Raw genomic sequence first — 57,671 nt, forward strand, 5'->3', positions numbered from 1 at the left:
CGCGGCGTCAGGTGCGTACTCTCGGCGCGCCGGGCGTAGATCCGCGTACTGGACGTACTCGGGTCTACGCCCGGTGCGGCGAGAGTGCATGCATGGCGTCGCGAGGCAGGCAGGAATTGTCAGACAGGCCCTAGGCGGGAGCCGCGGGCCTGTTTCGGACGTCGGGGCGGAGGCCGGGGCTCAGTGCCAGGGATCAGCGCCGGGCTCGGTGCAGGGGTTCAGTGCCAGGGGCAGGAGTTCAGTGCCAGGGCTCGTAGTGCGGGTTGCTCTCGCAGTCGCTCATGATCTCGGTCTTGGTCTTCTTGTCGACCGGACAGACGCCGATGATGTACTTCCGCTCGATACCGCCGGGGAAGGCGACCTCGACCTGGTCGGCCCACTTGTGGGTGTCGCCGATGGTCTTGTTGACGTCCACACCGCCGGGGGCGTCGATGTAGTAGTTGTAGCCGCTCTTCCACCAGGTCTTGTAGAGGTCGTGGTCGTACGTCGTGGAGACGTACGGGGAGGGCTGGTTGACCAGGACGTACTGCTCGATGTCGTACTGGCCGTTGATGACGTCCTTGGGGTGGAGGCCCTGCTCGAAGACGACCGAGGGGCCGCGGCCGTCGCTGCGGTAGAGCGTGCCGCAGGTCTTGCGCCAGACAGGCTCGGGCGTGATGCGGTCGACGTCCACGCGGCGGTCCGCGGCGGCGTGGACGGGGTCGGCGAACTGGGGACAGGTGGGGGCGGCGGCCTTCGCGGCGAAGGGTGCCTTTGCGGGAGCGGGACCGGAGGCGGGAGCCGGGGCGAGAGCGGGAGCCGGGGCCGGGAGCGTCGCGGCGGACGTTGCGAGGACGGCCGTCAGGGACAGGACGACGGCAGCGGCCCGCCGCCGCAGGCGAGTTGTGATCATGGAGAGCACGATCTCGGTTCTGCGGGTGCGGGCCGTGGATCTTCACTCGTACGGCGGCGTGCCGTAGCGGGGCGTTGCCTCGGCCCTGTGGTGAAAGGTGGCGATCGGCTCCGCCGGAGGGGTGGGGCGGGTCGCTGACGCGCGGATCTCGCCCCCGCCGCCCCTACCCATTCCCGTCACTTACTCAGGGGCTCCGCCCCCGAACCCCCAAAAGACTGCGCAGTTCCCCGCGCCCCTGGGTATTTCAGCCTCTCCGGCGTTTGAGGAGCGGGGGTTCGGGGGCCGGCCCCCGAAAGGGACGGGAATGGGTAGGGGCGGCGGGGGCGAGAAAACCTAGCGGTCCGCCACCCTCATTTCGAACCAGGTTGTTTTGCCGCGGGGCAAGAGGTCGACGCCCCAGCGGTCGGAGAGTTTGTCGACGAGGAAGAGGCCTCGGCCGCTCACGTCCATTTCCTGGACCGGCATGAGGCAGGGGAGACCACGGGACGGGTCCCGCACCTCGACCCGGATCCACCCCCGGCGGCGCCGCATACGGAGCCCGAACACCCGCGCCCCCGTATGCCGCACGGCATTGCCCACCAACTCCGAAACGAGTAGGACCGCGTCCTCGGTCATCTTCGGCGAGAGCCCCCAGTGACGCAGAACCACGACCTGGGTCAGCCGACGCGCGGCGGCCGCGGACTCGGGCCGGGAGGGCAACGGCACCTCCCCCTCGGTCGGATTGCCGAACAACTCCAGCGCCTTGAGCGCGTGTTCGTCCTCGACCGCGGGCGACCAGCGCGCCGCGGTCGCACTCCCGTGCCGCCGCGGCTGTTCGATACCCTCCAGCCCCGCCATGCCCCCATCATGGCCGCCCAGAGGCCTCGTTGGGGGCGTTCCGGAGGAATACGCCCCCCGGAACCCCCCATTCCGCGCGATTCGATCGGCATATGCCAGCGGCAGTTCGGGCGCGACCGCAGCCCATCTGGCCTGCGATAACAGCCTCGTTCGGGGCAATCGCCCGCCGCACCCGACAAGGAAGCCTTAAGGTTGCCTTAAGGCTCGGATAAACCGCCCCTTCGAGGGACGCGGGTAAGACATCGCGTCAACTGCAAGTGGATCAGCGGAATTCGGCGGGTGACTTTCAAGTCACCCGCGACCCCTTGCCACCGGCCCTCGCAACGGACGTCAGAGGAACTTGGCCTTGCCCGGGCCCTCCTCCACGAAGCTCTTCATCCCCCGCTCCCGGTCCTCGGTGGCGAACAGCCCCGCGAACCAGTTGCGTTCGATCGCGAGCCCGGTCTCGATGTCCGTCTCCAGACCCGCGTCGATGGACTCCTTGGCGGCGCGCAGCGCGAGCGCCGGGCCCTGCGCCAGTTTCGCGGCCCACGCGTGCGCCTCGGCGTACACCTCGTCGGCCGGTACGACCCGGTCCACCAGGCCGAGGGACAGGGCCTCGTCGGCCTTGACCATGCGGCCGGTGAAGATGAGGTCCTTGGCCTTGGAGGGGCCGATCAGACGGGACAGGCGCTGGGTGCCGCCCGCGCCCGGGATCAGCCCGAGCAGGATCTCCGGCTGGCCCAGCTTGGCGTTCTCCGCGGCGATGCGGAAGTCGGCGCAGAGCGCCAACTCGCAGCCCCCGCCCAGCGCGTAACCCGTGACCGCGGCGACGACCGGCTTGGGGATGCGGGTCACGGCGGTGAAGGAGTCCTGCAGGGCACGGGAGCGTACGACCATCGCCGTATGGTCCATGGCCTGCATCTCCTTGATGTCCGCGCCCGCCGCGAACACCTTCTCGCCGCCGTAGAGGATCACCGCGCGCACGTCCTCGCGGCGCGCGGCCTCCTCGGCGAGCTCCTTGAGACGGTCCTGCGTGGCGACGTCCAGCGCGTTCATGGGCGGGCGGTCGAGACGGATCGTGCCGACACCTTCGGCGACTTCGAGATGCACAGTCATGAAGGCAGGTTAACGGGGGCTAACGGCGACGGCCCCGGTGTGCTGCGTCACAGAGGAGCAGCACACCGGGGCCGTACGAGCCGCGACAGGGCGGGCCGGGAGAAGCGCGGTCAGTGCCACCCCCGCGCCCGGTCCGTCACGCCTTCCACTTCTCCCACGACATGTTCCAGCCGTTGAGCCCGTTGTCCGGGGCCACGACGCGGTCGTTGGAGTTCTTCACGACCACCACGTCACCGACGATGGAGCGGTCGAAGAACCACGCGGCCGGCGCGCCGCGGTCGCCGCCGCCGCGCTGGTCGCGCAGGCCGATGCAGCCGTGGCTGGCGTTGTAGTTGCCGAAGGCGTCGCCGCCCCAGTAGTTGCCGTGGATGAAGGTGCCCGACGTGGTCAGACGCATCGCGTCCGGCACGTCCTTGATGTCGTACTCGCCGCCGTACCCGACGGTCTCGCCGTTCATCCGGGTCACCCGGAGGCGCTCGGTGATGACCATCTGGCCGTTCCAGGTCTCGTAGCCGGGCTTGCCCGTCGTGACCGGGATGGTCTTGATGACCTTGCCGTCGCGCTTGACGGTCATCTTCTTGGTCTTGACGTCGACGGTGGAGACCTGGCTGCGGCCTATCGTGAACTTCACGGTCTTGGCCTGCTCGCCGTAGACACCGGGCCTGCCCTCGACGCCGTCGAGGTTGAGCTTCACGGTGACCTTCGTACCGGGCTTCCAGTACTTCTCCGGGCGGAAGTCGAGGCGGTCGTTGCCGAACCAGTGGCCCTCGACGTCGACCGCCGGCTCGGTCTTGATGTCTATCGCCTTCTCGACGTCCTCGGGGTGTGTGATCCCCCGCGTGAAGTTGACCGAGAAGGACATCCCGACGCCGACCTTCGAGCCGTCCTCCGGCGTGAAGATGCCGACGAACGTGTTCTTCGGGGTCAGCGTGGTGAACGCCGACTCCTCCGCCGCCTCACGGCCCTCGGAGTCCTTGGCCACCGCGTGGACCTTGTACTTGGTGGACGCCGCGAGGTGCGTGGCGGGCGTCCAGGTCGTGCCCCCGTCGGTGATCTTCCCCTCGACCGGGTTGCCCTTGGTGTCCTCGACCTCGACCTCGGTCAGCTTGCCCTTGGCGGCGGTCACCTTGAGCGCGCCGCTGGTCTTCACTCCGTCGGCGCCGTCCTTCGGGGCCACGGTCACGACCGCCTGCGAGACCTTGGTGTCCGCCTGGCCGGAGTCCTTGTCCCCGCCCTTCCCCGAGCCGGACCCGGAATCCGAGTCCCCTCCCCCGCCGCAGGCGGTCACGACGAGCATCAGGGTCCCCAGCGCGAGCGCCAGAGCCCCCTTTCCACGCCGTGTCCGCGCGCCAACCGACGCCCCCGATATCGGTCGCCCGTTCAAGTTCGTTCTCCCCTCGCACGGCCTGATCAAGGCCCGCACTGCCCATCGATGGTCGCCCCGTGACGCCTGGGCCCATGGCGGGAGCCCGCAGCTCACAGCCGCGTCCCACGCGTGTATCGCGCTAATTAATCACACCGCCAGGAGCGTTGGTCTCCTGGGATTGTCACTGTTCCGTCCCAACTTCAACAGCCCGCGGCACCAAGGGCGTACGTCTTGTCCGTACCCCTATGTCCGGCTACTTCACCGCGGAGCCCGCTTTCCAGGCCTTCCAACCCATGTTCCACCCGCCGAGGCCGTTGTCAGGAGCGACCTTCTTGTCATTGCTGTTGACGACTTCCACGACGTCACCGATGAGGCTGCGGTCGAAGAACCAGCCCGCCGGGGTCGCGGAGCTGCCGCCCTTCACATCGCGCAGGCCCACGCAGCCGTGGCTGACATTGGCGGTGCCGAAGACGCCCTGCGCCCAGTAGTTGCCGTGCAGGAAGGTCCCGGAGGTGGTGAGGCGCAGCGCGTGCGGCACGTCGGGGATGTCGTACTCGCCCTTGCCGTCGGCGTCGGTGAAGCCGACCGTCGCGCCGTTCATCCGGGTCACCTCAAGCATCTCCGTGATCACCATCTTCCCGTTGTACGTCGTGCTCTTGGGGGCGCCCGCGGTGATCGGCACAGTGGAGAGGACCTCGCCGTCGCGGCGGACCTCCATGGTGTGGGCGGCGGCGTCGACGAGGCTGACCTGGCTGCGGCCGACCGTGAACGAGAAGGTCTTGTACTGCAGCCCGTACACGCCCGGGGCCGCCTCGACGTCGCGCAGCCGCAGGGCGACGGTGACCTCGGTGCCCGGCTTCCAGTACTCCTCGGGCCGGAAGTCCAGGCGCTTGTCGCCGAACCAGTGCGGGGCGATCTCCACCTCCGGCACGGAGGTCACCCGGACGGCGCGCTCGACCGCCGCGCGGTTCTCGATCACACGGTTGAAGTCCAGCGAAACGATCATCCCGGTGCCGACCGTGGAGCGGTTCTCGGGCATCACGTATCCGATGAAGCGCTCGTCGGGGACGAACGTCGTGAACGTCGCGTGCCGGGCCACCCGCCGGCCGTGGCCGTCGAGCGCGACCGCGTCGACCGAGTACTTGGCGGCCAGGGCGAGTTTGGGGTCGTCGGGGCGCCAGGTCATGCCGTCCTCGGCGATCCGGCCCGGCACCGGGAAGTCCTGAGCGTCCTGGGACCTGACGACCTTCACCGACTCCAGGCGCCCGGCCGGCACCCGTACCCGCAGGCTCTCCTCGGGGCGTACGGCCTTGCTGCCGTCGTCCGGCGAGACACGGATCGTGGTCTCGGGCGAACGGGGCTTGCCGAGCACCTTGTCCACGCCGTGCGAGGTGCATCCCGCGGCTCCGGCCAGCAGCCCGGCCCATGTCAGTACGGCGGCCAGCGCGGCCCCTGCGCGCGCCGCGCGCGTCTGTGCGTGCATCACGTGGGGCCCAACGACCAACCGGCCCCGGGGAAGTGGGGGACGCCTCATCCGCCCGAGGCCGGTGAGCCCTCTCCTGGGGAAACGTGAGTGCGAGCCCGGCGCTGGGCAGAACAGTGGGAAGGACGACGCGACGGGGAGCCGTGGCCGGGACGCCATGGGCATCTCCGCGCGTCGCTCCCATCGAGCCGCAGGAGGCCGTGAGGTGTCGAGCGCAGCCGAGCAGGAGGCAGTGCAGGAGGGGCGCGCCCCGGGCGCCGGGCTGCCCGCGCAGCCCGCCCCCGTGCTGAACGGCAGTCCGCGCGTCGCGCCGGCCGTCCCCGTGTGGCCCGGTGCGCCGACCCCGCTCGGGGCGCGCTTCAGGACCGGGCCCGACGGCGTCTCGGGCACCAACTTCGCGCTGTGGGCGGGCGGTGCGGAGTCCGTCGAGCTGTGCCTCTTCGACTACGACGGCGGCTCCGGAGCCGCCTCGGGAGACGCGGGCGGCACGGACGGCGCGAGCACCGAGATCCGGGTGCCCCTCACCGAGCTGACCCACGAGATCTGGCACGGCTTCGTGCCCGGCGTACGGCCCGGGCAGCGGTACGGCTTCCGGGTGCATGGCCGCTGGGACCCGTGGACCGGCGCCCGCTGGAACCCCGCGAAGCTGCTCCTCGATCCGTACGCCCGTGCCGTGGACGGCGACTTCACGCTGCCGCCGGAGGTGTACGGGCATGTGCGCGACTGGCCCCAGCAGCAGGTCGCGGACACCGTGCGCGACGACCGGGACTCCGCCGCGTACGTCCCCAAGGGGGTCGTCGTCCACGACGACGCGCCGGACGACGAGTGGACGGACGACCGCCGCCCGAAGACGCCCTGGGCGGACTCGGTCATCTACGAGCTGCATGTGCGCGGCTTCACGAAGCTGCACCCGGACATCCCGGAGGAACTGCGGGGCACGTACGCGGGGCTGGCGCACCCGGCGGCGATCGAGCACCTGGTGAAGCTGGGTGTGACGGCGGTTGAGCTACTGCCGGTGCACCAGTTCGCGCACGAGGACCATCTGCTGCGCCGGGGCATGAAGAACTACTGGGGCTACAACTCGATCGGCTACTTCGCGCCGCACGCCGGGTACGCGGCCTCGGGGACGACCGGCCAGCAGGTCGGCGAGTTCAAGAGCATGGTGCGCGCGCTGCACGCCGCCGGTATCGAGGTCATCCTCGACGTGGTCTACAACCACACGGCGGAGGCGGGCGAGCTGGGCCCGACGCTGTCGCTGCGCGGCATCGACAACCGCGGCTACTACCGGCTGCAGAGCGACGCCCGGCGGTACACGGACTACACGGGCTGCGGCAACACCCTGCACGTCGTACAGCCGCATGTGCTGCGCCTGATCACGGACTCGCTGCGCTACTGGGTGACGGAGATGGGGGTGGACGGCTTCCGGTTCGACCTGGCGGCGGCGCTGGCCCGTTCCATGCACGACGTCGACATGCTGTCCCCGTTCCTGGCGGTGATCGCGCAGGACCCGGTGCTGCGAAGGGTGAAGCTGATCGCGGAACCATGGGATGTCGGCTCGGGCGGCTACCAGGTGGGCGCCTTCCCTCCCCTGTGGACCGAGTGGAACGACCGCTACCGCAACGCCGTACGGGACTTCTGGCGGGGCGCGCTGCCGGACGTACGGGATCTCGGCTACCGGCTGTCGGGGTCGAGCGACCTGTACGCGTGGGGCGGGCGGCGGCCCTACGCCTCGGTGAACTTCGTGACGGCCCACGACGGCTTCACCCTGCGGGACCTGGTGTCGTACGAGCGCAAGCACAACGAGGCCAACGGCGAGGGCAACCGGGACGGCACCGACGACAACCGCGCCTGGAACTGCGGCACGGAGGGCGAGACGGAGGACGCCCGTGTACGGGGCCTGCGGCGCCGTCAGCTGCGCAACCTGGTCACCACCCTGCTGCTGTCCACGGGCGTGCCGATGCTGGTCGCGGGGGACGAGCTCGGGCGGACCCAGGGGGGCAACAACAACGCGTACTGCCAGGACAACGAGATCAGCTGGATCGACTGGACCCTGCTCGACGACCCCGACTGGCGGGCCCTCTTCGACCTGACCGCCCGTCTGATCGCCCTCCGCCACGCCCATCCCGTGCTGCGGCGGCGGGCCTTCTTCTCCGGCCGCGCCCACTCGGCCGACGGGCTGCGCGACCTGGCGTGGTTCACGGCCCGGGGCGCGGAGATGACGGAACGGGACTGGTACGCGCCCGCGGCGACGCTCGGCATGTATCTGTCCGGGCGGGACATTCCCGGCCGGGACGCGCGGGGTGTGCCGGTGACGGACGACAGCTTCCTGGCCGTGCTGCACGCGGGGGACCGGCCCGCGGGCTTCGTCCTGCCGGGGCCGCCGTGGGCCGAGGCGTACGAGGTTGTCGTCGACACGTCGCGGGAGGAGCAGGTGGCTCCGCCGGGGGTGGTGCACCGGGCGGGGGCGGCGATCACCGTGCCGGCGCGGGCTGTTCTGTTGCTGCGGGTGGCGGGGTAGGGCCTTTTTTCGCCCCCGCCGCCCCTACCCATTCCCGTCCCTTACTCAGGGGCTCCGCCCCCGAACCCCCAAAAAGACCAAAAGACTGCGCAGTTCCCCGCGCCCCTTTAAGGGGCGCGGGGAACTGCGCTACCAGCCACAACGCACCCGCACCCGACCGGATCAGCCCAGGATTCCCCGCTCGTACGCCACCGCCACCGCCGCCGCTCGGTCCTTGACGCCCAACTTGGTGTAGAGGTGGGTCAGGTGGGTCTTCACGGTCGCCTCGCTGATGAAGAGTTCGCGGGCGATCTCGCGGTTCGAGGTGCCTTTGGCGACCAGGGCGAGGACCTCGCGTTCGCGGGCGGAGAGCGGCTCGTTGCCGGGGGCCCTGGGCGTGCGGACCGCGGAGACCAGCCGGGAGGCCACGGCCGGGGAGAGGACCGTACGGCCCTGGGCGGCCGCCCGCACGGCGGTGAACAGCTCGTCGCGGGGCGCGTCCTTGAGGAGGTACCCCGTCGCGCCCGCCTCGATCGCGGGGATCGTGTCGGAGTCGGTGTCGTACGTCGTCAGGACGAGGACCTTGGCGCGGGCGCCCGCGCGGGTGAGGTGCGCGATCGCCTCGACCCCGCCGCCGCCCGGCATGCGCAGGTCCATCAGGATCACGTCGGGGTCGAGCGCGGCGGCCTTCTCGACCGCCTCGACGCCGTTCGACGCCTCGCCCAGTACGCGGAATCCGGGCTCGGACTCGAACATGCCGCGCAGACCGTCCCGTACGACGGGATGGTCGTCCACTACGAGGAGGGAGATCGTCCCCTCACGCGTGCGCTCTTCCGTGCCGTCGTCTGTCGCGTCATCTGTCATGGCGTAGCAACGGTACGCGAGCGGAGAGGGCCGTGCCGTGGCCCGGCTCGGACTCGACCGTGAGGGAGCCCGTGACGCGTTCGGCGCGGGCGCGCATGCCGTCGAGGCCGAAGCCGGCGGCGGTGGAGCGAGCGGGGACGGCGAGCGGGTCGAAGCCGCGGCCGTCGTCGCGGATGTCCAGGATCACCTCGTCGCCGAGGAAGGTCAGGGTGAGGCCGAGGCGGGTGGCGTGGGCGTGCCGGGAGGCGTTGGACAGGGCTTCCTGGGCGATGCGCAGGAGGGTCGCCGAGATCTCCTCGTGGAGCTGCTCGGCGGTGCCGGTGACGGTGAACTCGGCGCGTACGCCCGTCCGTTCGCCCCATTCGGCGACCGTCTTCTTCAGGGCCTCGGGCAGTCCGTCGTTCTCCAGGGCCACGGGGGCGAGGTTCTGCACGGAGCGGCGGGCCTCGCCGAGGCTGTGGCGCGCGAGGGCGGAGGCGCGGTCGAGATGGGTGCGGGCGGTGGTCAGATCGGGGGCGCTCCCGACGACCTGGAGCTGGGCGATGATGCCGGTCAGGCCCTGGGCGATGGTGTCGTGGATCTCGGCGGCGAGGCGCCGGCGTTCGTCGGCGACCCCGGCCTCCCTCGCCTGGACGAGGAGTTGGGCGTGCAGGGCGGCGTTCTCGTCGAGGGCCTGTTGCAGGGCGGTGTTGGTGCGTTCGAGCTCGGCGATGGTCCCGGCCCGCTCGCGGGAGCGCTGCTCCTCCTGCTCGGTGACATGGGCGACGAGTGCCTGGAGGCCGAAGTTGGCGACGAGGAGCGCGGCGAACGCTGCCCACTGGGCCCCGCTCCTGAACGGCAGCCCACCGGCCTGCGCACTGGCCACGGTGACCGCGCTGGCGAACAGCCCGAGCCGCCGCCACAAGCCCGGGATCAGCTCGTCGGCGTCCATGTAACCGGTGGCCGCGTAGAACGCGAAGAACGGGTTGAGCCAGGTGAGCGCGAAGGCGATCGCCCAGCGGACGACGTAGTACGCCGTCCCGGCCCGGGACGGGGTCCTGCCGCGGTTCGCCCGGCGGGAGCGGGTGCCCTGCCACCAGAACTGGAGCGCGAGCCCGGCGGCGACCAGGGCCCCGGCGGCCTGCCACTCCGCGGGGCCGTCCATCAGGTCGGCGGCGACGACCGCGAGGACGGCGCTGATGCCGAGCAGCCCGTACGGCCCCCAGGTGTGCAGCTGCTCCATGCGCCGGTCGAGCTGTGTGTCCGCCGCGGTCATGCACCCAGTCTGCACTCGGTCGCCCACTCCCACCGGAACCACTCGCCTACTCCCACCGGAACCAGCGGGACGCCGCCGCCGTCAGCAGCACGGTCCAGGCCACGAGCACGCCCAGGTGGTCCCAGCCGGGCCAGTCGCCCGCCGCCGCCTGGTTCAGGGCCTCGGCCGCGGCGCCGAACGGGGTGAAGCCGACGACCCGGGCCAGTACGTCGGGCATGGTCTGCACCGGCATCCACACACCCGCGCAGAACATCGCCGGGAAGAACACGGCGGACCCGATGGCGCCCGCGATCTTCGTCGTCCGGGACAGCGCCGAGATCACCGCACCCAGGGCGAGGGCCGCAAGGACGGCCAGGACCAGCGCCAGCGCGTATCCGAAGGGCTGCTCGGGCAGTCGTACGTCGAAGGCGAGGCGGCCGACCGCGAGGGCCAGCAGGGACGACACCAGGGCGGCCCCGCCGTACAGCAGCATCTGCGCGGACAGCAGGGCGGCGGGCCGGACCGGGGTGGTGGACATCCGGCGCAGGATGCCGCGCTCGCGGTAGCCGGTGAGGGTCTGCGGCATCGCCTGCAGACCGCCGACGGTCAGGCCGAGCAGCACGCTCACCGGGACGTAGGCGTCGACCGGGCGCAGCCCGCCGAAGTCCGGGTCGGCGTCCCGGAAGGCGGGGATCGAGCCGAGGATCACCAGCAGCAGGGTCGGGAACCCGAGGATCCAGAAGAGACTGCCGGGTTCCCTGCGGAAGAGGCGGACCTCGCTCTTCAGTACGGCGGGGTTGACGAGGGCCGTCATTCCGAGGGCCGTCTTTCCGAGGGCGGTGTCGCCAGGGGCGGTGTTGCCGAGGGCCGTACTCATGCCGCTGCCTCCTTCGTGGCGTCGTCGGTGTCGCCGTTGGCGCCGTCCTTGGTGGTGTCGTCGGTGGCGTCCTTCGTGAGGTCGAGGAACGCGTCGTCAAGCGTGGCGTCGGTGACGCGGAGTTGGTGGGCCGTGACGTGGGTGCGGGCGAGGAGGGTGATGACGGCGTTGACGGTCTCGTCGGTGCCGGACAGGGTGACGCGGCCGTCCTTGTACTCGACCGAGGCGAGCGCGGGGAGCGCGTTCAGGTCACTGTCGTCCAGCCGGGTGGACGGGGTGAAGCTGATGACGGTGGCGCCCGCCGAGCGGCGGATCAGACCGGCCGGGGTGTCGAGCGCGGCCACCCGGCCCTTGTCGATCACGGCGATCCGGTCGCAGAGCCGTTGCGCCTCCTCCATGAAGTGCGTGACGAGCAGGACGGTGACGCCGTTCGCGCGGATGTCCTCGATGAGCTCCCAGGTGTCGCGGCGGGCCCGTGGATCGAGGCCGGTGGTCAGCTCGTCGAGGACGACGATCCGGGGGTTGCCGATGAGGGCGAGCGCGATGAACAGGCGCTGCTTCTGGCCGCCGGAGAGCTTGGCGAAGCGGGTGGTGAGCTTGTCGGTGAGGCCGAGGCGTTCGGCGAGGGGCCGCCAGTCGAGCGGGCGGGTGTAGAAGGCGGCGTACAGCTCCAGGGCCTCTCGGACGGTGAGTTTGGCCTGCAGCTCGCTCTCCTGGAGCTGCGCGCCGAGCACTCGGCGGGTGGCCGCGTGTTCGGTGACGGGGTCGAGGCCGGTCACCCGGACACGGCCCGCGTCGGGTACGCGCAGGCCCTCGACGCACTCGACGGTGGTGGTCTTGCCCGCGCCGTTCGGGCCGAGGACGCCGAAGATCTCGCCCTCCTCGACCGTGAAGGAGACGCGGTCGACGGCGGGCCTGCCGCCGTAGGACTTGCGCAGATCGCTGACTTCGATCACGGGTGTGGATGCCATGCTCCGAGAGTCCCGCCGCGGCGGGGTCCGCCACATCGGCCGTCGCGCTCGAAGGCGCATCAACCGATCGGTTGATGCCGCCGTACGACCCGGCCGCCCTCGCGCGCACGACGTGCCCCGCCCGCGCGCGCGACCTGCCCTGCCCGCGCGCACGACCCGTCGGACACGCAGGTCGTAGGACCAGCGGCGGATCCGGGACCGGCCAAAACTCGGTGGGCGTTGTCAGTGCCGATCCGTAGGCTCGCGTTGATGCCCACTACACCCGCGCCTGCCGACACCCCCGCCGAGGAAGCCCGAGAAACCCGACCGGCCAGGAGCCGTTCCGCCGTAAGAAGCCTGCTGCGCCTGTGGCCGTACGTGCGGCCCGTGCGCGCCCGGCTCTTCACGGCGGCCGTCGTCGCGGTCCTCGCCTCGTGCACGGGGCTGGTGATTCCGCTCGTTCTGAAGTGGATCGTGGACGGTCCGGTGGCCGACCGGGACACGGGCGGGGTGTGGCTCGGGGCGCTGTATCTGCTGCTGCTCGGGCTCGCCGAGGCGGCGCTCTTCGGGCTGCGGCGGTGGCTCGTGGCCCGGCCGCTGGCCGGGGTCGAGGCGTCGATGCGGGCGGATCTGTACCGGCATCTGCAGCGGCTGCCGGTGGCGTTCCACGACCGTTGGCCCTCGGGGCAGTTGCTGTCGCGCGGCACGACGGATCTGATGCTGCTGCGGATGTTCCTCGCCTTCCCGCTGACGTTCCTGCTGGTCAACGGCGTGACGATTCTGGTGGGCTTCATCATCATGCTGGCCCAGGAGTGGACGCTCGGGCTGGTGCTGCTCGCGCCCGCCGTGCCCGTGATGATCGTCTGCTGGCTCTTCGAGAAGCGGTACTCGAAGGTGGCGCGGCGGGCGCAGGACCAGGTCGGTGATCTGACGACGCTCGTCGAGGAGAGCGTGCTCGGCATCCGGATCATCAAGGGCTTCGGACGCCATCGCAGTCAGGCCCTCGCCTTCCGGGACCTCTCCCGCACCCTGCGCGGCACGGAGCTCGCCAAGGCGCGTCTGCTCGCCTGGATCTTCGCCGCGATCACGATCCTGCCCGAACTCGCCATCGGCGCGGCGCTCGTGCTCGGGACGGTGCAGGTGGCGGACGGCGAGCTGTCCACCGGCACGCTGGTCGCCTTCCTGTCCACGGCTCTCGCGCTGCGCTGGCCCATCGAGTCGATCGGCTTCCTGCTGGCGATGAGCCAGGAGGCGGCGACGGCGACGGAGCGGTACTTCGAGGTGATGGACGCGGAACCGGAGTCCGGCCCGGTCGTCCCGCCTCGGCACGCCGTGGCCGCAGCGGCGGAGGCGAAGACGGGCGCGGCCGTGGGCACCGGCACGGTCGCCACCGCCACCGCCACCGCCACCGCCACCGGCGGACTGCGTTTTCACGCCGTCCGGTTCCGCTACCCGGACGCCCCGGCCGGCTCCGCTCCCGTGCTCGACCGCATCGACCTCCACATCCGCCCCGGCGAGACCATGGCCCTCGTCGGCGGGACCGGCACCGGGAAGACGACGCTCACCGCGCTCGTCCCCCGGCTGCACGAGGTCACGTCAGGCCGGATCACCCTGGACGGCGTGGACATCACGGAGATGTCCCGGGAAACGCTGCGCGCACTCGTGGCCGTCGCCTTCGAGGAGCCGACGCTCTTCTCCGCGAGCGTCGGCGAGAACGTCCTCATGGGCGCCGAGGCCCACGCGGGCGAGACCGAGCTGAACCGTGCCCTGGCCGTCGCACAGGCGGACTTCGTCCACGCGCTGCCGCAGGACACGGACACACAGGTCGGCGAGCAGGGCCTCAGCCTCTCCGGCGGACAGCGCCAACGCCTCGCCCTGGCGCGGGCCGTGGTCGGCAGACCCCGCTTCCTCGTCCTGGACGACCCCCTGTCGGCCCTGGACGTGCACACGGAGGCCCTGGTCGAGGCGGCCCTGCGCCGCGTCCTCGCCGACACGACCGCCCTCGTCGTGGCCCACCGCCCGTCCACGGTCATGCTCGCCGACCGGGTGGCCCTGCTCTCCGAGGGCCGCATCACCGCCGTCGGCACGCATCACGAACTGCTGCGTACGAGCGCGGAGTACGCCTGGCTGATGTCCGGGACGGCAGAGACGACGGCAGCGACGACGACAGCGACGAGCGAGGGGGACAACCGATGACGGCGCCCACGACCACCGCGCCGACCGACGAGGAGGACCGGCCGACACCTCCGCCCAAGGACGGCGACCCCTTCGACCGCGACTCCCTCCCCGCTCCCCCGCGCGCGACGGCCGGCCTCCTGCGCTCCCTGCTCGCGCCGATGAAGGCGCGCGTCGTCCTCGCCGCGGTCCTGCTGCTGCTCCAGCAGGCCGCCGTGCAGGCGGGCCCGCTCCTCGTGGCGTACGCCATCGACCGTGCCGTACCGGCCTTCCGCGGCGACGACCACGGTCCGCTGATCGCCGTGGCGGTCGCCTACGTGCTGGCGTCGGTGGCGGCCGGCACGCTCCAGTACGGCTTCGTCCTCACCTCCGCCCGCGTCAACCAGGACGTCCTGCTCGACCTGCGCGGCAGGATCTTCCGGCACGCGCAGGCGCTCAGCGTCGACTTCCACGAGCGCTACACCTCGGGCCGGCTCATCTCGCGCTCCACGACGGACGTCGAGTCCCTGCGCGAACTGCTCAGCGAGGGCCTCCAGGAACTCATCACCGTCGTCCTGTCGTTCGTCTACATCTCTGCGCTGCTGCTCTGGCTCGACCTGGGCCTCGGCTCGGTCGCCGTGGCCTCGTTCGTGCCGCTGTACCTGCTCATCCGGCTCTACCGGCGCCGCGCCGGACGGATCTACAGCGTCCGCTCGACCGCCATCGCCGCAGTCATCGTGAAGTTCGCGGAGACGATGAACGGCATCCGGCCGGTGCGCGCGTTCCGCCGCGAGGCCGTCAACGACGCGGACTTCCACGTACTCAACAGGCGCCACGAGCGTGTCAACGGCGACGCCATCCTGGAGATGGCCCGCTATGTCATCGGCTCCCGGCTCGTGGCCAACACGGCGGTCGCGGGGATCGTGCTGTGGGGCGCCTACCGGGTGGCGTCGGGCTCGCTGGCGCTGGGCGTGCTGGCCGCCGCGGTGCTGTACCTGCGCCGGCTGTACGACCCGATAGACCGGCTCGGCATGTTCCTCAACTCGTACCAGTCGGCCGCCGCGTCACTGGAGAAGATCGCGGGACTGCTGGCCCAGGTCCCCTCGGTGCCTGAGCCCGCGCGGGCGCGGGCGCTGCCGGAGCTCGTCTCCGAACACCCGGGCCGCGAGGTCGAGTTCATCGACGTCCGCTTCGCGTACCGCACCGGCGGCGAGGTGCTCCCGTCCTTCTCGCTGACCCTTCCGGCGGGCCAGACCGTCGCCGTGGTCGGCTCCACGGGCGCGGGCAAGTCGACGCTCGCCAAGCTGCTGGCCCGCTTCTACGACCCCACGGACGGCCGGGTCCTGCTCGACGGCGTCGACCTGCGCGAGCTCTCGGTGCCCGAACTGCGCCGCGGGGTGGTGATGGTGACGCAGGAGGCCTTCCTCTTCTCGGGCACGGTCGCGGAGAACATCGCCATCGGCCGCCCCGACGCCTCCCGCGAGGACATCGAGCGGGCCGCGAAGGCCATCGGCGCCCACGACTTCATCACCGCCCTGCCGGACGGCTACGACACGGACGTACGCAAGAGGGGTGGCCGTATCTCGGCCGGTCAGCGTCAACTCGTCGCGTTCGCGCGGGCGTTGCTCGCCGATCCGGCGGTCCTGATCCTGGACGAGGCCACCAGCTCGCTGGACGTGCCGGGCGAGCGGGCCGTCCAGCGCGCGATGGACACGGTCCTGCGCGGCCGGACGGCGGTCGTCATCGCCCACCGCCTGTCGACCGTCGAGATCGCCGACCGGGTCCTCGTCATGGAGCACGGCCGCATCGTCGAGGACGGCAGCCCCGCCCAACTCGTCGCGGACACGGGCAGGTTCGCGGATCTGCACCAGGCGTGGCGGGACAGCCTGGTCTAGCGGACACGGGCTTTGGCGGCCCGGAGGCGAACCGAGCGCAACAACAAAAAGGGGTGGAATGGTCGACGCGTACGAGGATCCGGGCACTCCCGACTGTCGTGGTGGAGCGCGGTATCTCTGGTGGCTGGTCGCCAGGCAGCCGGGCCGGGCCGCCGCGGGGGCGCTGCTGGGCACCGTGTGGATGGTGTTCATGGCGCTGACGCCGTATCTGCTGTCCCGTGCGATCGACGACGGCCTCGAACCGGGCGACCAGTCGGCGCTGGCCGCGTGGTCCGCCGCGCTGCTGGGTGTCGGGGTGTTCAACTCCTGGGTGAGCATCATGCGGCACCGCACGATGACCAGGCTCCGGATGGACGCCAACTTCCGGTCGGTCAAGCTCGTGGTGGGGCAGGCGGCCCGGCTGGGCGCCACGCTGTCGCGCCGGACGGGCGCCGGGGAGGTCGTCACCATCGGCGTCGGTGACGTGCAGACGATCAGCCAGTCCCTGACGGTGGTCGGCCCGGGCGTGGGCGCGACCGTCGCCTACGCCGTCGTGGCCGGAGTGCTGCTGTCGATCTCGCTGCCGCTGGCCGCGGTCGTGCTGCTCGGGGTGCCGGTGATAGTCGTACTCGTCGGTCCCCTGATGGGGCGGCTGCGGGGCGCGGAGACGGAGTACCGCGAGCGGCAGAGTGTGCTGACGGCGCGGATCGGCGACCTCGCGGGCGGGCTGCGTGTCCTCAACGGCCTTGGTGGCAAAGGGCTGTTCGCGGACGCCTTCCGCCGTGACTCGCAGCGGCTGCGGGTGCAGGGGTACCGGGTCGGGTCGGTGACCAGCTGGATCCAGGCGCTCGGCGTCGGGCTGCCGACGGTGTTCCTGGCAGTCGTGACCTGGCTGGCGGCCCGGCTCGCCGCCCAAGGGTCCATCACGATCGGCGAGTTGGTGTCCGTGTACGGCTATGTGGCGGTCCTCGTGGCGCCGGTGGCCTTCTTCGTCGAGTGCGGCTACCAGCTCAGCCGGGGCGTGGTGGCCGCCCGGCGCGTCGTACGATTCCTGTCCCTGGAGCCGATGGAGACGGGCCGCACCTCCGTGGACGCGCCGGCCGAACCCTCCGTACTGCACGATCCGCGGTCCGGTGTGCGGGTGACGCCCGGCAGGCTGACCGCGCTGGTCGGCGCCCGTCCGGCGGAGTCCGCCGCCGTGGTCGACCGGCTCGGCCGGTACACCGCGTCGGCGGCGACCTGGGGCGGCGTACGCCTGGACGCGATCGCCCTGCCACAGGTCCGGGCGCGCATCCTGGTCGCTGACAACGAGGCCGACCTGTTCGCGGGCACCCTGCGTGACCTGGTCTCGGGGCGCGGAGATCCCGACGAGGAGACCGTCGCCCGGGCGGTGCACGCGGCCGTGGCGGACGACGTCGTGCTCGGACTGCCGGACGGGCTCGACTCGGCCGTCGACGCGCAGGGCCGCAGCCTCTCCGGAGGCCAGCGGCAGCGCGTACGTCTGGTGCGGGCGCTGCTCGCCGACCCCGAGGTGCTGCTCGCTGTCGAGCCCACCTCGGCGCTGGACGCACACACCGAGGCCGCCGTCGCCGCCCGGCTGCGCGCGGCGCGCTCCGGCCGCACGACGGTCGTGACCAGCACCTCGCCGCTCGTCCTCGACCAGGTGGACACCGTGTACTACCTGGTCGACGGCAAGGCAGCGGCCGTCGGCGGCCATCAGGAACTCCTCGACGGCGAGCCGGGATACCGCGCGCTGGTGGCCCGCGACGCGGACATGGACGGCACGGACGACGTGGACGACATGGACGACGTGGACGACATGGACGACATGGACGGTGTGGGCGTCAAGGACGGCGTGGACCACATGGACTCCGATCAGTCGGGCCTGGCCGCGGGTTCGGATCTGGACGCAGAGGAGGCCGTGCGATGACCGCTCAGCTGCCGGTCGCCGAGCCGGCCGACGTCCGCAGGGCCGCGGGCCGGCTGATCCGCGCGGACGGCCGCGTCTTCGCCGTCGTGCTCGTCCTGAACGCGCTGGCCGCCGCTGCCGGTCTGGTAGGTCCGTGGCTGCTCGGCCGCATCATCGACGAGGTCCGGGCCGGCGGCGGCGTGGCCGTCGTGGACCGGCTCGCACTGGTCATCCTGGTGTGCGCGCTGGGGCAGTTGCTGCTGGCGCGCGCTGCCCGGTACGTGGGGTACCGGTTCGGGGAGCGGACGCTGGCGCGAGTGCGCGAGGAGTTCGTCGAGCGGACACTGACGCTGCCCGCCTCGGTCGTGGAGCGGGCGGGCACGGGCGATCTGACGGCCCGGGGCACCGCGGACGTCTCCGCGGTGGGTACGACCCTGCGCGACGCCGGTCCCGAGCTGCTGATCTCCTCGGTCCAGTGTCTGTTCCTCCTCGGCGCGGTCTTCGCGCTCGACCCGCTGCTCGGCGGCTGCGCGGTGCTCGCCCAGGCCGGTATCTGGCTCGCGCTGCGCTGGTATCTGCGGCGGGCACGCACCGGCTATCTCGCCGAGGGTGCCGCCACGTCGGAGGTCGCCGAGATCCTCACGGCGACCGCGTCCGGCGGGCGTACGGTCGAGGCGTTCGGACTCCAGCGGCGGCGGATCGCCGCGAGCCGGGACGCGCTGGAGACGTCCCGGCGCACCCGGCTGTACACGCTGTACCTGCGGACGGTGTTCTTCGTGACCTTGGAGATCTCGTTCGTACTCCCGGTGGCCGTCGTGCTGCTGGTCGGCGGAGCCCTGCACGAGCGGGGCACGGTGAGCCTGGGCGCCGTCATCGCGGCGGCCCTGTATCTGCGGCAGTTGGAGACACCGCTCGACCAGGTCCTGATGCGGGTGGAGCAACTGCAGGCCAGCAGTGCCTCGTTCGCCCGTGTCGAGGGCCTCGGCCGGGCGCCGCGGGCCGTCCCGTCCGGCTCCCCGGCCCCGGCGGACGACCGGATCGACGTGACGGATGTGCGCTACTCGTACGACCGCGGGGGCGAGGTCCTGCGCGGGGTGGACCTGACCGTGCGGCCCGGGGAACGGCTGGCCGTGGTCGGGCCCTCCGGCGCCGGGAAGACCACCCTGAGCCGGCTGCTGGCGGGCATCGACGCGCCGCGCTCCGGTTCGGTGACGGTCGGCGGGGTGCCGATCGTCGACCTCGATCCGGAGCAACTGCGGCGGCAGGTCGTCCTCGTCACCCAGGAGCACCATGTCTTCCTCGGCACGGTCCGCGACAACCTGCTCATCGCCGAACCGTCCGCCGGTGACACCGAGTTGTGGGCGGCCCTCGCGGCGGTCGGCGCCGACGACTGGGTCCAGGAGTTGCCGGACGGCCTCGACACCGGGCTCGGGCCCGGCAGTCCCCACCGCGCGGACGGCTCGCGGGCGCAGCAACTGGCCCTGGCCCGGGTCGTCTTGGCCGACCCTCACACCCTGATCCTCGACGAGGCGACGGCGCTCCTGGACCCGGCGACGGCGCGCCACACCGAGCGCGCGCTCGTCGCCGTCCTCGAAGGGCGCACCGTCATCGCCATCGCCCACCGCCTGCACACCGCCCATGACGCCGACCGCGTCGCCGTGATGGAGGGCGGCCGCCTGACGGAACTGGGCACCCACGACAGCCTGGTCGCCGCCGACGGCGCGTACGCGGCCCTGTGGCACTCGTGGCACGGCGAGCGACCGGGGCTTCCCGGGCAACGGCCTTCATGAGCCAGGGCCGAGCTCGTGCGGGCCAGGCGCTCGGCAACGAGTCCGTATACCGAACATGACCACCCGGACAACGAACCGTTTCCAGCCAACTTCTTGATGCGCACCTGACAGATAGCGCAATCTCCTGCCACTCTTCCCACGACCACTCCACAGCAACCCCACAACTACTGCTGTGCCGTTGGTGGACCCCCCACGCACGCCCGCACGTGCCCCATGCAAGTGGTTCCGCGTACTGCCTTGTTCTGCCCGGGCGGATCCCAACCGTCCGGTCCCCCCTTGGCCGCGCGATCCGCGATCCGCGGCCACGCAGAAGGAGTCCGTGTTGAGACGCACCTCCCACAGACGCACCTCCCACACTGCAGGCACTTCTCAGACCGTGGGTAGCCCCCGTTCCTCGTTCGCCTCCCGCTCCACCCGGCGCAAGGCCGCCGCCGGCGCGCTGGTCGCCGTCGCCGCCCTGCTCGCCGCGGCCGTCCAGACGGGCGCCGCGACCGCCGACACCAAGCCCGCACCCGGCAAGCTCGACAAGGGCTCGCTGGCCGTCAAGCTCTCCCCCGCCCAGCGCGCGGCGCTGATCCGCGACGCCGACTCGGCGAAGGCCGACACGGCGAAGGAACTCGGCCTGGGCGCCCAGGAGAAGCTCGTCGTCCGCGATGTCGTCAAGGACGCCGACGGTACGGTCCACACGCGCTACGAGCGCACGTACGCCGGACTCCCGGTCCTCGGCGGTGACTTGGTCGTCGACACCGCCAAGTCGGGGAAGACGGAGGGCGTTACGCGCGCGGTGAAGGCCCAGCTCAAGGGCATCACCACCAGCGCGGCCGTGAAGCCCGCCGTCGCCGAGAAGCAGGCCCTGAAGGCCGCCTCGGCGGAGGGCTCGAAGAAGACCGAGGCGGACGGCGCGCGCAAGGTGATCTGGGCGGCCGACGGCACGCCGAGCCTCGCGTACGAGACGGTCGTGGGCGGTCTGCAGCACGACGGGACCCCGAACGAGCTGCACGTCATCACGGACGCGGCCACCGGCAAGAAGCTCTTCGAGTACCAGGGAGTCGAGACCGGCACCGGCAACACCCAGTACAGCGGCTCGGTGACGCTCGGCAGCGCCCAGTCCGGGTCGACGTACAACCTTACGGACACGACGCGCGGCAACCACAGGACGAACAACCTGAACCGCGGTACGTCGGGCACCGGCACGCTCTTCTCCGGCCCGGACGACGTCTGGGGCAACGGGGCCGCGTCGAACCTGGAGACGGCGGGCGCGGACGCCCACTACGGGGCCGCGCTGACCTGGGACTACTACAAGAACGTGCAGGGCCGCAGCGGTATCCGCGGTGACGGCGTCGGCGCGTACTCCCGCGTCCACTACGGCAACAACTACGTCAACGCCTTCTGGCAGGACTCCTGCTTCTGCATGACGTACGGCGACGGCTCGGGCAACGCCAAGCCGCTCACGTCGATCGACGTGGCCGCGCACGAGATGACGCACGGCGTCACCGCCAACACCGCGGGCCTCAACTACAGCGGTGAGTCGGGCGGGTTGAACGAGGCGACCTCCGACATCTTCGCGGCGGCCGTCGAGTTCTACGCCGGCAACGCGCAGGACGTCGGCGACTACCTGGTCGGCGAGAAGATCGACATCAACGGCAACGGGACGCCGCTGCGTTACATGGACAAGCCGAGCAAGGACGGCGCGTCGAAGGACAGTTGGTACTCGGGCATCGGCTCGATCGACGTCCACTACTCCTCGGGCCCGGCGAACCACTGGTTCTACCTGCTGAGCGAGGGCAGCGGCACCAAGACCGTCAACGGCGTCTCGTACGATTCGCCGACCTCCGACGGACTGCCGGTGACCGGGATCGGCCGCGAGAAGGCCGCGCTGATCTGGTTCAAGGCGCTCACCACGAAGTTCACCTCGACGACCAACTACGCGGCGGCCCGCACCGGCACGCTCGCGGTCGCGGGTGAGCTGTACGGCACCACGAGCGCCGAGTACACGGCGGTGCAGAACGCGTGGGCCGGCATCAACGTCGGCGCCCGGCCCGGCGGCGGGGGCGGCGGCACGTCGTTCGAGAGCACGACGCCCGTATCGATTCCGGACAACGGAGCGGCGGTGACGTCGTCGATCACCGTCACCGGCCAGGCCGGCAACGCTCCCACCAACCTGGTCGTCACCCCGAACATCACGCACACGTGGCGCGGTGACCTGGTGGTCGACCTGGTGGCACCGGACGGCACGAGCTACCGTCTCAAGCCCTTCAGTTCCTCGGACTCGGCGGACAACGTCACCGAGCCGTACACGGTGAACGCGTCCTCCGAAGTCGCCAACGGCACCTGGCAGTTGAAGGTCCAGGACCAGGCGGCGCAGGACACCGGCAGGATCAATGGCTGGAAGATCACCTTCCCGCAGGCGTAGCCGACGCGGGCGAGTCCCAGCCGCACGGACTCGCTCAGGCACGCACTCGCATGGCGCCGCCCCGGGGATCCAACTCCCCGGGGCGGCGCCCTTTTGCCGCGTCATTGCCACACCATTGCCGCTGCCTTACGACGCCCTTCCTGACCCTTTACCCGGCCTTTGCGGGCGATCAAGTCCGCAATCCGTACGCGGATCTTCGGGCAGCGGACGATTTCCGGCCAACCTTTATTCGCCCCGCTGACATGTACAGGACTCAACTGGCAACGTTCACCTCGCATCACCGATCACGGCACACCCGCACCGCAACTTCACAACCGCCCGACCGGTCCCCCATGCCAGTCGGACACCCCCCACGAAGGAGCTTGTGTGACCCCCCTCTACGCGCGTCACAAGCGCACCACTCTGGCCATCGCCACCGCGGTCGCGGCCGGAGCACTCCTCACCACCGGTCTGACCACCGGCGCCTCCGCCCAGTCCCCGGCCGAGCAGTCCGGCGGGACGACCCTCGCCGCGGCGCCGGTCCAGCTGACCGCGGCGGCCCGTACGAGCCTCATCCAGAAGGCCGACGCCGCCACGGCGGAGACGGCCGACGAGATAGGTCTCGGCGCCAAGGAGAAGCTGGTCGTCAGAGACGTCGTCAAGGACGCCGACGGCACGACGCACACCCGGTACGAGCGCACGTACGACGGACTCCCCGTCCTCGGCGGCGACTTGGTGATCCACGAGACCAGGGCGGGCAAGACCGAGGGCGTGACCAAGGCGACGAAGGCGGCCATCAAGGTCTCCGACGTCACCCCGGACATCGCCAAGTCCACCGCCGAGAAGCAGGCGTTGAAGGCCGCGAAGGCCGAGGGCAGCACGAAGTCGGCGGCCGACAAGGCCCCCCGCAAGGTCGTCTGGGCGGCCGACGGCAAGCCGGCCCTGGCCTACGAGACGGTCGTCGGCGGCTTCCAGCACGACGGCACCCCGCAGCAGCTGCACGTCGTCACCGACGCGCAGACGGGCAAGAAGCTGTACGAGTGGGAGGCGATCCAGACCGGCACCGGCAACAGCCAGTACTCCGGCAAGGTCACCATCGGCACCTCGCTCTCGGGCTCGACGTACCAGCTGAACGACACCTCACGCGGCGCCCACAAGACGTACAACCTCAACCGGGGTACGTCCGGCACCGGCACCCTCTTCACCGACGCGGACGACACCTGGGGCACGGGCGCGGCCTCGAACACCCAGACCGCCGCGGTCGACGCGCACTTCGGCGCCCAGGCCACCTGGGACTTCTACAAGAACGTGCTCGGCCGCAGCGGCATCAGGAACGACGGAAAGGCCGCCTACTCCCGCGTCCACTACGGGAACGCGTACGTCAACGCCTTCTGGAGCGACAGCTGCTTCTGCATGACGTACGGCGACGGCTCGGGCAACGCCAAGCCGCTGACCTCGCTCGACGTGGCGGGCCACGAGATGACCCATGGCGTCACGTCCAACACGGCGGGCCTGGTCTACAGCGGTGAGTCGGGCGGCCTGAACGAGGCCACCTCCGACATCTTCGGCACGGCGGTGGAGTTCTACGCGGCCAGCACGTCCGACGTCGGCGACTACCTCATCGGCGAGAAGATCGACATCAACGGCGACGGCACCCCGCTGCGCTACATGGACAAGCCGAGCAGGGACGGCGCGTCCAAGGACAGCTGGTCCTCCAGCCTGGGCGGCATCGACGTCCACTACTCCTCGGGCCCGGCGAACCACTTCTTCTACCTCCTCTCGGAGGGCAGCGGCGCCAAGACGATCAACGGCGTCAGCTACAACTCCCCGACCTCCAACGGCTCGACGGTCACCGGCATCGGCCGCGACAAGGCGGTCAAGATCTGGTACAAGGCGCTCACCGAGTACATGACGTCCACGACGAAGTACGCGGGCGCCCGTACGGCGACGCTGAACGCGGCGTCGGCACTGTACGGCGGCACGGCCAGCGCCGAGTACAAGGCGGTGGCCGCGGCCTGGTCCGCGGTGAACGTGGCCTGACTGTCGAATAGTTGAGCGTGGGCGGTACCCGGAACGAAGGCATTCCCGGGTACCGCCCTACTCTTGGTTCCCATGCCCTACACGTACGAGGACGTGGGTGCCACCCGCGACGGCCGGTGCCCACCCGGCTTCCATCCCCTGCACGTCCGCAGCCGCATCGGCGAGGGCCAGGAGGTCTTCAAATCCGCCTCCCAGGCGGTCCTGACCTGGGACCTCCACAGAGCAGTGGGCGTCAAAATCACCACGGACGCCCCGCAGGCCGCCCCCGGCGTGGACGTCACGGTTGGCCTCGGCCTCCTCCAGGCCCCCTGCCGCATCGTCTGGACGGTAGACGAACCCCGCCGAGCGGGCTGGGCCTACGGCACCCTCCCCGGCCACCCCGAATCCGGCGAGGAAGCCTTCATCGTCGACCGCACGGGCGACGGCACGGTCTGGCTGACGATAACCGCCTTCAGCCGCCCGGCGAAGTGGTACGCAAAGGCGGGCGGGGCGGCGACACGGGGGTTGCAGCATGCGTATGCGCGGCGGTGCGGGGTGGTACTGCGGAGGATGTGCGAGGACCCGAAGGGCGACTTCCTGAGGTAGCGGAGGGCGACCGAGTCCGGCATCGGCAGGGGTGTTCACCTAGTCCGCCGCGGCCCGGATCCTCTTCTCCTGTCCGGCGGCGACGGATTCCGGCACGGGCCGCGGCCTGCCGTTCTCCGACGGCGGCAGAAGGTACGTGGCCAGCGTGGCGCCGGTGCGGACGACGGACATGACGTTGCCGCCCCCGCTCGGGTCGAGCACATTGGTGATCCGATAGCCGACCGCATCGTCTCCCATCCGCTCCAGGGGAACGGGGGCGACAGTGAACTCGTACGTCCAGCCACGCTTCGACGTCGCGGTGAACCGGGTGCAGTCGGCGACAGCTCTCTTCAGCCCGGTCATCCATTGCCCGGCGGTGTCGCCGTCGTGGCTCGTGAGTGTCACGGACCCGGGCGGGGCCGACGCCGGGGCACCGTCCGCCTCGATCGTCGCCCAGACCATGGCCCGCCGTGGAAGCCGGGGACGCACGCTCATCATGTCCGCGAGGGGACGACAGGCCTCCTGACCTGTCGTCACCACGTCCTTGGCCTCCAGCAGTGGAAGACTCTGCGGTTCCGCACTGAAACCGGGGAGGTCGGCGCCCTCGGGCAGCGCGTCGGTCAACTGGGTCTCGGTGAGCGGCCCTTGACCACCGTCGGAGGACTTCGACTCCGCGTCCTCGTCCCCCGACCCACCGCACGCCGACAGCACGACCGTCATGCCGACCGCCAGCACTACAGCCTTCATGGCATGCCGCGCACCGCTCACCACTGACCCAACCCCCGTCGATCGCCGACCGGGTCCGCGACACCCTGCTACCGGCTCGCCGGACCCGAGCGACAACCCTAGACCAGTTCCGATCACCGAGGCGCGAGGGTGTCCCGACCCCTCCGCCGCACCTCAAGCGCCCCTGAGCGCGGGCGACTTCACCGCATCAAAACCCCCGCCCCCTCCCCCAACTCCTCCGAAGGCACAGCCACCAGCCCCAGCTCCGCGCTCGACGCCAGAAGTCGATGCGTGGGCAGGATGCGGACCGTGTAGCCGAAGGGGCCCGTGCGGTCCAGGGAGAGAGGGCCCTCGTAGAGCCAGCGGCCCTCCAGGTCGGGGCCGCCCACCGGCTTGAGGGGGGCGGTCGTGCCGTCCGTGATGCCGTCCTCCGAGTCCACGCGGCCCGAGACCGCCTGGACCTCGACGTCGTCCGGGGCCAGGTCGCCCAGGCCTACGCGGACGCGGAGGGAGAGCGTCGTGCCCAGTTCGGCCGTCGGAGCCCCCGCCGACGTCTCCACGTGGTCGACCGTGACGTGCGGCCAGGCCGCCCGCACCCGGGACTTCCACACCGCCAACTCCCTTGCCGAGGAGGGGGACATGGCGCGGTGGGCATGAGCCGCCGGGGTGTAGAGGCGTTCCACGTACTCGCGGACCATGCGGCCGGCCAGGACCTTCGGGCCCAGGTGGGTCAGGGTCTGGCGGACCATCTCGATCCAGCGGTCGGGCAGGCCGGCCTGGCCGCGTTCGTAGAACCGCGGGGCCACCCGCTGCTCCAGCAACTCGTAGAGCGCCGACGCCTCCAGCTCGTCCCGGCGGTCGTCGTCCACCGCCGTGCCGTCCGCCGTGGGGATCGCCCAGCCGAAGTCCGGCTGGAACCACTCGTCCCACCAGCCGTCCAGGACCGAGAGGTTGAGACAGCCGTTGAGGGCTGCCTTCATCCCGCTCGTGCCGCATGCCTCCAGGGGGCGGAGAGGGTTGTTCAACCAGATGTCGCAGCCCGGGTACAGCTTCTGCGCCATCGCCATGCCGTAGTCGGGGAGGAAGACGATCCGGTGGCGTACACGCGGGTCGTCCGCGAACCGCACCAACTCCTGCACCAACCGCTTCCCCCCGTCGTCCGCCGGGTGCGCCTTGCCCGCCACCACGATCTGGATCGGCCGCTCGGGGTGCAGGAGCAGATCCATCAGCCGGTCCCTGTCCCTCAGCATCAGCGTCAGACGCTTGTACGAGGGGACGCGGCGCGCGAAGCCGATCGTCAGGACGTCCGGGTCCAGCACGCCGTCGACCCAGCCCAGTTCGGCCGTACCCGCGCCACGCTGCCGCCAGGACGCCCGCATCCGCTCCCGTACCTCCGTCACCAGCTGCTCGCGCAGCACGCGGCGCAGGTCCCAGATGTCCACGTCGGGGATCTCGGCGACGGCGTCCCAGCGGTCCGAGGCGCCGACCGTCATCGCGTCCTCGGTGCGCTGCGCCCCGATCTGGCGGGCGCCGAGGCGGAAGACCTCCGGGGCCACCCAGGTCGGCGCGTGCACACCGTTCGTGACGGAGGTGATGGGGACCTCGTCCGGGTCGAAGCCCGGCCAGAGCCCGGAGAACATCTCCCGGCTGACCTGTCCGTGCAGCAATGACACCCCGTTGGCGCGCTGGCCCAGCCTCAGGCCCATCACCGCCATGTTGAAGAGGTTCGGTTCACCGCCCGGATAGGTCTCCATTCCCAATTGCAGAATGCGTTCGACGTCGATGCGCGGGAGTTCCGCGTCGGGGCCGAAGTGCCGGGCCACCAGTTCCCGGTCGAAGCGGTCGATTCCGGCGGGCACGGGGGTGTGGGTCGTGAAGACCGTGCCGGCCCGGACCGCCTCAAGTGCGGCGTCGAAATCCAGGTCCTCGTAAGACAGTTCGTGAATTCGTTCCAGGCCAAGAAATCCCGCGTGCCCCTCGTTCGTATGGAACACCTCGGGCTGCGCGTGGCCCGTCAGCCGGCAGTACGTACGCACGGCACGCACCCCGCCGATGCCGAGCAGCATCTCCTGGAGCAGCCGGTGCTCGCTGCCGCCGCCGTAGAGCCGGTCCGTCACACCCCGCTCGCCGAGATCGTTCTCCTCTATGTCCGAGTCGAGCATCAGCAACGGAACCCGGCCGACCTGGGCCAGCCAGACACGGGCGTGGAGGGATTTCCCGCCGGGGAGGGCCAGCGACACCTGCGAAGGGGTGCCGTCGGGCTCGCGCAGCAGCGAGACGGGCAGTTCGTTCGGGTCCAGGACCGGATAGTGCTCCTGCTGCCAGCCGTCCCGGGACAGCGACTGCCGGAAGTAGCCGTGCCGGTAGAGGAGCCCGACACCGATCAGGGGTACGCCGAGGTCGCTGGCCGCCTTGAGATGGTCCCCGGCGAGGATGCCGAGGCCGCCGGAGTACTGCGGCAGCGCGGCCGTGATGCCGAACTCGGGTGAGAAGTAGGCGATGGCTGCGGGAAGTCCGGAGGTCTGGGACTGGTACCAGCGGTCCCCGCTCACATAGTCCTTGAGATCGTCGGCGGCCGCGGCGAGTCGCCGCAGGAAGCGCCGGTCCTCGGCCAGTTCGGCCAGCCGTTCGGAAGAGACGCTCCCGAGGAGTCGTACGGGATCGCGTTCGGAGGCGGCCCAGTGTTCGGGGTCCACGGACTGGAAGAGATCACGGGTCTCGGCGTGCCAGGACCAGCGCAGATTGCGCGCCAGGTCACTGAGGGGGTGAAGGGCTTCGGGGAGTACGGGACGCACGGTGAATCTGCGGATGGCCTTCACGAGCTTCCACCTTCACGGAGGACGTACCAGGACGGCGTATCGGCGTTGCTGTGACTGGACGGATCAGGGCGATCCGGCGGACGCACGTCGCTGTGCGCACTTTGTCACCCATGACGGTAGCGGCGAGGGTGCCTCCGCAACTACGGCGCGAAGTGCGCCGCGGGATGTGCGGTACTGCGACCGGGGGGCCGGTCGTCACTGATCACGCCCGCGCGGTGGCGCCTCCGGCGGCAGGGCCCCGCGCCCCCCGCGGAAGGGCCGGAATTCGCTGCAACCTTTACATGTCCGCCACGGGCGATATGGCCGATTCCGCCCCGTCGGGCGACCTTGTGGCGCTTCACACCGCACGAGAGGCTGCCAAGTGGCGATCCGGCCACGGCCCCGCAGGACCCGTACAGGGACTTGCCGGGCCTGCCAGAGCCCCAGCGGGCCCGCGCGCACCACCGGTCGGAGCACGCCGAGTTGAGGAGGGGAACTCACACCATGGCAGTGACGCGCGAGCGGCGGCTGCGCTGGGCGGGAGGCCTGACAGCGGTCATGACAGCCGCGGTTCTTTCGGCCATCACCCTGCCCGCACACGCCGCCCCCGAGGGGCAGATATCCGGCGCGGGCGGAGCGGGTTCCGTCAGCGGCAGCTACATAGTGACGCTCAAGGGGGGAACGAAGGCTCCGTCGAAGGCGGGCAAGGCCCTCGCCACCAAGTACGGAGCGAAAATAAGCCACACGTACAGCACGGCACTCAACGGCTATGCGGTGAAGGTCGACGAGAGGCAGGCCAGGCGCCTGGCCGCCGACTCCCGCGTGGCCTCGGTCTCGCGGGACGCCACCGTGGCCGTCGAGCACCGGCAGTCCGACCCGCCGTGGGGCCTGGACCGCATCGACCAGCAGGAGCTGCCGCTGGACAGCAGCTACACCTGGCCGGAGTCCGCGGGCCGGGGCGTGACGGCGTACGTCATCGACACCGGCGTACGCATCACCCACAAGGACCTCGGCGGCCGGGCCAGCCACGGCTGGGACTTCGTCGACAACGACGCCACCGCCCAGGACGGCCAGGGCCACGGCACGCATGTGGCGGGCACGATCGCGGGCACGAGGTACGGCGTCGCCAAACAGGCGAAGGTCGTCGCCGTCCGCGTCCTCGACGACAACGGCGCCGGCACGCTTTCGCAGGTCATCGCGGGCATCGACTGGGTGACGAAGAACGCCGTGAAGCCGGCGGTCGCCAATCTGAGCCTCGGCGGACTCGCGGACCCGCAACTGGACGCCGCGGTCCGCAACTCCATCGCGTCCGGCGTCACCTACACGGTCGCGGCGGGCAACGACGGTCTCCCGGCGAGCCTCTACTCACCGGCCCGTGTCAAGGAGGCGATCACGGTCGGCGCGAGCGACAAGAAGGACGCGAGGGCGGACTTCTCCAACTGGGGCGCGCGACTCGATCTGTTCGCCCCCGGCGTGGACGTCACCTCCGCCTCCAACGCGAACGACACGGGCAGGGCGACCTTCTCCGGTACGTCGATGGCGTCGCCCCACGCGGCAGGTGCGGCCGCGCTCTATCTCGCCGACCACGCCTGGGCGACACCCGCCGATGTCAGCAAGGCTCTTGTCGGGCGGGCCGCCTCCGGGAAGATGTCCAACACCGGGCTCGGCTCACCGAACAAGCTCCTGCAGGTCGACAACCCCTAAGTATTTGCGCATTCACCGACCGGCCTCGTCCCGCGAATCCCCAACCGATTCTTTACGGATCCTTGGCGGATTCTCATCGGACGAGGCCGGTCTTGTGTGTAGACATACGCGCGAGTAGTTAACAAAGTGCCGGATTGCCCACCCGAAAAGAGTGGGAAGGCTCCACCGGTACGCCCAGCAGGACCAACCTCCCCACACCCTCATCCGCCCACCCACGTTGACGCGGACAGGAGCGGTCATGCCCGCCATGCACCACCAGCCGTCACCACCCCCGACGCCCAGCACCACCGAACCCCCCGACCAGGGAGAGAAGGCCGACCGGCCACAGCCGCCGAAGGCGAGGACCGCCGAGCCGGCCAGGACGCCCGGGCCGACACAGTCGGCGAAACCCGCCGAGTCGGCAGAACACGAGGAGTCGGCGAAACCGGCAGATTCAGTGCGATCAGCAGAATCGATGCAACCGACAGAATCAGAGCGACCGGCAGAATCGATGCAACCGGCAGAGTCGGCGAAACCCGCCAAGTCGTCCAAGCCCGCCAAGCCGTCCAAGTCCTCGCGGCCGTCGGCGACCACCCCCAAGAGCTCCACCCGCCTCACGCCCACCCGCACCCCCGCCCCGAGAAGCGGCCCGGGAAGCCGCCCTCTGATCGGGCGCATCCCCGTCCTGGACGTGCGCCCCCTCGTGCAGGGCGGGCGCCGCCCCGCGAAGGCCGTGGTGGGCGAGCCCTTCGAGATCTCCGCGACGGTCTTCCGCGAGGGCCACGACGCGGTCGCCGCGAACGTCGTACTGCGCGATCCGGACGGCCGCTCGGGCTCCTGGACCCCGATGCGCGAACTGGCCCCCGGCACCGACCGCTGGGGCGCCACCGTCTCCGTACCGAGGCCGGGCCGCTGGACCTACACCGTGGAGGCCTGGGGCGACCCGATCACCACCTGGCGCCACCACGCGCAGATCAAGATCCCGGCGGGCATGGACACGGAGCTGGTCCTGGAGGAGGGCGCGCTGCTGTACGAGCGTGCCGCGACCGGCGTACCGAAGAGCAAGGGCCGCCGTGACGCGATCCTCGCGGCCGTGGAGGCCCTTCGCGACACCGACCGCCCCGCCGCGGCCCGTCTCGCCGCCGCGCTCACGCCCGACGTGGACCACGTCCTCGCGCGCCACCCCCTGCGCGAACTGGTCTCGTCGGCCGAGCGGCTGACCCTGCTGGTGGAGCGGGAGCGGGCGTTGTACGGCTCCTGGTACGAGTTCTTCCCGCGCTCGGAGGGCGCGGTGGTGGAGCCCGACAGGCCGCCGGTCACCGGCACGTTCCGGACCGCGGCGCGACGGCTGCCGGCGATCGCGGAGATGGGCTTCGACGTGGTGTACCTGCCACCGATCCACCCCATCGGCACGACCTTCCGCAAGGGCCCCAACAACACGCTGGACGCGGCCCCGCACGACGTCGGGGTCCCCTGGGCGATCGGCTCACAGGAGGGGGGCCACGACGCCGTCCACCCCGACCTCGGCACGATCGACGACTTCGACGCCTTCGTACGCCGGGCCGAGAGCCTGGGCATGGAGATCGCCCTGGACTTCGCGCTGCAGTGCTCGCCGGACCACCCCTGGGTGGAGAAGCACCCGGAGTGGTTCCACCACCGCCCCGACGGCACGATCGCGTACGCCGAGAATCCGCCGAAGAAGTACCAGGACATCTATCCGATCGCCTTCGACAAGGACATGCCGGGGCTGATCCAGGAGACGCTGAGGGTTCTGCGGTTCTGGATGAGTCACGGGGTGCGGATCTTCCGCGTGGACAACCCCCATACAAAACCGGTCATCTTCTGGGAACAGGTGATCGAGGACATCAACCGCACCGACCCCGATGTCATCTTCCTGGCCGAGGCGTTCACCCGCCCGGCGATGATGCACACGCTGGGCGCGATCGGTTTCCAGCAGTCGTACACGTATTTCACGTGGCGCAACACCAAGGAAGAACTGACCGACTACCTCACCGAGCTGTCGGGCGAGGCGGCCGCCTATATGCGGCCCAACTTCTTCGCCAACACCCCCGACATCCTGCACGAGTTCCTCCAGCAGGGCGGCCGGCCCGCCTTCGAACTGCGGGCCGTGCTCGCCGCGACACTGTCGCCGGCCTGGGGTGTCTACAGCGGATTCGAGCTGTGCGAGAACGTCCCGGTGCGGGACGGGAGCGAAGAATACCTGGACTCGGAGAAGTACCAACTACGTCCGCGGGACTGGGAGTCGGCGGAGCGCGAGGGTCGTAGCATCGCCCCTCTGATTGCCGAACTCAACGCGGTCAGGCGCCGGAGTCCGGCCCTGAGGCAACTGCGCGACCTGCACTTCCACCAGGCGGACAAAGAGGCGGTGATCGCGTACTCGAAACGGAGCGGATCGAACACGGTTCTGGTGGTCGTGAACCTCGACCCTCACCACACCCAGGAGGCCACGGTCTCGTTGGACATGCCACGACTCGGCCTCGACTGGCACGAGTCGATGCCGGTGCGCGACGAGCTCACCGGCGAGACCTACCACTGGGGCAGGACCAACTACGTACGCCTTGAGCCCGGCCACCGGGCCGCGCACGTACTGACCGTCCTGCGACCGTCCTCACCGCCAACCGGAGGGTCACCCACACCATGATCGTCAACGAGCCCGTCCCGGACACCTTCGAAGACACCCCGCAAAAAGACCGGGACCCCGAATGGTTCAAACGCGCCGTCTTCTACGAAGTCCTCGTCCGCTCCTTCCAGGACAGCAACGGCGACGGCATCGGCGACCTCAAAGGCCTCACCGCCAAACTCGACTACCTGCAATGGCTCGGCGTCGACTGCCTCTGGCTCCCCCCCTTCTTCAAATCACCCCTGCGCGACGGCGGCTACGACGTCTCCGACTACACCGCCGTCCTCCCCGAATTCGGTGACCTCGCCGACTTCGTCGAATTCGTCGACGCCGCCCACCAACGCGGCATGCGCGTCATCATCGACTTCGTCATGAACCACACCAGCGACCAGCACCCCTGGTTCCAGCAGTCCCGCAACGACCCAGACGGGCCCTACGGCGACTACTACATGTGGGCCGACGACGACAAGCAGTACCCCGACGCCCGCATCATCTTCGTCGACACCGAAGCCTCCAACTGGACCTTCGACCCCGTCCGCAAGCAGTACTACTGGCACCGCTTCTTCTCCCACCAGCCCGACCTCAACTTCGAGAACCCGGCGGTGCAGGAGGAGATCGTCTCCGCCCTGCGGTTCTGGCTGGACCTGGGCATCGACGGCTTCCGCCTGGATGCCGTCCCCTACCTCTTCGCGGAGGAGGGCACCGACTGCGAGAACCTCCCCGCCACCCACGAGGTCCTCAAGCGGGTGCGGGCGGAGATCGACGCCCACTACCCCGACACCGTCCTCCTGGCCGAGGCCAACCAATGGCCCGAGGACGTCGTCGACTACTTCGGCGACTACAGCGCCGGCGGCGACGAATGCCACATGGCCTTCCACTTCCCCGTCATGCCGCGGATCTTCATGGCCGTCCGCCGCGAATCCCGCTACCCCGTCTCCGAAATCCTCGCCAAGACACCGGCGATCCCCTCCGGCTGCCAGTGGGGCATCTTCCTGCGCAACCACGACGAGCTCACCCTCGAAATGGTCACCGACGAAGAACGCGACTACATGTACGCGGAATACGCCAAAGACCCGCGCATGCGCGCCAACATCGGCATCCGCCGCCGCCTGGCCACCCTCCTGGACAACGACCGCAACCAGATCGAACTCTTCACCGCCCTGCTGCTCTCCCTGCCCGGCAGCCCGATCCTCTACTACGGCGACGAGATCGGCATGGGCGACAACATCTGGCTCGGCGACCGCGACGCCGTCCGCACCCCCATGCAGTGGACACCGGACCGCAACGCCGGCTTCTCCTCCTGCGACCCCGGACGCCTCTACCTGCCCACCATCATGGACCCGGTCTACGGCTACCAGGTCACCAACGTCGAAGCCTCCATGAGCTCCCCGTCGTCGCTGCTGCACTGGACCCGGCGGATGATCGAGATCCGCAAACAGAACCCCGCCTTCGGCCTGGGCTCCTACACCGAACTGCCCTCCTCCAACCCCGCCGTCATCGCCTTCCTGCGCGAACACGGCGACGACCTCGTCCTGTGCGTCCACAACTTCTCCCGCTTCGCCCAGCCCACCGAACTCGACCTCCAGGCCTTCAACGGACGCCACCCCGTCGAACTCATCGGCGGCGTCCGCTTCCCCGCCATCGGCGAACTCCCCTACCTCCTCACCCTCGCCGGCCACGGCTTCTACTGGTTCCGACTCCGCAAGGACATGGCGTAGAAACCGGGAGAAGAAGCAGGTAGGAGTAGAACGGGGGCGGGGCGGTTTCCCCCGCCCCGCCTTGGGCACGCATCAGTAACACCCCGACTCACCCGGTTTCCGGGTCCTGGGGAAAGGACGCGACGCCATGTCGGAAGCCGTCACCCGTTCCGTGCACTCCGCTTCGACGAGTCCGGGCCTCCTTGCGTCCCTCGATCCGCTGCTTCGCGAGTGGCTGCCACGGCAGCGGTGGTTCGCGGGTAAGGGCCGTCCCGTCACCGGGTTCTCGCTGGTGGCGGCCACGGAAGTGCTGCCGTGGGACGCGAAGCTGGGGCTGCTGCATCTGCTCGTGCGAGCGCATCAGCCGCTCGTACCGACGCAGAGTGCCGCCACGCATCCGGCCGACTGCTACCAGCTCCTGATCGGTGTGCGCGAGACGCTGCCGCCACGGCTGGCGCCCGCGCTGATCGGTCGTCCGACCGAGGGGCCACTGGCCGGACGGACCGTGTACGAGGCTCTGCACGACACACGGCCCGCCGATGTGCTCCTGGAGGCGCTGCGGTCGCGGGCACGCGTCGGCGACCTGCGCTTCGAGCGGGACATGCGGCAGGACATCCGGGACGGCCTGGTGCCCCGGCTGGTGACGGCCGAGCAGTCGAACTCCTCGATCGTCTACGGAGATACGTTCATCCTGAAGCTGTTGCGGCGGATCGTGCCGGGGGACAACCCCGACCTGGAGCTGCCGCTGGTGCTGTCCCGCGAGGGCTGCCCCCGGGTTCCGGCGCCCGCCGGGTGGCTGCTCGCGGACCTGGCCGACGAGACGTACGTACTGGGTGTGCTGCAGCCCTTCGTCCAGGGTGCGGCGGACGGCTGGGAGCTCGCGCTGCGCGAGCTCGCCAAGGGCGAGGACTTCAGCGGTGAGGCGCGGGCGCTGGGGCGGGCCACCGCAGAGGTGCACACGGCGCTGGCGCGGGCGCTGCCCACGGTGACCATGGGGCGCGGGCAGATGGAACTGCTCGTGGACGGTATGACCGAGCGGCTGGAGGCGGCCGCCCAGTCGGTGCCCGCGCTGCGGCCGTACGCGCCGGGGCTGCGCACGGCCTTCGAGGCGCTCGCCGACCTGGCGGGCGAGGGCGAGACATGGACGGCCCAGCGGATCCACGGGGATCTGCACCTCGGGCAGTGTCTGCGGTCGCCGTCCGGTGAATGGTCGCTGATCGACTTCGAGGGCGAACCGTCCAAGCCGCTCGCCGAGCGTCGGATGCCGCAGCCGACCGCACGGGACGTGGCCGGGATGCTCCGCTCCTTCGACTACGCGGCGCACTCGCACACGCCCGTCGTGCCCGGCTGGGCCGACACCTGCCGGGCGGCCTACTGCTCCGGGTACGCCGAGGCCGGCGGGCGTGATCCGCGTACGGATCCGGTGCTGCTGCGCGCCTACGAGACCGACAAGGCGATCTACGAAGTCGTGTACGAGGCGCGGCACCGGCCCGACTGGCTGCCCGTGCCGATGGAGGCGGTCCGCCGCCTGGCCGTCTCCGGATCGTCGTAGGTGTCCTCACATCCCGCCCGCCCCGTCAGTCCCGTGAGTCCCGTCATCACCGTCGAGTCCGCCGAGGAGGCCCCACCCGTGACGCCCCGCCCGAACCCGCCCGCCAAGAAGCCGAAGAGCGCGAAGGCCAAGTCCGGCACCGGCAAGGCCGACGCGAAGGCGAAGGCGAAGACCGAGCCCGCGGTCACGGATCCCGCGGAGCCGGTACGCGATGTGGAGCCGCCGGTGCGGGACGCGGAGCCCGTACGGGATGTGGAGCCGGCCGTGCCGGATGTGCGGTCGCTGGCCGTGCTGGACCGTGGTGACCGGGAGCGGCTGCTCGGCGGCGCGCATCACGAGCCGCACTCCGTGCTCGGGGCCCATCCCGTGCCCGACGGTGTGGTCTTCCGGGTGCTGCGGCCGTACGCGCTGTCGGTGACGGTCGTCACCGAAGAGCTGCGGGCCGAACTGAACGACGACGGCGAGGGCTTCTTCTCCACCGTGCTGCCGTTGCGGGAGGTGCCCGCGTACCGGTTGCTCGTGGAGTACGAGGGGACGGTTCAGGACACCGAGGACGCGTACCGGTTCCTGCCCACGATCGGTGAGTTCGATCTGCATCTGTTCGGCGAGGGGCGGCACGAACAGCTGTGGACGGCGCTCGGTGCGGAGCCGATGGTCCACCAGGGTGTGGCGGGCACCCGGTTCACCGTCTGGGCGCCCAACGCCCGTGGGGTGCGGGTCGCCGGGACGTTCAACTTCTGGGACGCCACGGCCTTTCCGATGCGGTCGCTCGGCTCCTCCGGGGTGTGGGAGCTGTTCATTCCCGGGATCGGCGAGGGCGAGCTCTACAAGTTCGAGATCACCCGGCCCGACGGTTCCAAGACGATGCGGGCCGACCCGATGGCACGGCGTACGGAGATCCCGCCCGCCACCTCCTCCATCGTGCACGCCTCGCGTCACGAGTGGCAGGACGGGGAGTGGATGGCGCGGCGGGCCTCCGACCCGCCGGCCCATGAGGCGCCGTTCTCGGTGTACGAGGTCCATCTGGCGTCCTGGCGACCTGGTTTGACGTACCGTCAGCTGGCCGAACAACTGCCGTTGTACGTCTCGGACCTGGGCTTCACGCATGTGGAGCTGATGCCGGTGGCGGAGCACCCCTTCGGCGGTTCTTGGGGCTATCAGGTCACGGGCTTCTACGCGCCGACCGCTCGGCTGGGGACGCCGGACGACTTCAAGTACCTGGTCGACGCGCTGCACCGGGCCGGAATCGGCGTGATCATGGACTGGGTGCCCGCGCACTTCCCGCGGGACGACTGGGCGCTGGCGGAGTTCGACGGCCGGCCGCTGTACGAGCACGAGGATCCGCTGCGGGCCGCGCACCCCGACTGGGGAACACTGGAGTTCGACTACGGGCGCCGGGAGGTGCGCAATTTCCTGGTCGCCAACGCGGTGTACTGGTGCGAGGAGTTCCACATCGACGGCCTGCGGGTCGACGCGGTGGCGTCCATGCTGTACCTGGACTACTCGCGCGAGCCCGGGCAGTGGACGCCGAACGTCCACGGCGGGCGGGAGAACCTCGACGCCGTCGCCTTCCTCCAGGAGATGAACGCGACGCTGTACCGGCGCGAGCCGGGAGTCGTCACGATCGCCGAGGAGTCGACGGCGTGGGACGGCGTCACGCGGGCCACCCACCACATCGGGCCCGGCGGCTTCGGAGGGCTCGGCTTCGGGCTGAAGTGGAACATGGGGTGGATGCACGACTCGCTCGGCTATGTCGCGCACGAGCCGGTGCACCGCAAGTACCACCACCACGAGATGACCTTCTCGATGGTGTACGCGTACAGCGAGAACTACGTCCTGCCGATCTCCCACGACGAAGTCGTCCACGGGAAGCGGTCGTTGGTGTCCAAGATGCCGGGCGACTGGTGGCAGCAGCGGGCCACGCTGCGGGCGTATCTGGGCTTCATGTGGGCGCACCCCGGCAAGCAACTCCTCTTCATGGGACAGGAGTTCGCGCAGGGCGCGGAGTGGTCCGAGGCGCACGGGCCCGACTGGTGGCTGCTCGATCCGTCGTACGGGGCCGCCGCCGACCACCAGGGTGTCCGTGATCTCGTCCGGGACCTCAACTCCGTGTACCGGCATGCTCCCGCGCTCTGGGAGCGGGACACCGATCCCTCCGGGTTCGCCTGGATCGCGGGGGACGCGGTCGAGGACAACGTCTTCGCGTTCCTCCGCCACGCGGCGGACGGTTCGCCGATGCTGGCCGTGTCCAACTTCTCGCCGGTGGTGCGGCACGAGTACCGGCTCGGTGTTCCTGATGACGTGCCTGCCTGGCACGAGGTCCTCAACACCGACGCCGGGCGTTACGGCGGTGCCGATGTCACGAACCCCGACCCCGTCAAGCCCGACGCCCAGCCCTGGCACGGCCGCCCGGCCAGCATCCGCCTCACGTTGCCACCACTGGCCACGGTGTGGCTGCGCCCGGCATAGCTTTTCCTCGCCCCCGCCGCCCCTACCCATTCCCGTCCCTTTCTGGGGCTCCGCCCCAGGCCCCGTGGGGTGTGTTGTCGGGTGCGGGTGGGTGGGGCTGGTCGCGCAGTTCCCCGCGCCCCTGGGTACCTAGGGGCGCGGGGAACTGCGCAGTCTTTTGGGGGTTCGGGGGCGGAGCCCCTGAGTTAGTGACGGGAATGGGTAGGGGCGGCGGGGGCGAAGAGGGTTTTAGTCGTTCAGGGCGTTCGCCAGGGGCACCGGCAGATCCCCCGTGTGCACGATCCCCAGCGCCTGCGTGGCCCGCGTCAGGGCAACGTACAGATCGCTCGTACCGTAACGCGCCGGCTCGACCACAAGGACCGCGTCGAATTCCAGACCCTTCGATTGGCGAGGGTCGAGCAGCACGACCGCACGGGTCAGGTCGGGCTCCGCCCCGGCCGTGACCCCGTCAAGCCGCGCGGCCAGCGCCACGTGCAGATCCCGCGGCGCGATCACCGCGAGCCGCCCCTCCGCCGGAGCCAGTTCCGCGACGGCCTTCTCCACGGCGCCGGGCAGCTCGGCGGCGTCGGCGGCCTCGCGCACCAGCGGGCGTACGCCGGTCGAGCGGACCGAACTGGGCGGCTCGAAGCCGGGGTGCTCGGCGCGCGGGACGGCCGCCGCGACGTCCATGATCTCGGACGGGGTGCGGTAGTTGACCGCGAGCCGGGTGTGCTCCCAGCGGTCCTGGACGTAGGGGTCGAGGATGTCCGACCAGGAGCCGACCCCGGCCGCGTCGGCCGTCTGCGCGGGGTCGCCTACGAGCGTCATGGACCGCGTGGGGCTGCGGCGCATCAGCAGGCGCCACGCCATCGGCGACAGCTCCTGCGCCTCGTCGACAATGATGTGCCCGAACGCCCAGGTCCGGTCGGCCGCGGCCCGTTCGGCGGCGCTGCGGTGGTCGTCCTCCTCGTGGCGCTCGGCCATCCGCTCGGCGTCGATGATGTCGTGCGCGGAGAGAACCTCCGCGTCCTCGTCGTCCTTGTCCTCGAACTCGTACGTCCTGGAGGCGTAGGACACGTCCAACACGCCCTGGGCGTACGCGACCTGCTGATTGCGTTCGCGCTCCGCGGCCGCCCTCGCCAACCGGTCGTCCTCGCCGAGGAGTTCGGCGGCCTCGTCGAGGAGGGGTACGTCGGCGGTGGTCCAGGCCCGTGTCACCGTACGGCGGATGGCGTTCGCGTCGGCCTCGCAGAGGTACGCGTCCGGTTCGGCGAGGAAGTCCGCGATCAGCCGCCGCGGGGTGACGCGCGGCCACAACTGGTCGATGGCGGCCCAGACTTCGCGGTTCTCGGCCAGCTCGTCGCGGATCTGGGTGACGTCGCTCGGGTCGAGCAGGTTGGTGCCGTCGAAGGGGTCCGTGCCGATCCGCTCGGCGAGCATGTCGGTGAGGGTGTTGAGGATGTGGCCCTCGAAGTGCTCGCGGGCCGCGTTGTGCGGCAGGTTCACCTCGCGGGTGCGGTCACGGGCGACACGTACGAGACCGGCGTCGAGCATCAGGATGTCCCGGTCGTGCTCGATGGCGATCACCGGGTCGGGCAGTGCCTGACGGTCGCGTACGACTGCGGCCAGGACGTCGGCCATCTCGGCGCGGCCCTTCACGGCGGCGGCCTCGGGGGTGTCGGACGCGGTCGCCCTCACACCGGGGAACAGCTCGCCGACGGTCGCGAGCAGCACGCCCGTCTCGCCGAGCGAGGGCAGGACCTCGCCGATGTAGCCGAGGAAGGCGGGGTTCGGGCCGACGATCAGGACGGCACGCTTGGCGAGCAGCTCCCGGTGTTCGTAGAGGAGATAGGCCGCCCGGTGGAGCGCCACGGCGGTCTTGCCGGTGCCCGGGCCGCCCTCCACCACCAGCACTCCGCGGTGCGGGGCGCGAATGATGCGGTCCTGCTCGGCCTGGATGGTCTGCACGATGTCGCTCATGCGGCCGGTGCGCGCGGAGTTGAGGGCGGCGAGCAGCACGGCGTCGCCGGTCGGGTCCTCGTGCCCGGTGCGCTGCTGGTCCCCCAGGTCGAGGATCTCGTCGTGCAGGGCGGCGACCGAGCGGCCCTCGGTGGTGATGTGCCGACGGCGGCGCAGGCCCATCGGGGTGTGGCCGGTGGCGAGGTAGAAGGGGCGGGCGACCGGGGCCCGCCAGTCGATCAGGATCGGGGTGTGCTCGGTGTCGTCGGCGCGGATGCCGATACGGCCGATGTGATGGGTGAGTCCCGTGGTCAGGTCGATACGGCCGAAGCAGAGCGAGCCGTCCACCGCGTTGAGCGCGGCGAGCAGGCCCGAGCGCTCGGCGACGAGGACGTCCCGCTCCAGGCGGGCCTGCATCGGTGTGCTGCCCTGTGCGAGCGCGTCCGCCACCGCGGTCTCGGTGCCGCCGCGCAGGGCGTCCACGCGCGCGTACAGACCGTCGATGAATTCCTGCTCGTGCCTCAATTCATCGTCGGTGAATTCTGTGTGTGATCCCCTGTTTGACAATTCCGCTCCCGGCCGGATATACTGCGCCTAGTGAACTTCTTCGCGACCAAGTTCCTTGAAGTCGCGAACCATTCAATATACGCAGAGAAATCCCCCGCAGGCAATTGGCCGCGGGGGATTTCTTGTTGGCCCGGGTATTTCGGCGGGCGTATGCCGCTGTCGGCCGACCGGCTACAGCACGTCGGCCAGTTCCTCAAGCAGCCGTCGCTTGGGCCGGGCGCCCACCATCGACTTCACCGGCTGCCCGTCGCGGAACACGATGAGCGTGGGCATCGACAGCACCCCGTACGCGTTCGTGGTCTCCGGGTTCGTGTCCACGTCCAGCTGCACCACCTTGAGCCGGTCGCCCTCCTCGGCGGCGACGGCGCTCAGCACCGGCGCGATCTGCCGGCACGGCGGGCACCAGTCGGCGGTGAACTCCACCAGCACGGGCAGCTCCGCCCCGATCACCTCCGCCTCGAAGTCCGCGTCCGTCACCTCGGCCACACCCGCTGCCCTGATCACCTGAAGGTCCCTCCCAGTTCGCACACGGGCTCCGGACCGCCCGGAACCTCCGCCCCGGCCGCCAGCTCGTCCCTCGACGCCTCGGCCCGCGCCAACTGCTCGCCGACGTGCGCCCGTACGGTCTGCAACTCGCCGATCAGCGCGTCGAGTTCGCCCAGCTTGCGCCGGTACACGGCGAGCGACGCCGGGCAGGAGTCGCCCTCCGGATGCCCGGCCCGCAGACACTCCACGAAGGGCCGCGTCTCCTCCAGGTCGAACCCGAAGTCCTGCAGCGTCCTGATCTGCCGCAGCAGCAACAGATCGTCCTCGTCGTAGGTGCGGTACCCGTTGCTCCCCCGGCGCGCGGGCAGCAGCCCCCGCGACTCGTAGTACCTGAGGGTCCGCGTGGTGGTCCCGGCCCGCGCCGCCAGCTCGCCGATTCGCATGCGTACGAACGTAGTCCTTGACCCTGGCGTCAAGGCAACGCCGGCGGCAGCAGCGGCTTCCGCTCCACCGGGGACGACAGGAGGATCGACGTCGTCGTACGGCCGAGTGCCGAGGTCTGTTCCAGGACCTCCTCCAGGTGGAGGGTGTTCTCGACCGCGACCTTGAGGATCCAGCAGTCCTCGCCGACGACGTGGTGGGCCTCGGTGATCTCGGGGCGGGCGAGCAGCTCCAGGGTCCTTGGGTGCTTCAGCGTGTAGCCGCCGTGCGGGTTGACGCGGATGAAGGCCTGCATGCCGTAGCCGAGGCGGGTCGGCGAGACATGGGCGCCGTAGCCGGTGACGGCTCCGACGGACTCCAGCCTGCGGACGCGCTCGGCGACCGCCGCCGGGGACAGCCGGACCCGGCGGCCCAGCTCGCTCAGCCTGATCCGGCCGTCGCTCTGGAGCAGCTCCAGGATCTGCCGGTCCAGGGCGTCGAAGGCCACCGACGTTTCGTTGGCGGCGGCTCGCAGATGCCGTGGTTCTTTCGGTACCGCGGCCGGATCTCCCATGACTCCCCCTTCAGACCTCACTCGTACGCCGGAAGAATTATGACCACAGGGTCCACGGAACAGGACCGCGGTGAAGAGCATTACGGGAGGGGCGCCGTGCGCGAGGTATGTGTCATTGGCGGAAACCGGTATTTCGGCAAGCGGCTCATCGCCAGGCTGACGGCCGCGGGAGACAGGGTCACCGTCATCAATCGCGGCTCGTCGGCGCCTCCCGCGGGAACGATTCATCTCGTCGCCGACCGCAATGACGAGAATTCCCTTGAGAAAGCGCTGGGTTCACGGACCTTCGACGTCGTCGTCGACCAGGTCTGCTACACACCGAGGCAGGCGGAGATCGCCCGCCGGGTCTTCGCGGGACGCACGCGCCGCTATGTGATGACCTCGACGGTCGAGGTGTACGAGTACGAGGACTCGGCGGAGCTCGTACGCGAGGACGCCGTGAACCCGCGTACGGTCCCCGTCGATCTCGAACTCCCCTGGGACGACCCGGAGTTCCTCGACACCCACTACGGCGAGGGCAAGCGGCAGGCCGAGGCGGTCCTCGCGGCCGACCCCGCCTTTCCGTACGTGACCGTGCGGGTGGCCCATGTCCTGGGCGGGGACGACGACTTCACGGGGCGGCTCGACCACTACGCCGAGCGGATCCGCGCGGGCGAGGCGATCGCCGTCCCTGCCACGAACCACCCGGCGACGTACATCCACGTGGAGGAGATCGCCGACTTCCTGGCGTGGGTGGTCGGCGAGGAGTTCACCGGGCCGGTGAACGCCGCGTCGCACGGGGTACTCACCACCGGGGAGTTGTGCGAGGCGCTGACCGAACACCTCCCGGGCGGGCGGACCGCGTTCCAGGCCGTGTTCCGGGCCGTCGAGGTCGGGGAGCTCTCGCCGTTCTCCTTCACGCGCTCGTACGGAATGGACAACACGCGGGCCGAGCGGCTCGGGTTCGCCTTCGGGAAGGCGCGGGAATGGCTGCCGCGTGCCGTGGCGGAGACGCTCGGGAAGGTGAACTGACATGCGGTACCGCACAGTTGGCGGGCTGCGGGTGAGTGCCGTCGGGCTCGGTGCGATGCCGTTGTCCATCGAGGGCAGGCCCGACGAGGCGCGGGCCATGGCCACGGTGCACGCCGCCCTCGACGCGGGCGTCACGCTCCTGGACACGGCCGACTCGTACCACCTGCCCGGTGAGGAGCCCGGGCACAACGAGCGTCTCGTGGCCCGCGCCCTCGCGACGTACGGCGGCGACACCGCCGACGTCCTGGTGACCACCAAGGGCGGGCGCGGCAGACCGGCCGACGGCAGCTGGACGGTGACGGGATCTCCCCGGCACCTGAAATCGGCGGCGGAGGCCTCGCTCAAGCGGCTCGGCGTGGAGGCGATCGGCCTCTACCAGCTCCACAAGCCCGACCCCGCCGTCCCCTTCGAGGACTCGGTGGGCGCCCTGCGCGACCTGCTCGACGAGGGCAAGATCCGCTACGCCGGCATCTCCAACACCGACACCGGCCTGATCCGCCGGGCCCACGCCCTCCTCGGCGACCGGCTGGTCTCGGTCCAGAACCGGTACTCCCCCGCCGTCCGGGACAGCGAGCCCGAACTGCGGCTCTGCGCCGAGCTGGGCCTCGCCTCTCTACCGTGGAGTCCGCTGGGCGGGATATCACGGAGCTCGCTGGACGGGCCGTCGCGGCTGCCGTCCAAGGACTCCGGCCACTCCGCCCCGGCCGGTGACGCCACCCGCCCTGGTCACTCCGTCCGGCCCGGCCGCGCCACCGGGCTCGATGCCTTCCACGCGGTCGCCCGTGAGCGGGGCGTCAGCCCTCAACAGGTCTGTCTGGCCTGGCTGTTGGCCCGCTCACCGGTGATCGTCCCGATCCCGGGTGCCAGCCGGCCCGGGACGATACGGGACTCGGCGGGCGCGGCTGATCTGGAGCTGACGCCGGAGGAGGTGGCGCGGCTGGAGGCGGCGCGGCTGAAGGCGGCGGGCTCCTGAGACCGCAGCGAAGCGCGCCCACGCCGAGACACACCCGCGTCGAAGCGCGCCCCCGCCGAAACGCGTCCGTGCCGCCCCTGCGCCGCTGCCGTACCTCCGCCACACCCCCGCTACGGCCGGAAGGACCGCCCGTCGTCCGGCCCCGGCGGGCGGGTCCCCGGCTGGTAGCGCCGGGGCCGCAGGCCCGGGACGGGGAACCCCCCGGGCAGGCGCGGCCCGTGCCGACCGTCCTCTTCTCCGGGACCTTCAGGGCCGTCCTCGTAGCGAGGGTCGTCCCCGTCCCGAAAACCGAAGTCGCCCTCGCCCTCCCCGTCGGCCGACGGCCAGTCGCCGTCCTCCTCCTCGTCGTCATCGGGGTCCCGCACCCCGAGAAGCCGCCGGGTCAGCCGGTCGCGGTCGGACAACAGCTCGTCCACCGCGGCCCGCACGTCCTCGGGTTCCGTGTGCTCCGCCTCCCGTTCCGCGGAGACGAGGACGGCCCTGCGTACGAGCTCCTTCATGAAGGAGGCCGTCGTGCCCTCCGTGCGGGCGACGACCTCTTCGGCGAGTTCCTCGTCGAGTCCGAGCAGCGAGCCGTAGAGACCGAGGAGACGGGCGCGGCCCTCCGCGTCCGGGAGCGGGATCTCGACGGCCAGGTCGACCCGGCCCGGGCGCTGCGCGAGCGCCGGTTCCAGCAGATCGGCCCGGTTGGTGGTGAGGAGGAAGGCCACGTCGGCGTCGTCTCCGAGGCCGTCCATCTCGTTCAACACCTGGAAGAGCAGGGGCTGTTCACCGCCGCCGTAGTCACGGGCCTCGGCGATCAGATCGCAGTCCTCCAGGACGACGAGCGCGGGCTGGAGCATACGGGCGAGCGCGCAGGCCGGTCCGATGGCGCCGATGCTCGTACCGGCGAGGACGACGATCGTGAACTCCGGCAGATGGGACAGCAGATAGCGGATGGTGTGGGTCTTGCCGGTGCCCGGCGGCCCGTACAGGAGAAGTCCGCGGCGCAGGTGCTGGCCGGCCGCGCGGAGGCGTTCGCGGCGCCGCGCCACACCCACGACCTGTCGCTCGACCCGCTCCAGGAGCCCCGGCGGCAGCACGATGTCGTCGCGGGTGAGCGCGGGCCGACGGTGGAAGCGGAACGGTCCGAGGCCGTGGCCGAACTCGGAGCCCTCGAAGGAGAGGATCTGCCCGCGGAAGATGCTGAGTTCGCGGACGAGTACGTCGATCTCGGCGAGCAGCCCGACCGCGAACTCCCTTTCCTTCGCCAGTACTTCGATCTCGACCTTGGCGCGTCCGTACTCGTCCGCAGGCCCGCGCAGCAGCACCGCGAACCGGTTCTCGCCGTCGCGCCCGAGGTAGAACCCGAAGGAGACACAGGCGAGTTCGTCGTCGGGGGAGACGGGCAGATGCGCGTAGTCGACCGCGCCGATCACGAACCGGTCGTAGCGGTCGGCCGATTCGAGGATCTCGCCGAGGGTCAGATCGCCGTGATGGGCGGACCCCCGCATGCCGACCAGCTCGTACGAACGCCCCTCGGCCACCTCGAACCAGCGCTCCAGCGCCAGATGCACGTTGGGCAGGTCGTACGCGGGATACGCGGCCTTGACCACCGGCTGGTCGCCGGGCGCCGAGCCGAGATGCCCGCGCAGCCGCTCGGTGAGGTTGCGCCCTTCGCCGCCCTCGCGCTTCGGGCGGGCGACCGCCTCCAGGAACTCCTCGAACAGTTCGCCGACCTGGTGGAGTGCCAGCGGTGATCGCACCTTGTCGTCACTCATGTGTGCCCCCGTGAGTTCCGGCCCCGCCGTGGAGGTTCCCGCCGTGGCGGCCGTGCCGTGTCCTCCAGCGTGGGCCCGGACTCACGGACGGGTCAAAGGGTTTGGCCCGCCCGGTCGCCGCGTGCCGAGTCGGCATTGCCGCGTACGACTTCGATCGTGCTCGTCCAGCTCTCGGCGGCGTGGCCGAGGGCGACGGTCCTGTCGTAGACCTCCTTGATCGGGCGGAGGGTGCTCACGTCGAGGCCGCGGTGTTCGGCCCACTCCAGGATGTGGCCCACGCCGGACGCCATCATGCCGAGGTTGGCGGCCTCGCCCGGGTGGCTGCCCGCGTCGACGTGCTGGGCGGCCTCGGCGGCGAGGGACGGCATGAAGGCGGTGATGGTGTCCAGATAGGGGGCGAGGTCCGCGGCACGCACCCCGTCGGCACCGGCGAGTGCGTACGCGTGCAGCAGGCCGGAGATCGATCCGTAGAAGTAGTCGAGCAGCGCGAGGTCGTAGACGGCGGCCAGCCCCTGGTCCTCGCCGAGGTGGGCGGGCTTGCCGCCCAGCGCCTTCAGTGCCGTCTCGTGCCTGTCGTACGCGGTCCGGGGGCCGCTGTAGAAGATCAGGGCCGGTGGCCGGCCCACCAGGTCCACCGGCACCATGATCGAGCCGTCGAGGTAGTCGATGCCGTGTTCCTGCGCCCAGGCGCCGGTCTTGCGGGCTCGCTCCGGCGTGTCCGAGGTGAGGTTCACCAGGACCCGGCCGGGCAGGTCTTCGGCTACGGAGTCGAGGACGGCCGTGGCCGCGTGGTGGTCGACCACGCAGATGACGACCAGTTCGGCGGCGCGTACGGCTTCGGCGGCGCCGGTCGCCCGGACCGCGCCCCTTGCGATGAGCTCGTCGTCCTTGCCGGGGGAACGGTTCCAGATGGTGGTGGGGTGGCCCGCCTTCAGGAACGCGGTGGCCAGGGCCTGGCCCATGGCGCCCAGGCCGAGGACTGCGACGGGGGTCTTTTCAAGGTCATTTGCCATACGGACCATGCTGGTCTTGGGCCCAACTCCCCACAAGTACGCACTAATTGCTCAGATACTGAGCAGAAGGTAAGTGGGTCACCCTGCGGGAACCGGTGGGTGGTGGGCGGGGCCCGGGGGGTACGGCTGGGACCGTGGCGGGCTGGTCGCGCAGTTCCCCGCGCCCCTTTACGGGGGCGTCCAGGCCGGAGCGTAAGCCTCGGGCCGTTGTGGGTTGCTCGCGCCGTTCCCCGCGCCCCTGACGGGGCTGAAAGGCCGGTGCGTAACCTCGGACCGTCGTGGTTGCTCGCGCAGTTCCCCGCGCCCCTTACGGGGCTGACAGGCCGGTGCGTAAGCCTCGCGCCGTCGTGGTTGATCGCGCCGTTCCCCGCGCCCCTTACGGGGCGCCTGAGGCCTGGTGGTTTTAGGGGCGCGGGGAACTGCGCGATCAGCCACCGACCGGCCGCGGGCTGCCGACCTCGCCCGGCCGGGTGAAACCGGCTGCAGGCTGCCGGTTTCATCCGGCCCGGCAAAAGCCACCGGCCGGTGGGCCCGGTTGGGGAGGACCGGGGCCACCGGCCGGTGGCCGGGGGAGTTGGGGACTTCGGGCTGTGGGGGTGTGAGCGGTGTGACCGGGCGGCTGAGCGACGGGGGATGCACCCAGCCGCCCGGGGTTCTGGGACGGGGCCCGGCCGGGAGGCTAGGCCTTCGCCAGGGTCTTGTCCTCCGGGTGGTCCGGGACCTCCGCCGGGGCGGGAGCGGAACCGTGGCCGTCGTCCAGGAGGGTCGTCTCGTCGAAGGGCAGCTGCCCCGCGAGCACCTGGTCGACGCGGTCCTTGTCGATCTCCTTGGTCCACGTACCGATCAGAACGGTGGCGACCGCGTTGCCGGCGAAGTTCGTCAGGGCGCGCGCCTCGCTCATGAAGCGGTCGATGCCGACGATCAGGCCGATGCCGTCCACCAGCGCGGGCTTGTGGGACTGCAGGCCGCCGGCCAGCGTCGCGAGCCCGGCTCCGGTGACACCCGCCGCGCCCTTCGAGGCGACCAGCAGGAAGAGGAGCAGCGGAATCTGCTCACCGATCGACATCGGCGTACCCAGGGCGTCGGCGATGAACAGCGAGGCCATGGTCATGTAGATCATGGTGCCGTCGAGGTTGAAGGAGTAACCGGTCGGAACGGTGATGCCGACGACCGGCTTGCTGACACCCAGGTGCTCCATCTTCGCGATGAGCCGCGGGAGCGCGGACTCGGACGACGAGGTCGACAGGATCAGCAGGAACTCACGGCCCAGGTACTTGAGGAACGTGAAGATGTTGAGCCCGGCCACGATCCTCAGCAGCGCGCCGAGGAAGATGAAGACGAAGAGGAAACAGGTGACGTAGAAGCCGAGCATCAGGACGGCGAGGCTCTTGAGGGCGTCCAGGCCCGCCGAGCCGGTGACCGCCGCGATCGCTCCGAAGGCACCGATGGGCGCCGCCCACATCACCATGGCGAGGATGCGGAAGACGAGACGCTGGATGTGCTCCACACCGCGCAGGATCGGCGCACCGGCCGAGCCCATGGCCTGGAGGGCGAAACCGGCGAGCAGCGCGACGAGCAGGGTCTGCAGGACCTCGCCGCCGGTGAAGGCGGAGACGATCGTCGTCGGGATGATCCCGAGCAGGAACTCCTCGGTGTTCTTGGCCTCGGTGACCTGCTCGTGGCCCGCGTCCTTGATCGCGTCGGTGACCGCGAGGCCCGTGCCGGGCTCCAGGATGTTGCCGACGACCAGGCCGATGGCGAGGGCGACGAACGACATGACCACGAAGTAGCCGAGCGCGATGCCGCCCACCGCGCCGACCTTGGCGGCCTTCCGTACCGAGCCGATGCCCAGCACGATCGTGCAGAAGATGATCGGCGAGATCATCATCTTGATCAGGTTCACGAAGCCGGTACCGATGGGCTTCAGCTCGACCGCGAAGTCGGGAGCGATCAGGCCCACGGCGATGCCGGCGGCCACGGCGGCGATCACCGCGATGTACAGGTAGTGGGTGCGGTCCCGCTTGGCAGCGGGAGCGGCAGGTGCCGTATTCGATGTACTGGTCACGGCTGCCCTCCTTGACGACGTCGTCGGCATCATCCGGCGTGCGGCTCACGTCCGGGGGTTGTCGGTGACTATCTCCCGCCTTGTGAGGGCCGTCACCCTTCCGTTCATTTAGTTCGCGCTTATCCGGAGGGGCAGACTGTTTGCATGCGCCTCCCCCGTGCTCCACGACCCCGCAGCCTGGCTGGTCAGCTGTTTGCCATGCAGGCCGTGCTCGTCGCGGTCGTGGTCGCGGGCTGTGCGCTCTTCACCTACATCAGTGACCGCAGCCAGGCCGAGGACGCGGCGGGCCGCCAGGCCATGGCGGTGGCCCGCTCGGTCGCGGACTCCCCGTCCGTACGGGAGGCGATCCGCACCGCCGACCCGACGAGGACGCTCCAGCCGTACGCGACGTCGGTGCAGCGTGACGCCCAGGTCGACTTCGTCACGATCATGAACCCCGACGGCATCCGCTGGACGCACCCCAACAAGGACCTGATCGGCAAGCACTTCCTCGGCAACACGGAGCCCGCGCTCCTCGGCCATCCCTTCACCGAGACGTACACCGGCACCCTCGGCGAGTCCGTGCGGGCCGTGACGCCGATATACGACGACGGCCGCATCGTCGGCCTGGTCAGCGCGGGCATCAAGGTCGACGAGATCAGTCAGCGGGTCGAGGGCCAGGTGCAGGCCCTGATCGGCGTCGCGGCGGCCGCCCTGGCCCTGGGCGCGGTAGGCACGTACGTCATAAACGCCCGGCTGCGCCGCTCCACGCACGGGATGAACGCGGCCGAGCTCAGCCGGATGCACGACTACCACGAGGCCGCGCTGCACGCCGTGCGCGAGGGGCTGCTGATGCTGGACGGGCAGTTCCGCGTGGCGCTGATCAACGACGGCGGGCGCGAGCTGCTCGACGTGACCGACGACGTGGTGGGCCGCTCGGTGGCGGACATCGGCCTGCCCACACCGCTGACGGGGGCGCTGCTGTCCGGGGAGCCGCGCGTGGACGAGGTGCATCTCACCGAGTCGCGGGTGCTCGTCGTGAACACCTCGCCGGTGTCGGGCGGCGAGCGACGGGGCACGGTCGTCACCCTGCGCGATGTGACCGAACTGCAGTCCCTGATGGGTGAGTTGGACTCCGAGCGGGGTTTCACCACGGCCCTGCGCTCGCAGGCGCACGAGGCGGCGAACCGCCTGCACACCGTCGTCTCCCTGATCGAGCTGGACCGGGCCGAGGAGGCCGTCGACTTCGCCACGGCCGAGCTGGAACTGGCCCAGGCGCTGACCGACCAGGTCGTCGCGGCGGTCAGCGAGCCGGTGCTCGCCGCGCTGCTGCTGGGCAAGACGGCCCAGGCGAACGAGCGCGGCGTCGAGCTGCTGGTCTCCGAGGACAGCAGCATCGACGACGGCCTGCTCCCCGAGTCCCTGCCCTCCCGTGACCTGGTGACGGTCCTCGGCAATCTGATCGACAACGCCGTGGACGCGGCGCAGGGCTCGGTCGGCGCCCGTGTCACGGTCACGGCGATCGCGGACGCCGAGGAGCTTGTCCTGCGGGTCGTCGACACCGGGGCGGGCGTGGACCCGGCCCACGCGGAGGCGGTCTTCCAGCGCGGCTGGTCCACCAAGCCCGCCGGGCCCGCCGGGCGGGGGCTGGGCCTGGCCCTCGTACGGCAGGCGGTGGCCCGGCACGACGGGACACTGACCGTGACGCAGGCCCCGGGCGGCGGTGCGTCCTTCGAGGTGCGGCTGCCGCTGCCGACGGCGGGGCGGGGGAGGACTAAGGTCCACGCCGGGCCCGAGTCCGGGTCAGGGGCCGTGGACGGGGCTGGGGACGGGTCCGGCGGCGGTCCTGGGCTCACGCACGAGCCCGAGCCCGAGCCGACGCCGCACGGAGGCACCGTATGAGCACGCCTTCCCCCTCGCGGGACATCCGCGTCCTGGTCGTCGAGGACGACCCCGTCGCGGCGGACGCGCATGTCCTGTACGTGGGGCGGGTGCCCGGTTTCACGGCCGTCGGCAAGGCCCACACGGGCGCGGAGGCCCGGCGGGCGCTGGACCGCATGCCCGTGGACCTGCTCCTCCTGGACCTCCACCTGCCGGACGTGCACGGGCTGCAGCTGGCCCGTTCGCTGCGCGCCGCCGGCCATCACGCGGACGTCATCGCGGTGACCTCGGCGCGCGACCTGACGGTGGTGCGGGAGGGGGTGTCGCTGGGAGTGGTGCAGTACGTACTGAAGCCGTTCACCTTCGCCACCCTCCGTGACCGTCTGGTGCGCTACGCCGAGTTCCACGCGGCGGCCGGCGAGGCCAGCGGCCAGGACGAGGTGGACCGTGCCCTCGCCACCCTCCGGGCCCCCGGTCCGGCGGCCCTGCCCAAAGGACTGAGCGCCCCCACCCTGGAGCGGGTCACCCGCGCCCTGCGCGACTCCGACGAGGGCCTGACCGCGACGGGCGTCGCCGAGGCCGTCGGCATCTCCCGGATCACGGCCCGGCGCTATCTGGAGCACCTGGTGGACGCGGGAAGAGCGGGGCGCAGCCCGCAGTACGGGCAGGTGGGGAGACCGGAGTTGCAGTACCGGTGGGTGAAGGGCTAGCCGAACACCCCGGCGTACAGCACGACTTGCACCGCCGGCCCCGCCATTGCTCCGAGCACGGACGGCAGCAACTGCCCTGTGGTGACGTCCTGTTCCGGCACGTCACGATCCCCTTCCGGATGCCCGGCACACCCCGCCGGGCGGGTCCCTCAGCAGTACCTTGAGTGTGCGCGGCCATACGCACTGTGTCGGACTGATCATGCAAAGTCATTGACCTGGCTGGACCAGCCCTCTTAGGTTCTCGTGCAGCCCAACCCGGCCACAAAGACGTCGGCCAGCAGGAGGTTGTACCCGTGCGCCCCACAGCCGTTCCACTTCTCCTCGCCACCCTGCTCACCGCCACCGCGCTCAGCGCCTGTGGCAGCGACTCCGGAAGTGATCCGGACACGGTGAAGATCTCCTTCAAACAGTCGACGGACAACTCCATCAAGGTGATGGACACGTATCTCGCCGACATCAAGGAGCAGTTCGAGAAGGCCAACCCCGGCAAGAGGGTGGAGCTCGTCCCGATCAAGGCCCCGGACTCGGAGTACTACACGAAGCTCCAGCAGATGCTCCGCTCGCCGAAGACGGCCCCTGACCTGGTCTACGAGGACACGTTCCTCATCAACTCCGACATCACGAGCGGATACCTCAAGCCGCTGGACCCGTACCTCGCCAAGTGGGACGACTGGAGCCAGTTCATAGACACGGCGAAGGAGGCGGCGCAGGCCGAGGACGGGAAGACGTACGGCGTCCCCGACGGCACCGACACCCGGGGCCTCTGGTTCGACAAGGCCATCTTCAAGAAGGCCGGGCTCCCCGCCGACTGGCAGCCGGCGAACTGGGCGGACATCCTCGACGCGGCCCGCGCGATCAAGGCGAAGGTCCCCGGCGTCATCCCCATGAACATCTACACGGGCAAGCCCGCGGGTGAGGCGGCCACCATGCAGGGCTTCGAGATGCTCCTGTACGGGACGGCAAGCGGGGCCAACGAGAGTCCCCTCTACGACCCGGCGTCCAAGAAGTGGATCACGGGCAGCCAGGGCTTCAAGGACTCTCTCGAGTTCGTCGAGACGGTCTTCAAGGAGAAGCTCGGCCCGGACGTCTCGGACGCCCTCGACCCCAACATCGCGACCAGGGTCCGCGGCGAGTTCCTCCCCGAGGGCAAACTCGGCATCAACCTCGACGGCTCCTGGCTCCCCCAGGACTGGCTGGAGGGCAGCGGCCACGAATGGCCGGAGTGGTCCCAGAAGCTGGGCCTCGCCTACATGCCGACGCAGACCGGCCAGGCGCCGAGCAAGGTGAGCATGTCGGGCGGCTGGACCTGGGCGATCCCGAGCAAGGCGTCCAACCCCGACCTGGCCTTCGACTTCATCAGGACGATGCAGACGAAGGAGAACGCCCAGAAGTGGTACATCGCCAACTCCGGCATCTCGGTGCGCACGGACGTGGCCGAGGACCCGGAGTACGTGAAGGCGCAGCCCGGCATCAAGTTCTTCACGGACCTGGTGGCCAGCACGCACTACCGCCCCGCGTATCCCGCGTACCCGAAGGTCTCGACGGCCATCCAGGAGGCGATGGAGGGCGTGACGACGGGCGACAGTTCGGTCGAGGAGGCGGCGAAGAACTACGACGAGGAGCTGAAGACGGCCACGGACAACCAGGTCATCGAGAAATGACCGGGGCTCGACAGCACCGGAGGCGGGGCCTGGCCCGGCCGCACCGGAAAACGACCGGCCGCACCAGGGGATGAGTGAGAAATGATCGACCGCTCATGACCTCCGCACCTCCGGCGGGCCCGGGCGTGGTGAAGACCGCGCCGGGCCCGGCCGCCCCACTGCCCCCGCCGGCCGGCCGCCGCGATGTCCGCCGTGCCCTGACGCGCGCGCTGCCCGTCTCCCCCGCCGTCGTGCTGCTGCTTCTGTTCCTCGCCGGCCCGATCGCGTACTGCGCGTACATCGCCTTCACGGATCTCCAGCTCACCGGCCAGGCCGAGTCGTCGTTCATCGGCTTCGACAACTTCAAGGCCGCGTTCAAGGACGACGCGTTCCTCAACGCCGTATGGCTGACGCTGGTGTTCACGGTGCTGAGTTCGCTGATCGGCCAGAACACGCTGGGCCTGACCCTGGCCGTACTGATGCAGCGCGCGTCGAAGCCGGTCCGTACGGTCACCGGCGGCATCGTGATCGCCGCCTGGGTGCTGCCGGAGGTCGTGGCGGGGTTCCTGCTGTACGCCTTCTTCCGCCGCGAGGGCACGCTGAACGCCGTGCTGGACTGGCTCCATCTCCCGTCCCAGAACTGGCTGTTCACGCTTCCGATCCTCGCGGTGTCGTTCGCGAACGTCTGGCGGGGGACGGCCTTCTCGATGCTGGTCTACTCGGCGGCCCTGAACGAGATCCCGAAGGAGATCACGGAGGCCGCCGAGGTGGACGGCGCGGGCGGCTGGCGGCGGATGTGGCACATCACGCTGCCGATGATCCGCCGTTCCATCGGTACGAACCTGATGCTGAACACCCTCCAGACCCTCTCGGTCTTCGGTCTGATCTGGGTGATGACGAGAGGCGGCCCGGGAAACCGCAGCCAGACGCTCCCGCTCTTCATGTACGAACAGGCCTTCCAGAAAAGCATGATCGGCTACGGGACGGCCGTGGCCCTGCTCCTGCTGGTGGTCGGCTCGCTCTTCTCCCTGGTCTATATGCGCCTGCTGCGGACGGAGGTCTGACATGCCCGGCAGTACGACTCTCGCGACCCGCCGCAACAGCCGCCGTTACGCCGCCGACGCGGGCCTTCTCTTCGTGGCGGCCGCGTTCGTGCTTCCCCTCGCCTGGGTCCTCCTCTCGTCGGTGGACCCGAAGGCCGACCTGAAGGTGAAGGTCCCGGACGGCGTCACCCTGGACAACTTCGACGCGGTCCTGAAGCCGGACATCACGTTCACACCGCTGCTCAACAGCCTGATCCTGTGCGGCGGGGCGACGCTGCTGACGGTGGTGTGCGCGGCGTTGGCGGCGTACCCGCTGTCCCGCTTCCGCTCCCGCCTGAACCGACCCTTCCTCCTCACGATCATCTTCGCGACGAGTCTGCCGATCACGGCGATCATGGTTCCCGTGTACGCCCTGTTCGTTCAGGTCGACCTCATCGACACGATGCAGGGCACGATCTTCTTCTTCGCCGCGTCCCAACTGCCCTTCGCCATCTGGCTGATGAAGAACTTCATGGACGGCGTGCCGAAGGAGCTGGAGGAGGCGGCCTGGACGGACGGCGCGTCCTCGTTCCAGTCCCTCCTGCGGATCGTGCTGCCGCTGATGGGCCCTGGCGTCGCGGTGGTGACCGTCTTCTCGTTCGTCATGATGTGGGGCAACTTCTTCGTCCCCTTCATGCTCCTGCTGACCCCCGACCAGATGCCCGCGTCGGTGAGCATCAACGACTTCTTCGGAAACCGCGGGACGGTGGTCTACGGACAGCTGGCCGCGTTCTCGATCATCTACTCGACGCCGGTGGTTCTGCTGTACGTGCTGGTGGCCAGGCGGTTGGGCGGGGGGTTCGCGCTGGGCGGGGCGGTCAAGGGGTGACCGGAGGACGGGCCGACGTCACTCGGTGGGTTCGGCGGCCTCGGGCGGTTCGGGAAGCACTCCGGGACGGAACTTCTCCACGCCCACCACATGCCGCACCCGCGTCGGCTCGATCAGGATCATCACGCGCCGCTCTCCGGGCAGCAGCCACGGATACCGGTCCTCGCCGATGTACTTCAGAGTGAGCCGGTCCATGGCCCGCTCGGCCACCTCGCCCTCGACGAAGCGGACGACCCGCCCCCGGATCTCCACCCGGTCATAGGGGTTCCCGGTGTCGTGATGGGACAGAGAAACGAACGGATTGCGCCGAAGATTCTCCTCCTTCACGCGGCCCATCGACGTGTTGACCATGACGTACTCGTCTTCGAGGTCCGCCCACATGGGCGAGACCTGCGGCGCCCCGTCCGCGCCCACGGTCGCCAGATGCCAGAAGTTCGGCGCCAGCAGTCGCTCGCGAATATGCCCTTCGATCCTGCTCACGGCGCTTGCCACCTTCGCTCCACCCTTCGGACCCGTCCGCACGAGCCCCTGCCCGACATCCTGATCTCCACACCACCCCGCCACCAGCTGATCTTCGGCCACCCCGAACAGACCTCGGTCAGACATCCGAAACCGTAGGTTCGCACGATCCGTGATCCTGGCCGAACAGACCGTAGTCACCGCAGCCCCGCACCCATACGTTGTGCGCGTGCACCAACCGTCGGCCCAACAGCCCACCCCGCCCTTCGACGCCCCGGCCGCCCGCAAACTGCGCCTCGCCCTGCGCATGGGGCCCGAGCATGTCGCGTACGGCATGCAGGCCTCGTTCGGGCTGCCCTATGTGACCCCGGACCTCGTCGTCGCCTGGGAGCGCGGCATAGCCGCGCCGAGCACCACCGAACTCACCGCGCTCGCGGGTGTGTTGTGGTGCTCGCCGGGCGATCTCATCGGCGCGCCGCGGACGTTGCGCGAGCACCGGATCGCGCGCGGTCTCGCGCCCGAGGACGTCGCGCGCGCCGTGGGACTCGAACTCCTCGTGTACGTACGGATGGAGGAGGCGGACGAGTGGCGCGGCAACGAGCGTCAGTCCTCGGCGCTCGCCGAGGTGCTCGACCTCTCCCTGGCGGACCTCGTCACGGTCACCGGCCACGAGACGAAGCTGGCGGAGATGCTGCGCAACGCGGTGACGACCCGCTGGCAGGCGTACGTACGCCCGGTGGGCAAGCTGCTGCCGCTCGACCGGCGGCTCGTGGGCGATGTGCTGCGGGCGCTGCACACCGAGTACCAGGGGCAGATGGTGGCCACGCTGAGCTGGAGCGGCGGGGCGGCCGCGGGTGAGGCCGACGACGCGGGCCGGGACTTCCTGGACCGGATCGTCGACCGCTTCTGGTCGGTGGTCCAGCGCAACAGCGCCTGACAGCCGCCGACACCGGATGACACCGGCCGGCACCGACCGGCAGAAGCTGACACCGGCCACTGAGAAGCCCGGGCGGGCAGGCCCGTAACGATCGCCCGGGCCCACCCGCGACGCCGCCCCTGAACAGCCGGCCCTCTAGAAGACCGACTCCGCCTCGTCCATACGGTCCTTCGGGACCGTCTTCAGTTCGGTGGTCGCCTCCGCCAGCGGCACCATCACCACGTCCGTGCCGCGCAGCGCGGTCATCCGGCCGAAGTCGGACCGGTGCGCGGCCTCGACCGCGTGCCATCCGAAGCGAGTCGCCAGCACCCGGTCGTACGCGGTCGGTGTGCCGCCGCGCTGGATGTGGCCGAGAATGACCGGCTTGGCCTCCTTGCCGAGGCGGCGCTCCAGTTCGTACGCGAGCGCCGTGCCGATGCCCTGGAAGCGCTCGTGGCCGAACTGGTCGATAGCTCCGTGGCCGTAGTCCATGGTGCCCTCGGCCGGGTGGGCGCCCTCGGCGACGCAGACGACGGCGAACTTCTTGCCCCGCGCGAAGCGTTCCTCGACCATCTTGACCAGGTCGGCCGGGTCGAAGGCCCGCTCGGGCAGGCAGATGCCGTGGGCGCCGGCGGCCATGCCGGACTCCAGGGCGATCCAGCCCGCGTGCCGGCCCATGACCTCGACGACCATCACCCGCTGGTGGGACTCGGCGGTCGTCTTGAGGCGGTCCATCGCCTCGGTGGCGACACCGACCGCGGTGTCGAAACCGAACGTGCGGTCCGTCGAGGAGATGTCGTTGTCGATCGTCTTGGGGACGCCGACCACCGGCAGGCCCGCGTCCGACAGCATGCGCGCCGCCGTCAGGGTGCCCTCGCCGCCGATCGGGATCAGCACGTCGATGCCGAACTCGCGTGCCATGTCCTGCGCGTTCTCGCAGGCCTCGCGGAGCCGGTCGCGCTGGAGGCGGGAGGAGCCGAG

The 57,671-nt window shown here is 70.4% G+C and carries 41 protein-coding genes (1 of these 41 only partly in view); 21 read left to right on the plus strand and 20 right to left on the minus strand.

What is annotated here, in order from left to right:
- Positions 1-238: 238 nt before the first annotated feature.
- From JEQ17_RS15220 to JEQ17_RS15240, 5 genes are all read right to left on the minus strand, one after another.
- Positions 239-892 carry an ADP-ribosyltransferase gene (locus tag JEQ17_RS15220; protein WP_200395762.1) on the minus strand — a complete coding sequence of 218 codons (654 nt, stop codon included), beginning with the start codon at positions 890-892 and terminating at the stop codon, positions 239-241.
- A gap of 333 nt (positions 893-1,225) precedes the next feature.
- Positions 1,226-1,834, minus strand: a complete 609-nt coding sequence (locus JEQ17_RS15225) for an ATP-binding protein (RefSeq protein ID WP_200401497.1) — start codon at positions 1,832-1,834, stop codon at positions 1,226-1,228.
- 225 nt (positions 1,835-2,059) lie between these two features.
- Entirely contained in the window at positions 2,060-2,827 is a 768-nt protein-coding gene (locus JEQ17_RS15230; RefSeq protein WP_200395763.1) for an enoyl-CoA hydratase/isomerase family protein, read from the minus strand.
- A 136-nt stretch (positions 2,828-2,963) separates the two neighbouring features.
- The gene (locus tag JEQ17_RS15235; RefSeq protein WP_200395764.1) at positions 2,964-4,211 is read right to left on the minus strand and encodes a L,D-transpeptidase; all 1,248 of its coding nucleotides are present in this window, start codon (positions 4,209-4,211) and stop codon (positions 2,964-2,966) included.
- Between the two features lie 235 nt (positions 4,212-4,446).
- Positions 4,447-5,679, minus strand: a complete 1,233-nt coding sequence (locus JEQ17_RS15240) for a L,D-transpeptidase (protein ID WP_200395765.1) — start codon at positions 5,677-5,679, stop codon at positions 4,447-4,449.
- Positions 5,680-5,881: 202 nt separating this feature from the next.
- On the opposite strand from JEQ17_RS15240, the gene glgX reads away from it, so the two are divergent.
- Positions 5,882-8,194 (plus strand): glycogen debranching protein GlgX, encoded by a 2,313-nt coding sequence (gene glgX, locus JEQ17_RS15245; protein ID WP_200395766.1) that lies wholly within the window; start codon positions 5,882-5,884, stop codon positions 8,192-8,194.
- Between the two features lie 162 nt (positions 8,195-8,356).
- On the opposite strand, the gene JEQ17_RS15250 is transcribed toward glgX, so the two are convergent.
- From JEQ17_RS15250 to JEQ17_RS15265, 4 genes are read right to left on the minus strand one after another with little or no spacing between them, the layout of a single operon-like run.
- Positions 8,357-9,037, minus strand: coding sequence for a response regulator (locus tag JEQ17_RS15250; protein ID WP_200395767.1), 681 nt, complete (start codon positions 9,035-9,037; stop codon positions 8,357-8,359).
- Positions 9,027-10,292 carry a sensor histidine kinase gene (locus tag JEQ17_RS15255; RefSeq protein ID WP_200395768.1) on the minus strand — a complete coding sequence of 422 codons (1,266 nt, stop codon included), beginning with the start codon at positions 10,290-10,292 and terminating at the stop codon, positions 9,027-9,029. Before JEQ17_RS15255 ends, JEQ17_RS15250 begins: the two co-directional genes overlap by 11 nt.
- A 46-nt stretch (positions 10,293-10,338) precedes the next feature.
- Positions 10,339-11,085 carry an ABC transporter permease gene (locus tag JEQ17_RS15260; RefSeq protein WP_234048725.1) on the minus strand — a complete coding sequence of 249 codons (747 nt, stop codon included), beginning with the start codon at positions 11,083-11,085 and terminating at the stop codon, positions 10,339-10,341.
- Between the two features lie 59 nt (positions 11,086-11,144).
- Positions 11,145-12,119, minus strand: coding sequence for an ABC transporter ATP-binding protein (locus JEQ17_RS15265; protein ID WP_200395770.1), 975 nt, complete (start codon positions 12,117-12,119; stop codon positions 11,145-11,147).
- 249 nt (positions 12,120-12,368) lie between these two features.
- Here JEQ17_RS15265 and JEQ17_RS15270 point away from each other — a divergent pair, with 249 nt between their 5' ends.
- The 7 genes from JEQ17_RS15270 (at position 12,369) to JEQ17_RS15300 (ending at position 24,842) form a co-directional block, all read left to right on the plus strand.
- The gene (locus tag JEQ17_RS15270; RefSeq protein ID WP_200395771.1) at positions 12,369-14,294 is read left to right on the plus strand and encodes an ABC transporter ATP-binding protein; all 1,926 of its coding nucleotides are present in this window, start codon (positions 12,369-12,371) and stop codon (positions 14,292-14,294) included.
- On the plus strand, positions 14,291-16,147 hold the full coding sequence (locus JEQ17_RS15275) for an ABC transporter ATP-binding protein (protein WP_200395772.1): 1,857 nt from the start codon (positions 14,291-14,293) through the stop codon (positions 16,145-16,147). Before JEQ17_RS15270 ends, JEQ17_RS15275 begins: the two co-directional genes overlap by 4 nt.
- 58 nt (positions 16,148-16,205) lie before the next feature.
- On the plus strand, positions 16,206-18,056 hold the full coding sequence (locus JEQ17_RS15280; RefSeq protein ID WP_200395773.1) for an ABC transporter transmembrane domain-containing protein: 1,851 nt from the start codon (positions 16,206-16,208) through the stop codon (positions 18,054-18,056).
- Positions 18,053-19,825 carry an ABC transporter ATP-binding protein gene (locus JEQ17_RS15285; RefSeq protein ID WP_200395774.1) on the plus strand — a complete coding sequence of 591 codons (1,773 nt, stop codon included), beginning with the start codon at positions 18,053-18,055 and terminating at the stop codon, positions 19,823-19,825. The genes JEQ17_RS15280 and JEQ17_RS15285 overlap by 4 nt, the downstream gene beginning before the upstream one ends.
- 376 nt (positions 19,826-20,201) lie before the next feature.
- On the plus strand, positions 20,202-22,238 hold the full coding sequence (locus JEQ17_RS15290; RefSeq protein WP_234048209.1) for a M4 family metallopeptidase: 2,037 nt from the start codon (positions 20,202-20,204) through the stop codon (positions 22,236-22,238).
- 366 nt (positions 22,239-22,604) lie between these two features.
- Positions 22,605-24,257 (plus strand): M4 family metallopeptidase, encoded by a 1,653-nt coding sequence (locus tag JEQ17_RS15295; RefSeq protein WP_200395776.1) that lies wholly within the window; start codon positions 22,605-22,607, stop codon positions 24,255-24,257.
- 72 nt (positions 24,258-24,329) lie between these two features.
- Positions 24,330-24,842 (plus strand): DUF1990 family protein, encoded by a 513-nt coding sequence (locus JEQ17_RS15300; RefSeq protein WP_200395777.1) that lies wholly within the window; start codon positions 24,330-24,332, stop codon positions 24,840-24,842.
- 39 nt (positions 24,843-24,881) lie between these two features.
- Here the strand turns inward: JEQ17_RS15300 and JEQ17_RS15305 are convergent, their stop codons facing one another.
- Entirely contained in the window at positions 24,882-25,568 is a 687-nt protein-coding gene (locus tag JEQ17_RS15305) for a hypothetical protein (protein WP_200395778.1), read from the minus strand.
- A gap of 179 nt (positions 25,569-25,747) precedes the next feature.
- The gene (locus tag JEQ17_RS15310; protein WP_200395779.1) at positions 25,748-28,366 is read right to left on the minus strand and encodes a glycosyltransferase family 1 protein; all 2,619 of its coding nucleotides are present in this window, start codon (positions 28,364-28,366) and stop codon (positions 25,748-25,750) included.
- Between the two features lie 483 nt (positions 28,367-28,849).
- On the opposite strand from JEQ17_RS15310, the gene JEQ17_RS15315 reads away from it, so the two are divergent.
- The 5 genes from JEQ17_RS15315 (at position 28,850) to glgB (ending at position 38,387) form a co-directional block, all read left to right on the plus strand.
- Positions 28,850-30,049 (plus strand): S8 family peptidase, encoded by a 1,200-nt coding sequence (locus tag JEQ17_RS15315; RefSeq protein ID WP_200395780.1) that lies wholly within the window; start codon positions 28,850-28,852, stop codon positions 30,047-30,049.
- 490 nt (positions 30,050-30,539) lie between these two features.
- A complete protein-coding gene (locus JEQ17_RS15320; protein ID WP_325176260.1) occupies positions 30,540-32,690 on the plus strand; it encodes an alpha-1,4-glucan--maltose-1-phosphate maltosyltransferase in 2,151 nt (716 codons plus the stop codon).
- On the plus strand, positions 32,687-34,387 hold the full coding sequence (gene treS / locus JEQ17_RS15325; protein WP_200395781.1) for a maltose alpha-D-glucosyltransferase: 1,701 nt from the start codon (positions 32,687-32,689) through the stop codon (positions 34,385-34,387). The genes JEQ17_RS15320 and treS overlap by 4 nt, the downstream gene beginning before the upstream one ends.
- Positions 34,388-34,514: 127 nt before the next feature.
- Positions 34,515-35,918: a maltokinase N-terminal cap-like domain-containing protein gene (locus JEQ17_RS15330; protein WP_200395782.1), complete on the plus strand. Its 1,404-nt coding sequence runs from the start codon at positions 34,515-34,517 to the stop codon at positions 35,916-35,918.
- Between the two features lie 33 nt (positions 35,919-35,951).
- Positions 35,952-38,387 carry a 1,4-alpha-glucan branching enzyme gene (gene glgB, locus JEQ17_RS15335; protein WP_407700052.1) on the plus strand — a complete coding sequence of 812 codons (2,436 nt, stop codon included), beginning with the start codon at positions 35,952-35,954 and terminating at the stop codon, positions 38,385-38,387.
- Between the two features lie 228 nt (positions 38,388-38,615).
- Here glgB and JEQ17_RS15340 read toward each other — a convergent pair whose 3' ends face one another.
- The 4 genes from JEQ17_RS15340 to JEQ17_RS15355 all read right to left on the minus strand — a co-directional run bounded on the left by JEQ17_RS15340 (position 38,616) and on the right by JEQ17_RS15355 (position 42,372).
- Positions 38,616-40,910, minus strand: a complete 2,295-nt coding sequence (locus tag JEQ17_RS15340; RefSeq protein WP_200401500.1) for a HelD family protein — start codon at positions 40,908-40,910, stop codon at positions 38,616-38,618.
- 153 nt (positions 40,911-41,063) lie between these two features.
- Positions 41,064-41,396, minus strand: a complete 333-nt coding sequence (trxA, locus tag JEQ17_RS15345) for a thioredoxin (protein WP_325176261.1) — start codon at positions 41,394-41,396, stop codon at positions 41,064-41,066.
- Positions 41,393-41,821, minus strand: coding sequence for a MerR family transcriptional regulator (locus tag JEQ17_RS15350; protein WP_200395783.1), 429 nt, complete (start codon positions 41,819-41,821; stop codon positions 41,393-41,395). The genes trxA and JEQ17_RS15350 overlap by 4 nt, the downstream gene beginning before the upstream one ends.
- A 29-nt stretch (positions 41,822-41,850) precedes the next feature.
- Positions 41,851-42,372, minus strand: a complete 522-nt coding sequence (locus JEQ17_RS15355) for an Lrp/AsnC family transcriptional regulator (RefSeq protein WP_234048210.1) — start codon at positions 42,370-42,372, stop codon at positions 41,851-41,853.
- Positions 42,373-42,468: 96 nt separating this feature from the next.
- Here JEQ17_RS15355 and JEQ17_RS15360 point away from each other — a divergent pair, with 96 nt between their 5' ends.
- Both JEQ17_RS15360 and JEQ17_RS15365 read left to right on the plus strand, forming a co-directional pair.
- Positions 42,469-43,383 carry an NAD-dependent epimerase/dehydratase family protein gene (locus tag JEQ17_RS15360; RefSeq protein WP_234048211.1) on the plus strand — a complete coding sequence of 305 codons (915 nt, stop codon included), beginning with the start codon at positions 42,469-42,471 and terminating at the stop codon, positions 43,381-43,383.
- A 1-nt stretch (position 43,384) separates the two neighbouring features.
- A complete protein-coding gene (locus JEQ17_RS15365; protein WP_200395785.1) occupies positions 43,385-44,356 on the plus strand; it encodes an aldo/keto reductase in 972 nt (323 codons plus the stop codon).
- 110 nt (positions 44,357-44,466) lie between these two features.
- On the opposite strand, the gene JEQ17_RS15370 is transcribed toward JEQ17_RS15365, so the two are convergent.
- From JEQ17_RS15370 to JEQ17_RS15380, 3 genes are all read right to left on the minus strand, one after another.
- Positions 44,467-46,116 (minus strand): AAA family ATPase, encoded by a 1,650-nt coding sequence (locus JEQ17_RS15370; protein WP_234048212.1) that lies wholly within the window; start codon positions 46,114-46,116, stop codon positions 44,467-44,469.
- A gap of 92 nt (positions 46,117-46,208) precedes the next feature.
- A complete protein-coding gene (locus tag JEQ17_RS15375) occupies positions 46,209-47,129 on the minus strand; it encodes an NAD(P)-dependent oxidoreductase (protein ID WP_200395786.1) in 921 nt (306 codons plus the stop codon).
- A 679-nt stretch (positions 47,130-47,808) separates the two neighbouring features.
- Positions 47,809-49,194, minus strand: a complete 1,386-nt coding sequence (locus JEQ17_RS15380) for a cation:dicarboxylate symporter family transporter (protein ID WP_200395787.1) — start codon at positions 49,192-49,194, stop codon at positions 47,809-47,811.
- Positions 49,195-49,338: 144 nt separating this feature from the next.
- Here JEQ17_RS15380 and JEQ17_RS15385 point away from each other — a divergent pair, with 144 nt between their 5' ends.
- From JEQ17_RS15385 to JEQ17_RS15405, 5 genes are all read left to right on the plus strand, one after another.
- Positions 49,339-51,075: a sensor histidine kinase gene (locus JEQ17_RS15385; RefSeq protein WP_200395788.1), complete on the plus strand. Its 1,737-nt coding sequence runs from the start codon at positions 49,339-49,341 to the stop codon at positions 51,073-51,075.
- Positions 51,072-51,764, plus strand: a complete 693-nt coding sequence (locus JEQ17_RS15390; protein WP_189845582.1) for a response regulator — start codon at positions 51,072-51,074, stop codon at positions 51,762-51,764. The genes JEQ17_RS15385 and JEQ17_RS15390 overlap by 4 nt, the downstream gene beginning before the upstream one ends.
- 293 nt (positions 51,765-52,057) lie before the next feature.
- Positions 52,058-53,425: an extracellular solute-binding protein gene (locus JEQ17_RS15395; RefSeq protein WP_200395789.1), complete on the plus strand. Its 1,368-nt coding sequence runs from the start codon at positions 52,058-52,060 to the stop codon at positions 53,423-53,425.
- 95 nt (positions 53,426-53,520) lie between these two features.
- Positions 53,521-54,468 (plus strand): carbohydrate ABC transporter permease, encoded by a 948-nt coding sequence (locus JEQ17_RS15400; protein ID WP_200395790.1) that lies wholly within the window; start codon positions 53,521-53,523, stop codon positions 54,466-54,468.
- A gap of 1 nt (position 54,469) precedes the next feature.
- On the plus strand, positions 54,470-55,315 hold the full coding sequence (locus tag JEQ17_RS15405) for a carbohydrate ABC transporter permease (RefSeq protein WP_200395791.1): 846 nt from the start codon (positions 54,470-54,472) through the stop codon (positions 55,313-55,315).
- 18 nt (positions 55,316-55,333) lie between these two features.
- Here JEQ17_RS15405 and JEQ17_RS15410 read toward each other — a convergent pair whose 3' ends face one another.
- Positions 55,334-55,795, minus strand: coding sequence for a PPOX class F420-dependent oxidoreductase (locus tag JEQ17_RS15410; RefSeq protein WP_200395792.1), 462 nt, complete (start codon positions 55,793-55,795; stop codon positions 55,334-55,336).
- Between the two features lie 286 nt (positions 55,796-56,081).
- Between JEQ17_RS15410 and JEQ17_RS15415 the strand changes: the two genes are divergently transcribed.
- A complete protein-coding gene (locus JEQ17_RS15415) occupies positions 56,082-56,711 on the plus strand; it encodes a helix-turn-helix domain-containing protein (RefSeq protein ID WP_325176334.1) in 630 nt (209 codons plus the stop codon).
- Between the two features lie 135 nt (positions 56,712-56,846).
- Here the strand turns inward: JEQ17_RS15415 and JEQ17_RS15420 are convergent, their stop codons facing one another.
- Positions 56,847-57,671, minus strand: the 3' portion of a protein-coding gene (locus JEQ17_RS15420) for an ATP-dependent 6-phosphofructokinase (RefSeq protein WP_143636125.1). Its footprint extends 201 nt past the window's final position; the window shows 825 of its 1,026 coding nt (coding positions 202-1,026); the start codon falls outside the window, past its right edge; it ends in the stop codon at positions 56,847-56,849.

Origin of the sequence: Streptomyces liliifuscus, from assembly GCF_016598615.1 — a bacterium.
In the GTDB taxonomy this organism is placed as follows: Bacteria; Actinomycetota; Actinomycetes; order Streptomycetales; family Streptomycetaceae; genus Streptomyces; species Streptomyces liliifuscus.

Bases quoted from the DNA above. Each gene is read 5' to 3' on its own strand.
- JEQ17_RS15405 (WP_200395791.1), top strand. From the start codon at position 54,470: ATGCCCGGCAGTACGACTCTCGCGACCCGCCGCAACAGCCGCCGTTAC.
- JEQ17_RS15330 (WP_200395782.1), top strand. From the start codon at position 34,515: ATGTCGGAAGCCGTCACCCGTTCCGTGCACTCCGCTTCGACGAGTCCG.
- JEQ17_RS15370 (WP_234048212.1), bottom strand. From the start codon at position 46,116: ATGAGTGACGACAAGGTGCGATCACCGCTGGCACTCCACCAGGTCGGC.
- treS (WP_200395781.1), top strand. From the start codon at position 32,687: ATGATCGTCAACGAGCCCGTCCCGGACACCTTCGAAGACACCCCGCAA.
- JEQ17_RS15300 (WP_200395777.1), top strand. From the start codon at position 24,330: ATGCCCTACACGTACGAGGACGTGGGTGCCACCCGCGACGGCCGGTGC.
- JEQ17_RS15415 (WP_325176334.1), top strand. From the start codon at position 56,082: ATGGGGCCCGAGCATGTCGCGTACGGCATGCAGGCCTCGTTCGGGCTG.
- JEQ17_RS15385 (WP_200395788.1), top strand. From the start codon at position 49,339: ATGCGCCTCCCCCGTGCTCCACGACCCCGCAGCCTGGCTGGTCAGCTG.
- JEQ17_RS15365 (WP_200395785.1), top strand. From the start codon at position 43,385: ATGCGGTACCGCACAGTTGGCGGGCTGCGGGTGAGTGCCGTCGGGCTC.
- JEQ17_RS15260 (WP_234048725.1), bottom strand. From the start codon at position 11,085: ATGACGGCCCTCGTCAACCCCGCCGTACTGAAGAGCGAGGTCCGCCTC.
- JEQ17_RS15285 (WP_200395774.1), top strand. From the start codon at position 18,053: ATGACCGCTCAGCTGCCGGTCGCCGAGCCGGCCGACGTCCGCAGGGCC.
- JEQ17_RS15275 (WP_200395772.1), top strand. From the start codon at position 14,291: ATGACGGCGCCCACGACCACCGCGCCGACCGACGAGGAGGACCGGCCG.
- JEQ17_RS15350 (WP_200395783.1), bottom strand. From the start codon at position 41,821: ATGCGAATCGGCGAGCTGGCGGCGCGGGCCGGGACCACCACGCGGACC.
- JEQ17_RS15250 (WP_200395767.1), bottom strand. From the start codon at position 9,037: ATGACAGATGACGCGACAGACGACGGCACGGAAGAGCGCACGCGTGAG.
- JEQ17_RS15270 (WP_200395771.1), top strand. From the start codon at position 12,369: ATGCCCACTACACCCGCGCCTGCCGACACCCCCGCCGAGGAAGCCCGA.
- JEQ17_RS15315 (WP_200395780.1), top strand. From the start codon at position 28,850: ATGGCAGTGACGCGCGAGCGGCGGCTGCGCTGGGCGGGAGGCCTGACA.
- JEQ17_RS15220 (WP_200395762.1), bottom strand. From the start codon at position 892: ATGATCACAACTCGCCTGCGGCGGCGGGCCGCTGCCGTCGTCCTGTCC.
- JEQ17_RS15305 (WP_200395778.1), bottom strand. From the start codon at position 25,568: ATGAAGGCTGTAGTGCTGGCGGTCGGCATGACGGTCGTGCTGTCGGCG.
- JEQ17_RS15355 (WP_234048210.1), bottom strand. From the start codon at position 42,372: ATGGGAGATCCGGCCGCGGTACCGAAAGAACCACGGCATCTGCGAGCC.
- JEQ17_RS15320 (WP_325176260.1), top strand. From the start codon at position 30,540: ATGCAACCGGCAGAGTCGGCGAAACCCGCCAAGTCGTCCAAGCCCGCC.
- JEQ17_RS15375 (WP_200395786.1), bottom strand. From the start codon at position 47,129: ATGGCAAATGACCTTGAAAAGACCCCCGTCGCAGTCCTCGGCCTGGGC.
- JEQ17_RS15280 (WP_200395773.1), top strand. From the start codon at position 16,206: ATGGTCGACGCGTACGAGGATCCGGGCACTCCCGACTGTCGTGGTGGA.
- JEQ17_RS15255 (WP_200395768.1), bottom strand. From the start codon at position 10,292: ATGACCGCGGCGGACACACAGCTCGACCGGCGCATGGAGCAGCTGCAC.
- JEQ17_RS15265 (WP_200395770.1), bottom strand. From the start codon at position 12,119: ATGGCATCCACACCCGTGATCGAAGTCAGCGATCTGCGCAAGTCCTAC.
- JEQ17_RS15400 (WP_200395790.1), top strand. From the start codon at position 53,521: ATGACCTCCGCACCTCCGGCGGGCCCGGGCGTGGTGAAGACCGCGCCG.
- JEQ17_RS15230 (WP_200395763.1), bottom strand. From the start codon at position 2,827: ATGACTGTGCATCTCGAAGTCGCCGAAGGTGTCGGCACGATCCGTCTC.
- JEQ17_RS15390 (WP_189845582.1), top strand. From the start codon at position 51,072: ATGAGCACGCCTTCCCCCTCGCGGGACATCCGCGTCCTGGTCGTCGAG.